The following is a 54794-nucleotide window of genomic DNA, read 5'->3' on the forward strand; positions in this document are numbered from 1 at the left end:
GCGTCGGTGTAGCAGATGATCCCCGGGATCTTCGCCAGAAGCGTGCCGAGCGCGGCCCAGTTGGACACATAGCCCGAGGTGAAGATCAGCGCGGCGTCCTTGCCGTGCAGATCCGCCAGTTCGGCCTCGAGCCTGACATGGCCGTGATTGGTGCCCGAAATGTTGCGCGTGCCCCCTGCCCCGGTGCCGCAGCGCTCGATGGCGTCCTGCATCGCCGCGACCACCTCGGGATGCTGGCCCATGCCCAGATAGTCGTTCGAGCACCACACGGTGACATCGTGCGTCGAGCCGTCCTCGCGATAGCGCGTGGCGCGCGGAAATTCCCCGCGCTTGCGCTCCAGCTCGGCAAAGACGCGATAATTGCCCGCCTCGTGAAGGCCGGCCAGGCTGTCGGCGAAGAACTCGTCGAAATTCAAGGGCTTGTTCTGCGACACGTCGAGCGCCTTCACCGTCATCACTTTCCTCACTATGCCCGTGCGACCGACCCGCCCGGGCCGAATTCGCCGCCTATATAGACACGCTCCGCCAAGATTGGAACGCTTCAAAACTGGCGCGATTGTCGCAACCAGAACCGGGCAATTCCTTGACACCGATCAAATCGATCGGCCCGCCAGGCCCGCTGCCGATCGCACGATATTTCTCCTGTCGGCCCCATTCTTGGGAACCAAATTCTTCTGCATGTCGGCCTTGCCCGGTATTGTGAGGACGGTTTTTCAAACGGGTTCGTCATGCGCCACTTTCCGATCTTTCTCAATGTCGACGGCCGCCGCGTGATCGTCTCTGGCGCCGGCGAAACCGCGGTGGCGAAATTGCGGCTGCTGCTGAAGACCGGGGCGAGGATCGCCGTTTTCGGCGCCGAACCGGTGGCGCAGGTTCGGCGGTGGGCGGCCGAAGGAAGGCTGACGCTGACCGAACGGCCGATCGCCGCCGGCGATGCGATGTGCGCCGCCCTGCTCTATGCGGCGAACGACGATGCGGCCGAGGATGCGCGGGCGGCAAAAATCGGGCATGAGGCCGGCGCTCTCGTCAACATCGTCGACAATCTCGAGGACTCCCAGTTCATCACGCCGGCGATCGTCGACCGCGATCCGGTGACCGTGGCGATCGGCACCGAGGGTGCCGCGCCGGTGCTGGCCCGCAAGATCAAGGCGGACCTCGAGGAACGTCTGCCCGCTTCGCTGGGCGTCCTGACGCGGATCGGCCAGGTGTTCCGCGCCCGCGCCGAGATGCTCGGCAGTTCCAAGAAGCGCCGCGCCTTCTGGACGCGGTTCTATTTCGGCGCGGGCGATGCGGCGCTCAAGGCGGGCGGCGAAGCCGCCGTGCGCGACACGCTCGAAACGCTGCTCACCGACGCGCTCGAAACGCACGACGGCCCGGGCTCGGTCGCCTTCGTCGGCGCCGGACCGGGCGATCCCGCGCTTTTGACGTTGAAGGCCCGCAACGCGCTGCACGAGGCCGATGTGGTGCTGCACGACCGGCTGGTGCCGCAGCCGATCCTCGAACTGGCCCGGCGCGAGGCGATCATCGTCGAGACGGGCAAGAAGGGTTTCGGACCGGCCTGGACGCAGGATGCGATCAACGATCTGATGATCGATCATGCGAGCGCCGGCGCCCGCGTCGTCCGGCTGAAATCGGGCGATCCGGCGGTGTTCGGCCGGCTCGAGGAGGAACTGGACGCGCTCGATGAGGCCGGCATCACCTTCGAGATCGTGCCGGGCATCACGTCCGCCTCGGCGGCGGTGGCCTCCATCGGCCGGTCGCTGACCCGGCGCGGACGCAACGCTTCGCTGCGGATCGTCACCGGGCACGACGCCGAAGGCTTTGCCGATCATGACTGGCGGGCGCTCGCCCGGCCCGGCGAAGCGGCGGCGATCTATATGGGGCTGAAGGCGTCGGCCTTCCTGCGCGGGCGCCTTCTGATGCACGGCGCCGATGCCAAAACGCCGGTCACCGTGGTCGAGAACGCCTCGCGCGCCGACCAGCGGATCGTCGCCGCAACGCTCGGCAGCCTGCCCGAAGCGCTGGCGGATGCGGGCATCACCGGTCCGGCGGTGCTGCTCTACGGCATCGCGCCGCGCGGCGCGCAGGTCGCCCTCGATGCATTGCCGGCCCAGGCGGAGGCGGTCTGATGGCTCGCGAGAAGCACCCACAAATCGTCACGGCAAACGATCTGTTCGAGGGCGACGTGATCTATCTGACCGCATCGGGCAACTGGTCGCGGGACCATGGCGATGCGGCCGTCGCGCACGATCCCGAGGAGGCCGAGCGCCTGCTGGCGATCGCCCAGGGCCAGCCGAACCGCATCGTCGGCGCCTATCTGGCCGATGCCACGATCGGCGCGGACGGCCGGCCGGCGCCGGTGCACTTTCGCGAGGCGTTCCGCACGCGCGGGCCGTCCAACTATTTCCACGGCAAGCAGGCGGAGGCCTGATCCATGTACGCATATGACGATTTCGACGCCGATTTCGTGCGCGCCCGCGTCGCCGAATTTCGCGAGCAGGTGAACCGCCGCATCTCCGGCGCGCTGACCGAGGACGAGTTCAAGCCGCTGCGCCTGAAGAACGGGCTCTATCTGCAGCTTCACGCCTACATGCTGCGCGTCGCCATTCCCTATGGCACGCTGAACAGCCGGCAGATGCGGCAGCTCGCGATGATCGCCGAGCGCTGGGACAAGGGCTACGGCCATTTCACCACGCGCCAGAACGTGCAGTTCAACTGGCCGAAACTGCAGGACGTGCCCGACATTCTGAACGCGCTCGCCGATGTCGAGATGCACGCCATCCAGACCTCGGGAAACTGCATCCGCAACGTCACCGCCGACCATTTCGCCGGCGCCGCCGCCGACGAGATCGAGGATCCGCGCCCAACCGCCGAGCTCATACGGCAATGGTCGACCGACCATCCCGAATTCCAGTACCTGCCCCGAAAATTCAAGATCGCGATCACCGGCGCACCGAACGACCGCGCGGTGACGAAGGCGCACGATATCGGCCTGCGCATGGTCCGCAACGCGGCGGGCGAGCCGGGCTATGAGGTGGTCGTCGGCGGCGGTCTGGGCCGCACGCCGATGATCGGCAAGACCGTCCGCGACTTCCTGCCGAAGGCCGATCTGCTGCCCTATCTGGAAGCGATCCTGCGGGTCTACAATCTCGCCGGCCGGCGCGACAACAAGTACAAGGCGCGCATCAAGATCCTCGTGCACGAGACCGGCACCGAGGAAATCACGGCTATGATCGAACAGGCCTTCGTCGAGCAGAAGGCGCTGTTCGCCGGCCCGCCGGAAGACCTTCTCGCGCGCATCGAGGCGGCCTTCGCGCCGCCCGATTTCGACAACACGCAGTCGCTGGCCTTCGACCGGGCGCAGGCGGACGATCCGGTGTTCCGCTCATTCGTCGAAACCAACGTCACCGAGCACAGGAACCCGGCCTATGGCATCGTGTCGGTGTCGCTCAAGCCGGTCGGCGGCACGCCGGGCGATGCGACGGCCGACCAGATGCGCGTGCTCGCCGATCTCGCCGAGCGCTACGGCCATGACGAACTGCGCGTTTCCCACGAGCAGAACATCATCCTGCCCCATGTCAGGAAGCCGGACATTCCGGCGGTCCATGCCGAACTGAAGAAGGCCGGGCTCGCCACCGCCAATATCGGGCTGATTTCGGACATCATCGCCTGCCCGGGCATGGATTATTGCGCGCTGGCGACGGCACGCTCGATCCCGATCGCCCAGCAGATCGCCACCCATTTCGACGCGCTCAAGCTGGAGCGCGACATCGGGCCGATGAAGATCAAGATCTCCGGCTGCATCAATGCCTGCGGGCACCACCATGTCGGCCATATCGGCATTCTGGGCCTCGACCGGGCGGGCGTCGAGAACTACCAGATCACGCTGGGCGGCGACGGCACCGAGACCGCGACGATCGGCAAGCGCACCGGACCCGGCTTTGCCGCCGAGGACCTGATCCCGGCGATCGAGGCGATCGTCGAGACCTATCTGGATTTGCGCCACACCGCCGAGGAGACATTCCTCGATGCCTATCGGCGGCTGGGAGCGGGACCGTTCAAGCAGGCGATCTACGCAGAGACCGGCAATGCCCGCGCTGCGTGACCGACAGGCCGAAACGCTTGACTTCCTGCGCGTCGCGCTGGCCGAGCGCCGCTTCGGCGACATCGCCGCGGTGTCCTCGTTCGGTGCCGAATCGGCGGTGCTGCTGCATCTGATCGCGCGCGTCGATCCGGCAACGCCGGTCATCTTCATCGACACGCGCATGCTGTTCGCCGAAACGCTCGCCTACAAGGCGACGCTGGTGCGCCATCTGGAACTGAGCGATGTGCGCACCGTCGCCCCGGACGGTTCGGCGATCCGCGACAGGGACCCCTGGGGCAGGCTGCACCTGACCGATCCGGATGCGTGCTGCGCCTTCCGCAAGAGCCGCGTTCTGGACGCCGCGCTCGAGGGCCTTGACGGCTGGATCACCGGCCGCAAGCGCTATCAGGCGGCAACGCGCGCGGATATCGAACTGATCGAGCGCATGACGGGCGGCAAGACCAAGCTCAACCCGCTCGCCTTCTGGCACGCCGACGAGGTGGCCGAGTATGCCGAGGCGTTTGACCTGCCTCAACATCCGCTGACCGGGCACGGCTATGCTTCGATCGGCTGTGCGTCCTGCACCTCGCCGGTCGGGGTGGGCGAGGATGCGCGGGCGGGCCGCTGGCGCGGCATGGACAAGATCGAATGCGGCATTCACATCGACAACGGCGCGATCGTGCGACAGGCGGGACGCAATGGCTGAAACGGGCACGACCATGGTGATCGTCACCGATGCGGGCTTTGCGCCGGACGACCGGGCCGGGGCGCTGATGGCCGGAACCTATGGCGAGGTGTCGCTCGACGATCTGCGCGCCGGCCTGCCCGAGGATCGTCCGCCGCGCATCGGGCTGAACCTTGCGGCCGATGCCGATGCGCGCGCGGTTGCGCCGCACTTCAATTGGCTGGACGCGATCACCATTTCGTTCGAGAGCTTTGCCGATGGCCGCGGCTTTTCGCTGGCAACGCAATTGCGCCGGCTCGGCTTTGACGGTCGGCTGATCGCGCAGGGCCATGTCATCGCCGACCAGTACGCCCATGCCCGGCGCTGCGGCTTCGATGCGGTGGCGATCGACGCCCGGCTCGCTGCGCGTCAACCGGAAGGCCAGTGGACGGCGCAGGTCTCGCGCATCGATGTGACCTATCAGAACCGTTTGCGTCAGGCCCCCATTGTCGCCTAACAGGAACCGATGAGCATGAACGAGATGACGCCGGTCGCCGGCCTAGCCCAGCCCCTGCAGATGAAAGACGGCCAGACCGTCACCTGGGTGCGCCACTATACCGACCGGCTTTTCGCCTTTCGACTCACCCGCCCGCAGAGCCTGCGCTTCCGCTCCGGCGAGTTCGTGATGATCGGCCTGCCCGGCGACAACGGCAAGCCGATCCTGCGCGCCTATTCGATCGCCTCGCCCTCCTGGGACGAGGAGCTCGAATTCTATTCGATCAAGGTGCCGGACGGCCCACTGACATCGCGGCTGCAGAAGATCGAGGTCGGCGACCAGGTGATCCTGAAGACCAAGCCGGTCGGCACGCTTGTGGTCGATGCTTTGCTGCCCGGCAAGCGGCTCTACATGCTGGCGACGGGCACCGGCATCGCGCCGTTTGCCTCGCTGATCCGCGATCCGGAGGTCTACGAGAAGTTCGACCAGGTGATCCTGACACACACCTGCCGCACGAGGGCCGAACTGGTCTACGGCGCCGAACTGGTGGACAACCTCGTCAACGATCCGCTGATCGGCGAGATGGTCGACGGCAAGCTCGTCTACTATCCGACGACCACCCGCGAGCAGAGCGAAAAGACCGGCCGTGTGACCGACAAGATCCGCTCGGGCGAGTTGTTCGCCGATCTGGGCGTGCCGGCATGGGATCCCGGGAACGATCGGGTGATGATCTGCGGGTCGATGGGCCTCAACCTCGAAATCAAGGAATTGTGCGAGGCGGCCGGCATGGTCGAGGGCGCCAACTCCAAGCCCGGCCACTACGTGCTCGAAAAGGCGTTCGTGGGCGAAGCCGAGGCAGGATAGCGCCGGGCGAGGCCGCCTGCCCCCTCATCGGTCTGCGTGTCCCGTGCATGACGTGAGCGTGAGCGGACGCGGCGCCGTGATCGTCGCTCGGTCCGGCACGGCCGACACCGAACGCCCTGCCCTGGCGCGCCCGTTGAAAAACTCATCGCCATTTGCCCGTCATTGCGCTTAGAAAGCGCCATTGTTCGGCAGCCGATATTCATGTGGGGGACAGCTTGACCAATCACGTCGTCATCGTCGGGGGAAGCCACGCCGCCGTCTCGGTCGCCGACGACCTGCGTAAGCACGGCTTTGACGGCTCCATCACGCTGGTCAGCGAGGAGGATGTGCTGCCCTATCAGCGTCCGCCCCTTTCCAAGGACTACATGTCCGGGGCGATGAGCCTGGAGCGGCTGAAACTGCGGCCGGAAAGCTGGTATGCCGACCAGAATGTCCAGGTGCGGCTTTCGTCCCAAGTGATCGGCGTCGACCGCACCGGCCGGGAGATCGCGACCGAGGACGGCACGCGCATCGGCTACGACACGCTCGTGCTGGCGACTGGCGCCCATGCGCGCGACCTGCCGCCGGATGTGGGCGGCGCGCTCGAGAACGTGCACACCATGCGCGATCTGGCCGATGCGGACACGCTGACCGACAAGATGGTCAAGGGCCGACGGCTGGCCGTCATCGGCGGCGGCTATATCGGCCTTGAGGCGGCCGCCGGGGCGGCCAAGCGCGGCATGGAAGTCACCGTGATCGAGGCGGCGCCGCGGATCCTCAAGCGCGTGGCCTGCCGCGAGACCGCCGATGCCTTCCGCGCCCTGCATGAAAGCCACGGCGTCAGGGTGCTCGAGAACACCCAGATCGCGCGCATCGTCGATGACGGGGCGGGCCGCGCCGGCGGCGTCGAACTCGCCGACGGCCAGGTGCTGCCGGCGGACCTCGTCATCGTGGGCATCGGCATCGCGCCGAACGCCGAACTGGCCGAGGCGGCCGGCCTGGAGGTGGCCGTCGGCATCGTCGTCGACGACCATGGTCGGACCTCCGATCCGGACATCTATGCCTGCGGCGACTGCACGATATTCGACTTCCGCAACATGCCCACGCGGCTGGAATCGGTGCAGAACGCCCATGACCAGGCCGGCGTGGTCGCCGCCAACATCATGGGCCGCGACATGCGCTACGAGCCGACGCCCTGGTTCTGGTCCGATCAGTACGACATGAAGCTGCAGATCGCCGGATTCAATCGCGGCTATGACCGCATCGTCGCCCGCCCGGGCCGCCGCGCGGGGTCGGTCTCGCACTTTTATTTCCAGGGCGACACCTTCCTGGCGGTCGACTGCCTCAACGATGCGGCGACCTATGCCATGTGCCGCAAGATCCTGGCCGACAAGAAGGCTCTGACACCGGCCATGGTCGCCGACGAAACGTTCGACCTGCGGGCGTTTGCGAAGTAAGGGTCTGTCATGGGCGAGGACATGCAAACCACCACAGCGTCGCCGCCGGGAGCCGAGGGCCTGCCGAAGCCCTACGACCCATCGGTCGACGGCGAACGCTGGTGCCCGCTGTGCCAGGCGCGCGCCTGCGAGCCATGGCCGCGCTACAGCCATGACGGATGGTCGATCGTCTCGTGCGGCACCTGCCAGTTCGTCTATCTGAAGAACCCCGTCGCCTATGAGGCACTGGTCGAGACCTATGCCTGGGAGCGCACATCGGCCGCCGAAAGACAGCGGCGGCGCCGCGAGCGCCCCGTCCTCGACGGGATCAGCCGGGCAACGCGCTGGCGCCTGCGGCTACCGGGATCGAACAAGCAGACGCGCTATCGCCGCTTTTTCGGCAATGGCAAGGTGCTCGACATCGGCTGCGGCGGCGGCCGGCAACTGCCCGAGCCGATCGTGCCCTTCGGCGTCGAGCTGTCGCGGCAACTGGCCCGTGACGCCGATGCGCTGATGCGCAAGCGCGGCGGCCATTGCGTGCATGCCGATGCCATCAGCGGCACGCGGAGCTTCGCCGAATCGAGTTTCGACGGCGTGCTGCTGAGTTCGTTTCTCGAACACGAGATCAATCCGCTTCAGCTTCTGGCCGAAGTGCGGCGCGTGGTTTCGACAAACGGCCATGTCTATGTCCGCGTCCCCAATTTCGGCAGTGTGAACCGGCGCGTGATGGACAGCAAATGGTGCGGCTTCCGCTATCCCGACCACGTCAACTACTTCACGGCCGCATCGCTGCGGCAGATGGCGCAGCGCGCCGGCTTTCGCATGCGCGTTCTCAATGCCTTCACTTTGGCCGTGGACGACAACATCAAGGCGGCGCTGGAGCCGGTCGAGGCGCCGGCAGCTTGACGCAATCGCGCGATCGGCGCAGTAATCTATTGAAAAATAATGGTAAATGGTGGGCCCGGAGGGACTCGAACCCCCAACCAAGCGGTTATGAGCCGCCGGCTCTAACCAATTGAGCTACGGGCCCCACCCATCGCTGACTAGCCGATGCGCCCGTGATGGGCAAGCAAGACGCGCCGGCGCGGGCGCGACCCGCAGCGCTGCCGGCGCACGCCCCGGACGCCGCGTCACCTGCGACCACAATTCGCGCCCATTTGCCGGCCATAGGCGCGATCGAGGGACGTCATCGAGAGGAACACCCATGCCCCATCCACTGCGCACAACCGCCACCGTCAGCCTGTTTTCCGCCGCCATGGTGGCACTCGCCGCCGGACCCGTGCTCGCCCAGAGCCAGCCGGCACGCGAGCCCGCACCGCAGATCAGCGTGTCGGCGACCGGCACGGCGGAGCTTGCGCCCGACATGGCGGTGATCACGCTGACCGTCCAGCGCGAAGCGGAGACGGCCCGCGCCGCGCTCGACGAGAACACCGCCGCCATGACCGAGGTGCTCGAGGCGATGAAGGCCGAGGGCATCGCGGAACGCGACCTTCAGACCGCCAATTTCAACATCCAGCCGGTCTATTCCAACCCGAACGCCGGCAATGGCCGGCGCGAGGAGCCGCGCATCGTCGGCTATCGGGTGTTCAACTCGCTGACGGTGCGCATCCGCGATCTGAGCCGGCTGGGCTCCATTCTCGACCGGTCGGTCACGCTGGGCGTCAACCAGGGCGGCGGCATCACGTTCACCAATGACGATCCGTCCGAGGCGATCGAGCAGGCCCGCGTCCAGGCCATGAGGAACGCCATCGCCAAGGCCGAAACGCTGACCGAGGCGGCCGGCATCGGGCTCGGCGAGATCCTGTCGATCTCCGAGCACAGCGGCCAGCCGTCGCCACGCCCGATGGCGCGCGCCGCGATCATGCAAATGGCGGCCGATTCGGCCCCCGTTCCCGTCGCCGCCGGCGAGAACACCTATCGGGTCGATGTCAATGTGAGCTTCGCGCTCGACCAGTGAGCGTGCCGCGTCAACCGGCCGAAAGCGCCGGCCAGTTGGCGTCGCCCTTGGCGACATTGCCGGGAATGTCGCGCTCCCACCGGCTGCGGATGCGGCGCGAGACATTCAGGTAGAGCTTGTCGTCATGGACGGTGAAGGCGCGCGGGTCGATGTCGGCGGTGTAGCCATTGGCCACCGCATAGGCGCAAAAGCCGCCATACTGGGGCGCATAGCGTGCCGGATCGGCGACGAACGCATCGCGATTGGCGGTGCTGGCGAAGTGGTAGACCGCCCCGTCATGGCTGGCCGTGATCGCCGGATCGCCCTTGACCGGCGCGCCTTGCGTGAAATAGGCGACCGGATCGTGGCCCTTGATCGCCACGCCGCCCTGCAGGTTGAGGCGGCCGGCGCGGGCCCGGCCCGACGCGCCAATGAGCGCGGCGCCGAGCGCGCCCGCGCCGATCATCAGAACCGAACGGCGGTCGAGTCTCGCAGTCGCCGTCTTCACCTTGCCGCGAACGAAGTGGCTGGGCATGTCGCGCTCCCTTCAGCGTTGAACCGTTGCGGGCAATCTGGCCGCTTGCGGGCGCGCGTTCAAATCGCATCGGTTGACGGCCAAACACATTCAGGTGAATCGGCCGTCAGCGCGCCGTTTCCGGCGGCAGGGTGCGCATCCAGTATTCCATCGGCTTTTCGGTCTCGGCGGGCTCGCCGATATCCTTCCAGGCAAAGCGCGTCAGCATCCCTTCGACCCGCTCATAGCCGCGCCGGCGCCAGAAATCGTCGAGCGGCACGTAGCCGTCGGGCCGCATGGGATGGTCCGGCGGCCTGACGACGGCCGAAAATATGACCTTCACAAAGCCCTGCCGGCGGGCCTCGGCCTCGCGCAACTCGAAAAAGCGCACGCCGACGCCACGGCCGCGATAGTCCGGCAGCAGCACCGATTCGCCGAAATAGAAGAAATCGTCCGGATCGAGCCCGCGCGCGGCGAACGGTTCGGCGAACTCGGCCTTGTGGCCGGCAAGCGGCGCAGCGGTCGCGGCCCCCACCAGCGTGTCGCCGTCGAAGGCGCCGGCGACATAGGCGCCTTCGGCCTGAAGATAGGTTTGCAGATAGTCGCGCTCATAGTCCCCATCGCCGTCGAAAAGATAGGGAAAGGCGCGAAAGACGGTGATGCGCAACCGCGCCAGATCGTCGAAGCGGTCGGCGATGTCGCGACCCGAAAGCGGGCGAACGACAATGGCGGGCGCCGTCATGGCACCGCTCATGAGATCTGGGCGATCCACTGGCCGAGATTGTAGTACGTCGTAACGCGGCTGATCCGGCCGTCATCGATGTCGAAGAAGATGCCGGCGGGGATGGAATAATGCTGGCCGTCGGCCGGCGGGAGGCCCTCGGCGGTGGCCATGTAGCGGCCATCGACGGTGAACTCGGCGGCGGCGCGGTTGCCGCCTTGCGAGACCATGATCTCGATGTCGCGCAGCGTCTCGTCGTAATGACGCGCCATCTCGGCATTGAAGCGGCGAAAGGCATCGCGGCCGATCTCGCGGCCGCCCTGGTTGATGTCGTGGGCGACGTCCTCGTGCAGCAGCGCCTCCATGGCGTCGTAATCGCTGGCGTTGAAGGCCTGAAAATACCGCTCGATCAGCGCGCGGGTCTCGTCTGCGGACATGGCTGGGCTCCGTTCAACTGTCTGGGCGCGCAGTTAGGTCCCGCACGCGGCCAGCGCAACCGCGCGAGGCGGCGGGTCGTCAAAGTTCGCCCTCCACCAGATGGTCGAGATATTCGCCGTCATGGGCCATGTCCTGCTCGCGCGCGGTGACGCGGCCGAACATCGAGATGCCGGCCTCGTGCACGCTCATCGGATCGCCGGAGATCAGCGGGTGCCAGTCGTAAAGCGGCCTGCCCTCGGCCAGCAGCCGGTAGGCGCAGGTACCGGGCAGCCAGGCCAAGGCGCCGACATTGTCGGGGGTCAGGCGCACGCAATCGGGCACCTGGGCCTGGCGGTTGTCATAGTCCTTGCATCGGCACGTCGCCGCGTCGAACAGCCGGCAGGCGACGGTGGTGTAGTGGATCTCCTCGGTGTCCTCGTCGACGAGCTTGGCCATGCAGCACTTGCCGCAGCCATCGCAAAGGCTCTCCCACTGGGCCGGCGTCATCTCGGCCAGCGTCTTGGTCTGCCAGAAGGGGCGGTCATCGGACGGGTCGGCGGACATGACGCTATTCCTCAATCGCCGCGCCGGGCGCGGTGCCAGCGCTGCCAGCGCAGGAAGACGCGATAGCCCAGTTCGGCCAGCTGCCGAAACCCCGGCACGCCGAAAACGAAGGCGAACCGGCGCCAGACCGGCAATTGACGCCAGATGCGGGCAAAGGCATCCACGCCCACATGCCAGCGATCGCAACCGCGCTCGCGTACGTGAAAACGGCCGAGCAGCTCCTGCCGCGACTTTGCCGGCGGCAGTTCGGCATCCGCAAGCCCGGTGATGTCGATCCAGTCGATCGTGCCGGCCCGGTCGTGCCGGTCAAAATAGCCGACCTCCATGCGGCAGACCGGACAGCCGCCGTCATAGAAGACCTCGATCGGTGCGCGCGCCGCCTCGGCGGGCCGCATGTCGTCGATTGCGCTCATGACAACGAGATAGGGCGCAACGCGGTTCCGTCAGGCGCGCGAATTGCCGCGCTCGGCGAGAACGTTGCGGCCGAAGCGGCGCACCGATTCGCGCAGGGCCTCATCGTCGAAGCCCTCGGCGAGCGCGTCGATGCGCGCGCGCTCGGCCTTGGTCAGCGGGCGCCGGTTCGGCCGGGCAGGTTCGGCGGGCGGGGCGACCTGCTTCTGGACGATCTTCACCCGGTCGATCGCCGCGAAACCCATGAAGGCGTTGACGCGGCCGATGATCTCGCCGGTCTGGTGCTGGACATGCAGCCCCGCCGCGCCGCTGGCCGCGACGACCAGCCGCCCGGGCCGGAAGTCGTCGTCGCCGGGGGCGCGGCGCGGCCATTCGATCTTCAAGGGACAGCTCATCTGCGAGAGCCGGCCGCCGGCGATCTCGGGCCAGGCCTCGATCAGCGCGACCGAAAGCCCGGCGCGTTTTGCCAGCACCGGGTCGAGCACGGCGTTGACGAGGGCGGAGGCGGGCTTGACCATCCCGGCATGCTAGCAAAGACGCGTCCCGCATGCATTGATCTTTTTCGCCGGCCCACGCACACAGATGCCATGAACCGCATCGATTCCGCGCCGCGACCGGCTTCGGACCTGCTCGCCTGGTATGACCGTCACGCCCGCGACCTGCCCTGGCGCGTGGGGCCGGCGGACCGCGCGCGCGGGGTCCGGCCCGATCCCTATCGGGTCTGGCTGTCGGAGATCATGCTGCAGCAGACGACCGTCGCGGCCGTGCGCGCCTATTTCGCGAAGTTCACCGCGCGCTGGCTGACCGTTGCAGCGCTGGCCGACGCCTCCGAAGACGATATCCTGAAGGCCTGGGCGGGGCTGGGCTATTACTCGCGGGCGCGCAATCTGAAGAGATGCGCCGATGCGGTGGTCTGCCGCCATGGCGGCGCGTTCCCGGCGGATCTCGACGCGCTGCGCGCCCTGCCCGGCATCGGCGACTACACGGCCGCGGCCATCGCGGCGATCGCGTTCGACATCCCCGCGCCGGTCGTCGACGGCAATGTCGAGCGGGTGACCAGCCGGCTGGCGGCGATCGAGACGCCGCTGCCAGGGGCCAAGCCGGCGATCCGGGCCGAGGTCGCGGCCATGCTCGATCCAACCCGGCCCGGCGACTTCGCCCAGGCGATGATGGATCTGGGCGCGACGATCTGCACGCCGCGAAGACCGGCCTGCATGCATTGCCCGCTACGCACCGATTGCCGGGCGCTGCGAACGGGCGACCCGGAGCGCCTGCCGGTCAAGGCGCCGAAGAAGGACAAGCCGCGGCGTCGCGGCGCGGCCTATGTGATCGTCGATCCGGCCGGCGCGGTGCTGCTCGAAAAGCGCGGGGAGACCGGCCTGCTGGCCGGCATGAGCCAGGTGCCGACCACAAGCTGGACGGCACGCACGGACGGGGCGACCGGCACCGCCGCCGCTCCGCTCGCCGGGCTCGACTGGACCGAATGCGGGCAGGTCGGCCATGTGTTCACGCATTTCGCGCTCGAACTGGCGGTCTGGCGCGCCAGCTATCGGGGCGCGGCGCCCGCGGGGCTGTGGTGGTCGCCGCCCGGCGCACTGGCCGGCGAAGCGCTGCCCACTGTCATGAAGAAAGCAATCGCCCGTGCTCTACCGGGCGCGTTTTAAAGGACGGAACCATGGAAAAGCCCATCCGCCATATCGTGTTCGACGTCGGCAAGGTGCTCATCCACTACGACCCGTCGCTCGGCTTTCGCGACGTCATATCCGATGAGGACGAGCGTGCCTGGTTCCTGGCCAATGTGTGCACGGGCGCGTGGAACGTCGAACAGGACCGCGGGCGGCCGTGGGCGGAGGCCGAAGCTGTGCTGATCGCCGCGCATCCCGAATGGGAGCGCGAAATCCGTGCCTTTCGCCAGAACTGGCGGCTGATGGTGCCGCATGCACTCGACGACACGGTCGCCATCCTCACAGCGCTGATCGAGGAGGGCCGCGACATCACCTTCCTGACCAATTTCGCCGCCGATACCTTCCTTGAGGCGCAGCAGATGTATCCCTTCCTCACGGCCGGCCGGGGCGTGACGGTCTCGGGCCGGGTCAAGCTGATCAAGCCCGAGCGCGAGATCTTCGCGCTGCACACGGCGACCTTCGATCTCGACCCGGAGGCGACGCTGTTCATCGACGACAGTGCCGTCAATGTCGAAGGTGCGCGCGCGTTCGGCTGGCAGGCGGTGCTCTTCGAGGGCGCCGACAAGCTGCGCGCCGACCTGGCGCGCCATGGCGTGCTGCCGGCCGACTGACCGGTCAGCCGCCCGCCGCGGCCATCCGGTCGCGGACGATCTGGCGCAGCGCATCGATGGGTTGCAGGTCGCCATCGCGCTCGAAGTGCCAGAACGTCCAGCCATTGCAGGCGTCAAGACCCTGCACCTTCGCGCCGACCTTGTGGATGGAGGCCTGCTCGCCTTCGGCCGCAATGGAACCGTCGGCCTGAACGCGGGCACGCCAGCGGCGCCTTGCATCGGTCAGTTCGGTGCCCGGCGCGATCAGGCCGGCCTCGAGCAGCGCCGAAAACGCCACGCGGGGGGCGGCGCGCTTGCCGGTCACAAGGTTCAGTTGCGCCCGCTCGAGCGGTTCGACGGCGTCGATCCGCGCCTGGGCCGCCTCGATATAGGCCTGCTCGCGCTCGATGCCGATGAAATGCCGGCCAAGGCGCCGGGCGACCGCGCCGGTGGTACCGGTGCCGAAGAACGGGTCGAGCACGACATCGCCGGGTCTGGACGCCGACATGAGAACGCGCGCCAGCAGCGCCTGGGGCTTTTGCGTCGGATGCACCTTGGCGCCGGTCTCGTCCTTCAGACGCTCGCCGCCACTGCAGATCGGGAACAGCCAGTCCGAGCGCATCTGCACGTCGTCATTGGCCGCCTTCAGCGACTCGTAGTTGAAGGTGTAGCCCTTGGCCTTCTGGTCGCGGCTCGCCCAGATCAGCGTCTCGTGCGCGTTCTGAAAGCGCCGGCCGGCGAAGTTCGGCATGGGATTGGTCTTGCGCCAGACGATGTCGTTGAGGATCCAGTAGCCCAGATCCTGCAGCGAGGCGCCGACGCGGAAGATGTTGTGATACGAGCCGATCACCCAGATCGTGCCGGCCGGCTTGAGCACGCGCCGCGCCGCCAGCAGCCAGGCGCGGGTGAAGGCGTCATAATCGGCGAACGAGCCGAACCGGTCCCAATCATCGTCGCAGGCGTCCACGCGCGACCGGTCGGGGCGATGCAGTTCGCCGTCGAGCTGGAGGTTGTAGGGCGGATCGGCGAAGATCATGTCGACCGAGCCGGCCGGCAGCTTCTCCATCTCGGCGACGCAGTCGCCCCTGACGATCGTATCGAGCGGAAGTGGCGCGGGCCCGACGCCCGGTTCGGCGCCCCGCAGGGCCAGGTGTACGCGAGACATGAAAGCACCCGATCTCGGTGGTTGAGGTCGGGGCCATGGTTACCGGTCAGGGTAAAGAACCGGTTCAGCGGCATGGTGAACGAAGGGTTACGGCCGCCCAGCGGCCGGCCGGACTACGGCGTGTCGTAGGGACCCTCGTCGAAGCCGACCAGCACCTGCAGGTTGCGGGTGCTGGGCTCGGGGATGGCGATCTGGTCGTCCTTGTAGATGAACTGGGTCGCACCGGCGCCCTGATTGACCGCCACGTCGAGCCGGCCGAGCTGCGAATAGGGCAGGTTGTCGCCGGCCTTGATGGCCACGCGCACCGGCAGGTTGACCGATCCGGGCTGGCCGGCCGGACCGTTGACCACACGGCCGGCGGCGGCGATCGTCATCAGGAGCTGGCCGTTGCGATAGCGGCAGGTGCGCGTGACGTCCGAGATCGAGGCCTGATAGACCACGTTGTCGGGGTCGCCCTCATTGCCGTCGGTATAGGTGCGCAGGATGGCGGTGCCCTCGAGCAGCGTCGCGCGCGGGCAGTAGGCGCGCAGATCGGCCTCGGTGAAGACCTCTTCATTGCCCACATCGAGCACCTCGCGCGGCCCGCCCATCATCTGGCAGCCCGCCAGCGCAAGCAGGCCCGCCAGCGCAAGCCCCCCCTTGAGCCAGGAGCGGTGTCCGGATCGTACGTCACGCCTGTGCTTGTTCATGCCGTCCCACATTGCTGCATTCGTCGTACGGGCCCGGCATGCGTGCCGATTGCGGCAGCATTCGGACCCGGCACGAACCGTCACCCAGGCACGCGCGGCAATGCGGCGCAAGGGGTTCCGGTCCGGGCCCATTTCCGATAAGGCTCCGGCGCGCTTTGTGCAAGCGGTGCACAATCGGCTTTCGAGAAGCGGGCAGGAAACGACCAGGGTGAAATACATCTCCACACGCGGGCATGCACCGGCGCTGGGGTTCCGCGATACGGTGCTTGCCGGCCTTGCCGCAGACGGCGGGCTCTACCTGCCCGAGAGCTGGCCGCGTCTTTCCCCCGGCGACATCGCCGCGCTGCGCGGCAAGCCGTTCGCCGAGATCGCCACAACGGTGATGGCGCCGTTCATCGGCGAGGAGATCGACCGCGCGAGCTTCGCCTGGCTGGCCGAGCAGGCCTATGCCACCTTCCGGCACGAGGCCACCTGCCCTGTCGTGCAGACAGGGCCGAACGAATTCATCCTCGAACTGTTCCACGGGCCGACGCTCGCCTTCAAGGACGTGGCGATGCAGTTGCTGGCGCGGCTGATGGACCATATCCTGGCCGAGCGCGACCAGCGCGCAACGATCGTCGGGGCGACGTCGGGCGACACGGGCGGGGCGGCGATCGAGGCGTTCGCCGGGCGCGAGCGCACCGACATCTTCATCCTGTTCCCCCAGGGGCGCGTCTCGCCGGTGCAGCAGCGCCAGATGACCGGTTCGGATGCGGCCAATGTCCACGCGCTGGCGATCGACGGCAATTTCGACGACTGCCAGGCGCTGGTCAAGGCGATGTTCGGCCATCGCGCCTTTGCCGACCGTGTCGGGCTGTCGGCGGTCAACTCGATCAACTGGGCGCGCATCATGGCCCAGATCAGCTACTACTTCACCGCCGCGCTGACGCTGGGCGCGCCCGACCGGCCGGTCTCGTTCACCGTGCCGACGGGCAATTTCGGCGACATCTTCGCCGGCTATGCGGCCGCCAAGATGGGCCTTCCCGTCGAAAGGCTTGTCATCGCCACCAACGACAACGACATATTGGCCCGGACGCTGCAGACCGGCGCCTACGAGATGCGGTCGGTGGTGCAGACGACCTCGCCGTCCATGGACATACAGGTGTCGTCGAATTTCGAACGGCTGCTGTTCGAGGCATCGGACCGCGACGCCGGTTACGTCTCCAACGCCATGGAGAACCTCAAGCAGTCACGGCGCTTCGAACTGGGCGCCAGCGTGCACGCGGCCATTGCCGGGGACTTCGCGGCGGCGCGCACGACCATGGCCGAGGCGGCCGAGACGATGCGCGCGTTGCACAAGGGCGCCCAATACCTCGCCGACCCGCACACGGCGGTGGCGGTGCATGCGGCGCGGGCGCACGCCGACAAGGTCACGCCGATGGTGGTGCTCGCCACCGCGCATCCGGCGAAGTTTCCCGATGCGGTGCGCGCGGCGACGGGCATCGCACCCGGGCTGCCCGAATGGCTGGGCGACCTGATGGCGCGGCGCGAGCGATTCGCCCGACTTCCATCGGACCTGAAAATAGTGGAAGATCACATACTGGCCCATAGCCGGGCCAGCGGAGGAAACGCGTAGGCGCCCGAACGGCAAGTGCCATCGGGCTGCCGGGGAGTACGAGTGGGAATGCCAGTACAGACAACCGTCCTCGAAAACGGGCTGACCGTCGCGACCCAGCGATTTGACAAGGTCGAGAGCGTTTCGCTCGGCGTTTGGGTGAAGGCGGGCACCCGCAACGAAAAGGACCATGAGCACGGCATCGCCCACATGCTCGAGCACATGGCGTTCAAGGGCACACGGACGCGCAACGCGCGCGAGCTCGCCGAGGCGATCGAAAACGTCGGCGGCGACATCAACGCGGCGACCAGCGTCGAGACGACGTCCTTCTTCGTGCGCGTTCTCAGGCACGACACGCTGCTGGCGCTCGACGTGCTGGCCGACATCCTGCAGAACTCGAAATTCGATCCCGACGAACTCGAACGCGAAAAGCACGTGGTGCTGCAGGAGCTGGGCGCGGTCAACGACACGCCCGACGACGTCGTCTTCGACCGCTTCACCGAGACCGCCTTCCGCCACCAGACCATCGGCCGGTCGATCCTGGGCACGCGCGAGACGATCGGCGCGTTCACTTCCGACATGATCCGCGACTATATCGGGCGCGAATATTCCGGCGAGCGCATGGTGATCGCGGCGACCGGCGCGGTCGATCACGATGAAGTCGTCAAAGCCGTCCAGGCGCGCTTTTCGACCATGCCGCGCGCCTCCAAGGGCGGCGATCTGCGCCTTGCGCACTATGTCGGCGGCGACTATCGCGAACACCGCGACCTGCAGGACACCCAGCTCGTCATCGGTTTCGAGGGCCGCGCCTATCACGTGCGCGACTACTATTGCAGCCAGGTGCTGGCCATGCTGCTGGGCGGGGCGATGTCCTCGCGGCTGTTCCAGGAGGTGCGCGAAAAGCACGGGCTGTGCTATTCGATCTACGCCTTCCACTGGGGATTTTCGGACACCGGCGTTTTCGGCGTGCATGCGGCGACCGAGCCGGGCGACCTTGAAAAGCTCATGGAGCTGATCCTGATCGAGCTGAACCGGGCGGCCGGCGACATCGAACAGGCCGAACTCGACCGGGCACGGGCGCAGTTCCGTGCCAGCCTGCTGATGGCGGGCGAGAGCGCGCCGGCGCGGGCCGGCCAGCTTGCGCGGCAGATCCTGCTGTTCGGCCGGCCGATCCCGAACGAGGAATTGCTGCTGCGCCTGGACAATCTGACCGTGTCGCGGCTTCGCGACCTGGCCGGGCGCATCTTTGTGCAGTCCCAGCCGACAATCTCGGCGGTCGGACCGGTCAACCAGCTCATGGACATCGACACGATCCGCCAGCAACTGGTCAATGGCGGTGCGCAGCCCGCGCCGGTGCACATCAGACGGGCCGCCGTCGGCTGAGCCCTGCGGGACCCGGCGGCGCCCACGGAGACGCGGCGATGTTTGCCTTTTCCAACCGCAGCACTGGCAAGGCCGTCATGGAGGGGCGCCAGGTCCATCTGCGCCACCCCGAACTCGCCGATCACGAACAATGGGCCGCCCTGCGCGCACAAAGCGCGACCTTCCTCAAGCCCTGGGAGCCGGTCTGGCCGCGCAACGACCTCACGCGGCCGGCCTTTCGCGCGCGGCTGCGCCGCTACAACAACGAGATCCGCGCCGGCACGGGATATCCGTTCCTTGTGTGCCGCAATGGCGACGATGTGATCCTGGGCGGGATAACCCTGGGTAACATAAGGCGCGGGGTCGCCCAGAACGGGCAGATCGGCTACTGGATCGGAGCGCGCTTCGCCGGCCAGGGCTACATGACCGAGGCGGTCGCGCTGATCTGCGAGTTCGCATTCGCCCGCAACGGATTGCACCGCCTTGAAGCTGCCTGTATCCCCGGCAACAACAGATCGATCAGGCTGCTGGAAAGGAACGGTTTCCACCGGGAGGGTATCCTGGCAGCCTATCTGAAGATCAACGGCGCATGGCGTGACCATGTCCTTTATGCGCGCATCAATCCGCTGCATGTCAGTGCGGCGGCCTCGGACGGGACGGAACGCTGATACCGCAGAGCCCAACGCACCGGCAGGGATGGATCACACTGGCGCCGAGACGGCCGCTGGCGTTGCTCGCCTGTGCGCTGTGCGCCCTCGTGCTCCTGACCGCCTGGCCGACGGCGGCCAACGAGCCGATCAGCATCAACCGCGACGACACGGCGCTCGACCTGACCCGGGCCGTGGAAATCTACCGCGATCGCGGCCCCACATTCCGCGTGTCGACCGCACCCGACGCCGAGGGCATCGTGCGCACGATCGAGGTGCAGGCGACAAGCGAGGAGACCGCCGGCAACTGGGCTGTGCTGGTGCTGACCAACAATACCGATCTTCAGATCGACCGGCTGCTCGTCGCGCCGCGCTTCCGGCTCGTCAATTCGGGCGTGTTCTGGCCCGATCTGGGCTCGCAGCGGATCGCGTCGATCACCCCGTCGGCGGGCTTCTCGCTCGACCGGGTCGCCGATCCGGATGCGGACATCTTCGCCATCACGCTCGATCCGGGCGCGATCATCACGCTGGTCGCCGAGCTTGCCTCTCCCAGCCTGCCCCAGCTCTATCTGTGGGAGGAGGACGCCTATCGCGAGATCGTCAATTCCTACACGCTCTATAACGGGATCGTGCTGGGCATTTGCGGACTGCTGGCGCTGTTCCTGTCGATCCTGTTCGTGGTGCGCGGCACCACCACCTTCCCCGCCGCCGCGCTGCTCGCCTGGTCGGTGCTCGCCTATATCCTGATCGATTTCGGCTTCGTCAGCCAGTTCAGCACCATGGACAGCGCGGCGATCGGCCGATGGCGGGCCATCGCGGAAGTCGCCATCGTCGCCTCGCTGGGGCTGTTCCTGTTCAGCCATCTGCGGCTCGACCGATGGAGCGACCGGCTCAGATGGACCGCTTTCGTCTGGCTGCTGAGCGTTCTTGCGCTGGGCGCGCTGGTCACGATCGATCCATCGATCGCCGCCGGGATTGCGCGCGTCGGCCTGGCGCTGACGGCGGCGTTCGGCCTGCTGCTGATCATCGTGCTCAGCCTGCGCGGCTTCGACAAGGCGATCATGCTGATCCCGGCCTGGGTGCTGCTGGTCGCCTGGATCTTCGCGGGCTGGATGACGGTGACCGGCGCGGTCGACAACGACATCATCCAGCCGGCGCTTGCCGGCGGGCTGGTGCTGATCGTCCTTCTGATCGGATTCACCATCATGCAAAGCGCGTTCGCCGGCGGCGCGCTGCAGGAAAACCTGTTCTCCAATGTCGAATTGCAGGCATTGGCGGTCAAGGGATCGGGCGGCATCGTCTGGGACTGGGACGTGGGACGCGACCGGCTGACCACGACGCCCAATCTGGGTCTGCAACTGGGCCTGCCGGCCAACGCCCTGCAGGGGCCGGTGCGCAACTGGCTGAAGATCGTCCACCCCGACGATCGCGACCAGTTCCGCGCCGCCCTGGATGCGGCGGTCGAGCAGCGCCGCGGCAAGATCGACCTGACGCTGCGGCTGCGCACGGGGGAAACCCAGCACGCCTGGTACAATGTGCGCGCAAGGCCCGTCACCGGCGCCGACGGCTCGGTGATCCGCTGCATCGGCACGGCCAATGACGTCAGCAGCCAGAAGCGCGCCGAGGAGCGCCTGCTGCACGATGCCGTGCACGACAACCTGACCGGACTGCCCAATCGCGAACTGTTCTTCGACCGCATCAAGTCGGCGGCGGCGCTGGCGGCGGCCGGCCAGGGCGTCAAGCCGACAGTGTTCATCGTCGATCTGGACCGGTTCAAGGAGGTCAATGAAAGCGTGGGCATGAATGCGGCCGACACGCTTCTGATCACCGTGGCGCGGCGGCTCAAGCGGCTGCTGCGCCCGCAGGACACGCTGGCCCGGATCGGCGGCGACCAGTTCGGCATCGTGCTGGTCTCGGAGTCGGCGCCGGAGCTGATCGCCAATTTCGCCGAGCAGGTCAAGAAGACGATCAAGGCGCCGGTCAGCTTCGCCGAACGCGAGATCGTGCTGACACCGTCGGTCGGCCTCGCCACATGGACGGCGGACTGCCGGCGCGGCGAGGAGCTGTTCAAGGACACCGAACTGGCGCTGCATCAGGCCAAGCGGTTCGGCGGCGACAGGGTCGAGCCCTTCCGGCCGGCCTTCCGCGACGGCAGCACCAATCTGCTGCAGATCGAATCGGATCTGCACCGGGCGATCAGCCGTTCGGAAATCTATCTTGTCTATCAGCCGATCATCCGCGCGGCCGACAATTCGGTCGCCGGCTTCGAGGCGCTGATGCGCTGGCGCCATCCGCGGCGCGGCGAGATCCCGCCTTCGGAGTTCATCGCCGTGGCCGAACGGTCGGGCCTGATCGCCGAATTGGGTGCGCATGGCCTGGAGATCGCCGCGGCGCAGCTCATGGACTGGGACACGGTGATCCGCGACACGCCGGTGTTCATCTCCGTGAACGTGTCCAGCCAGCAACTCGTGCGGCGCGACTTCACCAGCCAGGTCGCGGGAATTCTGGCGCGCTATCCGAACCGCCGCCACTCGCTGCGCCTTGAGATCACCGAAACCTCGCTGATGGAAAACCCCGAGCAGAACGTGCGCATCCTCGAGCGGATCCGCGATCTGGGCGTCAAGCTGGCCATCGACGATTTCGGCACCGGCTATTCGTCGCTGTCCTACCTGGCGCGCTTTCCATTCGACGTGCTCAAGATCGACCAGTCCTTCGTGCAGCCCGACGGGGCGCACCGCGAAGCGCTGCTCAACTCGATCGTGGAGATGGCGCACGCGCTCGACCTGTCGGTCGTGGCCGAAGGCGTGGAGAACGAAGAGGACGCGAAGATGCTCGTCGAAATGGGCGCCGACTACCTGCAGGGCTTCGTCACCGGTCAGCCCGTGTCGGCGGACGAAGCCGCCGCCATGGTGGCCGAACAGAACCCGATCGTGGCCGACGACGAGCAGGCGGCCGAGTAGCAACGCCCGGGTTCTTCGCATTGCGGCTCAGGCGTTGCCGCCCTCGCGGATCAGGTTGGCCGCGCCGATCCCAAGACCGGCGATCAGTGCCTCGTACTTGCCGTCATTGTCGTGATCGAAGACCAGCGCCGGGTCGGCATCGACGGGCAGCCAAGCATTCTCGCGGATCTCGCGCTCGAGCTGGCCGGCGCCCCAGCCCGAATAGCCAAGGGCGATCGCCGTTTGCCGCGGGCCATGGCCTTCCACGATCGATCTGAGGATCTCGAGCGTCGAGGTCAGATAGATGCGGTCGGAGATCGGAATCGTTGCATCGATGACGTAGTCGGCCGAATGCAGCACGAAGCCGCGATGCTCGTCCACCGGCCCGCCGATCCTGACGGGACCGGCCGAAGCATCGACGGCCTGCCGGGTCAGCATGATCTCGGTGTCGATGCCGGCGTGACCGACCAGTTCCGACAAGGTCATCGGGGCGGGCTTGTTGATCAGGAAACCCATTGCGCCGTCGACGCCATGGGCGCACACATAGACGACCGAATCGGCGAAGACCGAGGTCAGCATGCCCGGCATGGCGACGAGAAAGCGTCCCTCAAGGTCGCCATTTTGGGCGGATTCGGATCGTTTCGCCATCAACTGCATCGATTCCAGCGTAACAGGCAGGGCCGAAATGGCCAGCGCCATAATCGGATATTGGGCCGCCACCTCGGAGAAAATTCAAGCCGGTGTTGCCTGAATTGCATGCTCACGAAGTTATGAGCGGCGAGCAAAGCGGCGTTTGTTGATCGGTAACGCGGCATCGGCGCATATGGTTCACATGACAAGGCTCGCCACGATCGCCGCCGCCGCGGCACTGCTCGCCACCGCTGCGGCGCCTCCCGCCGAGGCCCAGACAACGCCCTGGTTCGACACGGTCGGCGGCGCCGTGCGGCTCGTCGTCGAGCCGCCCGCACCCGATGCCGAGACGATCCGCGGCGCGCTGGAAATCGAACTCGACCAGGGCTGGAAGACCTATTGGCGCGAGCCGGGCTCATCGGGCATTCCGCCGCAGGTCGAGATCGGCCACAGCCGCGGCATCGGCGCGGTGGCCATCGGGTTCCCGGCGCCGGTGTGGATCGAAAATCCCTATGGCGACTTTGCCGGCTATGACGCACCGGTCGCGCTGCCGCTGACCTTCACGCGCACCGCCAATGGCGCCGCCGAACTCGTCGCCGACGTGTTTCTGGGCATTTGCGAGGACATCTGCATCCCCGTGCAGACGCGGTTCGAGCTCAAGGTCGAACCGGCCAATGGCAGCACGCTCGACGGCATGCGCGTCGCACGGGCCCACGACCGTTTGCCCGGATCGCCGCATGAGGGCTTCTCGCTTGCCGAGGAGGACGAGGCCGGCCTCATCGCGGTCGACCATCGGGCGGCGGGCAAGACGCCGCCGGCGGTGTTCGTGCATGCCCGCGACGGCACGCAGTTCCTGCCGCCGATCCATGTCGGCACCCGGGATGGTGTCTCGCGTTACCGGCTCGAACCGGTGCGTCCATCCCCCGACGGTCGGGCCGTCGATACGGTGGTGACCGTGCGCGCGGGCGAGCACGCCTTCGAGGCGAGCCACGAGGTTCGCCTGGCCGGCGAAAATCGCTGAGAGCCTTTGCTCCCGCATCCGGGTATCAAACGCAGCCAAGCGCGCTATCAGCATCGCAGTTCATCCAGCACAAAGGACATGCGATGCCCATCGAGACCGGCTCGACCCTCCCCGACATCACCCTGAAATCGATCACCGCCGATGGTCCCGCCGACATTGCGTCGTCGTCCTATTTCGGCGGCAGAAAAGTCGTTCTGTTCGCCGTGCCGGGTGCGTTCACGCCCACCTGCACGCTCAATCACCTGCCCGGCTATCTCGACAATCGCGACGAGATCCTCGCCAAGGGCGTCGACGAGATCGCCGTGATCGCCGTCAACGATCCGTTCGTGATGCAGGCCTGGGCCGAACAGTCGGGCGGATTGGGCAGGATCGGGTTCCTGTCGGACTGGGACGGCGCGTTCACCCGGGCATTGGGACTTGAGACCGATCTTTCCGCCGCCGGCCTCGGCGTGCGCTCGGCGCGCTACTCGATGCTCGTCGACGACCGTTCGGTGGCGATCCTCAATGTCGAGGACAATCCCGGCGCGGCCGAGGCCTCCGGCGCGGCGCGGATGCTCGAAATGCTGTCGGCCGAACCCGTCTCATAGAGCGGCCTGTGCCGCAGCCAGAATTCGCCGGGTCCACAAGCGAGAACGCGGACACGCAGACCATGTTCGAGGACGAGCGACGCCGACCGGGCGGGTTCGGGCGCGGCCGTCCGGGTCGGGCCGGAATCTAGCGATCCAGCCCGGAGCGGGTGCGGATGATCCCAGCGACGACGCCCGCCACCGCCCCGCCGATCACACCCGAACCGAGCGCTGCCAGCGAGAAGCCGTCGGCGACGAACCAGACCAGCACCGCGCCGATCCCCGCGCCGATCAACGCATAGGCGGCATACCGGCGCGGGTCGTTGCCGGAGCCGTTATCGCTCATTTTCCACCTCGTCGTCGCGGCGGCCACCGCCTGTGGCCTTGAACGGTTTCATCCCCTGTCGCGCCAGTTCGTCGGCGCGCTCGTTTTCCTCATGACCAGCATGGCCCTTCAGCCAGTGCCAGCGCACGTCATGGCGCCGCGTCGCCGCGTCCAGCGCCTGCCAGAGTTCGGCGTTCTTGACCGGCTTTTTCGACGCGGTCTTCCAGCCATTCTTCTTCCAGCCGTGGATCCAGCCCGAAATGCCGTCCTTGACGTAGTTGGAGTCGGTGTAGAGTTCGACGGTGTGCGGGCCGCCCTTGAGCGCTTCAAGCGCGCGGATCGCGGCGGTCAGTTCCATACGGTTGTTGGTGGTTTGCGCCTCGCCGCCGGACAGTTCCTTGCGCCTGCCGTTCCAGTCGAGAACGGCGCCCCAGCCGCCGGGGCCCGGATTGCCCGAACATGCGCCGTCGGTGTAGATGGTGATGGTCTTTGCGTCAGTGGTCACTTACATATCCAGCCCGTATTCGCGTGCGCTCGCAACGGTTCGGTGAAAGCGCATCTTGCGGATGTATTCGTCGGGATCCTTCTTGACGACCAGCGAGCCCTCCGGCGTCGTTACCCAGTCATAGAGCCGGGTGAGCATGAAGCGCAGCGCGGCGCCGCCAGCCAGGGTGGTCAGCGCGTCGACCTCGGGGGCGGTGAGCGCACGGACCGACCGGTAGCCGTTGAGCAGGGCCCTGCCCTTGGTCAGGTTGAAGGCGTGGTCGGGCTCGAAGCACCAGGCATTCAGGCACACCGCGACGTCATAGGCGAGCGCGTCCGTGCAGGCGAAGTAGAAGTCGATGATGCCCGTCAGCTCGTCGCCCAGGAAGAACACATTGTCGGGGAAAAGGTCGGCATGGATGTTGCCCTGGGGCAGATCGCGCGGCCAGCGTGCTTCGAGCTCGACGAGAAACCCTTCCACCTCGGCGATGAACTCGGGCGCCATGTCGGAATTGGCGGCCAGGCATTGCTGCCAGAGCGGACGCCAGTCCTGAAGCGTCAGCGCGTTGCGGCGCGTTAGCGGGAAATCCCTGCCGGCCAGATGCATGCGCGCCAGCGCCGCACCGACCTCGGCGCAGTGGGCCGTCCTGGGCCGACGCATCCACACGCCTTCGAGAAACGTCACCATGGCCGCGGGGCGGCCGGCAAGCTCGCCCAGAACGGCGCCGTCACTGCGGTGCACCGGCTGAGGGCAGGACAGGCCGTTTCGGGCCAGATGCTCCATAAGGCCAAGAAAATAGGGCAGATCGGCAGCGTCGACGCGCTTTTCATAGAGCGTCAGGATGAAATTGCCGCCTTCGGCGTGGATCAGGAAGTTCGAGTTCTCCACGCCCTCGGCAATGCCCTTGTAGGACAGAAGACCGCCGATATCGTATGCGGCCAGGAAAGCGTGCAGCTGGTCCTCGGTGATGTCGGTGTAGACGGCCACGCAGGCTCCGGCTCGTCAGGCGGCAGAGCCGTTCAGGAAGGCCATGTCGCTGGCGGTCAGCGGCGTGTCGCGCAGCGACCGCATGACCGGGAAGAGTTCGTTCTCCTCGGCCGTCAGCGCGATGTCCACCGTCACGGTCCGGCGTTCGCGCAGTGCCTCGATGATCTCCTCGACGACGATCTCGGGCGCCGACGCGCCAGCCGACATGCCGATCGTCGCCGCCTCGCCGATGCGTGACCAGTCGATGTCGGCGGCGCGCTCGACAAGCATGGAATCGGCCGCGCCGTGCCGTTTGGCGACCTCGACCAGGCGCATGGAATTGGACGAGTTCGGCGCGCCGACGATCAGGAAGATGTCGGTGCCCGGCGCGGCCTGCTTGACCGCCTCCTGCCGGTTGGTGGTGGCGTAGCAGATGCTCTCCGAGGACGGCGGTGTCAGCGCCGGAAAGCGCGCGGCAAGCGCGGCGATCACGTCGGCGGTGTCGTCGACCGACAGCGTCGTCTGGGTGACATAACCCAGTTGCTCGGGATCGGGCACGGCGAGTTCGGCGACCTGCTCGGCGGTCTCCACAAGCGTCACCGCGCCCGCCGGCAACTGGCCCATCGTGCCGACGACCTCGGGATGGCCGGCATGGCCGATCAGCAGCACGTGCCGGCCCAGGCGCTGATGGCGCATGGCCTGCTTGTGCACCTTGGAGACGAGCGGACAGGTGGCATCGAGATAAAGAAGGTTGCGCGCCTGCGCATCGGCGGGCACCGATTTGGGAACGCCATGGGCCGAAAAGACCACCGGGCGGTCGGCATGTTCGGGCGGGATGTCGGCCAGTTCCCTGACGAACACCGCGCCACGCTCGCGCAGCGCCTCGACGACGAACTTGTTGTGCACGATCTCGTGGCGCACATAGACCGGCGCGCCGTATTTCTTGAGCCCCAGAACGACGATCTGGATGGCCCGGTCGACGCCCGCGCAGAAGCCGCGCGGCTCGCACAGGCGGATCGTCAACGGCGGCTTTGTGGCGTGCAGGTTCATGGGGGAGATGTCGAAGGTTTGAGTGCCGGTGTCAAGACAGCGGGCATTGAGGGATCGAAACGCCCCGCCTTGCCAAGCACATGGATAAGTGCATATATATGCACGGGGAGAGATGGGTGGACAATCGGACGTCCGCTGTTGTTCGGAGGCTGAAAGCTGAGGGCTGGTATCTGGCGCGACATGGGGCGGGTCACGACATCTACCGCCATCCGCACATCAAGGGCATCGTCACCGTTCCTCGACACAAGACCTTGTCGCCCGGTGTCTTGCGCAGCATCTCCAAGAAGGCAAACTGGAATTGAGGATAGGAAAAGGGGCAATGCGATATCCCGCGCTCATCGATGGCACGAAAGGCGCCTATGGCGTTGTTTTTCCGGATCTTGACGGCGTCGTGGCGATGGGAACGACGATCGATGAAGCGCTCCTCAATGCCGAGGAAGCCTTGCGCGACTATGTGCTCGAGACGGAAGCGGACGGTCTTGCCATCGCCGCGCCTACGGCGCCGGAGGCTGTCGTCGTTCCACCGGGGTCATCCCTCGTGCTGGTGCCGCTTATCCGTCTGACCGGTCGTACGGTCCGCGCAAATCTGACACTCGACGAGGGGGTCGCCGCCTTCATCGACGAGGAGGCCAGGCGCAGGAACATGACGCGGGTGAGCTTCATCGAGTGGATGGCGCGGCGTGTCGCCGCCGACGGGGTGTGAGGATCAGTGCATCCGCCGCCAGACAAAGGCGGCGAGCACGACAACCAGCGCCAGCGCCAGCCCGTACCAGGTGATGGCATATTGCAGGTGGTTGTTGGGCAGGTCGATGCGGGTGACGCCGCCGACGGGCCAGTCACCTCCCGCCTCGCCTTCGAACGCGTCGATGAAGAAGGGCAACACCTCCTCCGGCGCATAGCCGGCCCGCTCGACCATCAGCGCCCAGTCCTTCCAGTAATAGACGTTCTTTTCGGGGTCGTTGTCGGGCACGATGAAGGACGGCTTCGCAGCGAGCCGTTCGCGCGCCAGACCGGTGACCGTCACCGTGCCTTCGGTCAGGCTTCCGGGCCGCGTTTCGGGCTCCTTGAGGTCGAAGGGCACGAAGCCGCGATTGACCAGAACGACCGCGCCGCCTTCCATCTCGAGCGGGGTGTAGAGATAGTAGCCCGACGCCCCCTCGTGCGTGGCGAAGAAGTGCTGCTCCCGGTCGTGCACGAAGTTGCCGGTGGCTTCGACCGGCCGATAGCGGATGTCGCCGCCATCGGCCGCGAGCTCGGCGATCCGGGCGGCGGGGACGGGCGGCGCATCGAGCCGGGCATCGATCGTCGCCAGAAGATCCTGTTTCCAGGCAAGGCGCTGGACCTGCCAGTTGCCGAGCATGACGAGCGCGACGAGCACCGGCAGCGCGAACAGCACCACCAGCCAGGGATAGCGGCGTCTTTCGGGCTGCGCCGGAGCGCTCATGGCGTTTGGCCTCGCAATCGAAAAGGGCGGCCGCGCACCGATCGCGACCGCCCGGCATCATGCCGTTTGCGTGGCGATCAGTGGTGGTAGATCGGTGCGCCCCACGTCCCCCAGATATAGACGACGAAGAACAGGAACAACCAGACAACGTCGACGAAGTGCCAGTACCAGGCGGCCGCCTCGAAGCCGAAATGCTTTTGCGGCGTGAAATGGCCCGCATGGGCACGGATCAGGCAGACGATCAGGAAGACCAGCCCGACGAAGACGTGGAAGCCATGGAAGCCGGTCGCCATGAAGAAGGTGGCGCCGTAAAGCGAATCCGAGAACGCATAGGGGGCGACCATGAATTCGTAGATCTGGACGAACATGAACAGCGCCGCCAGCGCGATGGTCAGCCACAGGCCCAGCTTCAGCCCGTTACGGTCGCCATGCAACAGCGCATGGTGCGCCCAGGTCACGGTGGTGCCCGACAGCAGCAGGATCACGGTGTTGTAGAGCGGCAGGCCGAGCGGATCGAGCACTTCCATGCCGGCGGGCGGCCACTGTCCGCCGGTATAGGCCATGCGGCCGACCTGCTGTGCCTCGTCGTAGAACAGGCTGGCATCGAAGACCGCCCAGAACCAGGCGACGAAGAACATCACCTCCGAGGCGATGAACATGATCATGCCGTAGCGCAGATGCAGCGAGACGACGCGGGTATGATGGCCCTCGCGCGACTCGCGCACCGTGTCCGACCACCAGCCGAACATGGTGTAAAGGACAACCGCCAGACCGATCAGAAAGGTCCAGGGATTGGCCATGGGAATGCCGAGGAACGAGAACTCGTTACCCTGGGCGCCCTGCATCCAGCCAATGCCGCCAATGGCCATGATCAGCGCGCCGATCGAGCCGATCAGCGGCCACGGGCTGGGATCGAGAATGTGATAGTCGTGGTTCTTGGCGTGACTTTCAGCCATTGGCGTTATCCCCGATTGTCATTCGGCCCCGGTCCGGCATCGCCGCGCCCATCGTGGCGTCGGGGCCGGACCGTTCGATGGTGAGCGCTGCCCGGTCCGCCCGCACCGTCTCGGCGGGCTGGTCGATCTTGAAGAAGGTGTAGGACAGGGTGATCGTCGACACGCCCTCGAGCTCCGGCGCATCGACGATCGCCGGATCGATGAAGAAGACGACGGGCATGTCCGTGGACTGTCCCGGCTCCAGCGTCGTCTCGGTGAAGCAGAAACATTCCATCTTGTTGAAATAGGCGCCGGCGGCCTGCGGGGTCACGTTGAAGGTCGCCGACCCCGTCGTCGGCACGTCGCGCCAGTTCTCGGCCCGATAGGCGACCTGCGTGAGCTCTCCGATCTTCAGCGTCACCTGCCGGTCGACGGGCGCGAAGTCCCAGCCCAGACCGGCGCCCGAATTGGCGTCGAAACGCACATTGATGGACCTGTCGAGCACCTCGACGGGCGATGTGTCGGCGACCTGGGTCGTGCCGCCATAGCCGGTCACGCGGCAGAACAGGTCGTAAAGCGGGACCGAGGCGTATGCGAGACCGACCATGCCGGCGAAGAAGCCAAGGCATGCGGCGGCGATGCGCACATTGGAGCGCTGCCTGCCGGTTGCGGTCGTGGTGGGGTCTTTTTCTGCCATGCTCGCGTGTCGGTTCGTCACAGGGGGCGGTTGAGGATCTCGGGGCCGAACTTGATCACGGTGACGAGGTAGAAGATCACCACGAAGGCGGCGAGCGCCAACGCTAGCGCGATCGAGCGCTTGCGGCGGGCCGACTTCTGGGCCTTTGTCAGTTCGATCCTGTCGTCTTTGTCGGTCATCGAAACTCCGCTCATGCCAGCACCCGCATGACCACGGTCTCAAGCAGCAGCGCGGCGAATATGGCGAACAGATAGGTCAGCGAATATCCGAACAGCTTCTTGGCCGGCACCATGGTCGCATCGCCGTCGGGCATGCGCCAGACCGCGACCGCATGGCGGATGAAAAGGGCACCGAGGGCCATCGCCACCACGCCATAGGCCGGCCCGGCAAAGCCCAGCGGCCAGGGCAGCACAGCCGCGATCGCCAGCAGCACCGAATAGACGAGCATCTGTGCCTTGGTGTGCCGCTCGCCGGCGACATTGGGCATCATCGGCATGCCGGCGATCTCGTAATCGCGCAGCTTGAACAGCGCCAGCGCCCAGAAATGGGGCGGCGTCCACAGGAAGATGATGGCGAACAGCACCAGGCTCTCCAGCGAGACGGTGCCGGTCACCGCGGCCCAGCCGATCATCGGCGGGAAGGCACCCGCCGCGCCGCCGATGACGATGTTCTGCGGCGTCGAGCGTTTCAGCCACATCGTGTAGATGACGGCGTAAAAGAAGATGGTGAAGGCCAGAAGCGCGGCCGCCGCCCAATTGGCGACAAGGCCGAGCGTCATCACGGACAGCACCGACAGGATGACGCCGAAAGTCAGCGCCTCGCCGGCGCCGACCCGGCCCGACGGCACGGGCCGCCCGGCGGTGCGGCTCATCACCGCGTCGATATCGGCGTCATACCACATGTTGAGCGCGCCCGAGGCGCCGGCGCCGACCGCGATCGCCAGGATAGACACCGCCGCGAGGAAGGGATTGATCGCGCCGGGCGCGACGAGCAGCCCGACGAGCGCGGTGAAGACGACGAGCGACATCACCCGCGGCTTGAGCAGGTCGAAATAGTCGCGCGGCGTGGCTTCCGACACCGCGGCCGGTTGCCGGCTCGATTCGACAACGCTCATTGGACCACCTGCGTGGCGGGAAACCATGTGTTGCCCCACGGGTCGATGAAGCCGCCGCGCCGGTCGGTGTCGCCCGGGCGCAGTTCGGGTTCGAACATGGGCGAGGCCCCTTGGGCGATCGCTCTCGCATAGACGCCGTCGGCGTCGGCGACGTAGACGTGAAGCCAGGCGCTGACCGGCTCGAAACCGCCGCCTGCCTGCCCGACCATGATCACCGAATCGTCGATCTTGACCTCGACGTGCCGCACCGTGCCGTCATCATGATCGATCCGGCGCACTTCATGCGCGCCGAACACCGTGCACATGAAATCCGCCAAGGCCAGCGCGTCCGGCGCTACGAGATACGCCGACACGCTTGAATGGCCATCCGGTTTGAAGTGTGAGGTCATACCCGCTCGATGCCTATTTGATGCGCGGCAACTGTTCCCACTGGTGGTAGGGCGGCGGCGAGGAAAGCTGCCATTCCAGCGTGGTCGCGCCCTCGCCCCAGGGGTTGGCGCCGGCCTCGCGCTTGCGCGCAAAGGCTTCGAACACGCCGTAAAGGAAGATCAGCACGCCGATCGCCGAGATGTAGGACCCCCAGGAGGAGACCATGTTCCAGCCCGCATAGGCGTCCGGATAGTCGATGTAGCGGCGGGGCATGCCGGCCAGACCCAGGAAGTGCTGCGGGAAGAAGATCAGGTTCACGCCCACGAAGGTGACCCAGAAATGCACCCGCGCGATGGTCGAGTTGTACATGTAGCCGAACATCTTCGGGAACCAGTAGTACCAGGCGGCGAAGATGCCGAACACCGCGCCCAGCGACAGCACGTAGTGGAAGTGGGCGACCACGTAGTAGGTGTCGTGCAGGGCCCGGTCGAGACCGGCATTGGCGAGCTGGACGCCGGTGACGCCGCCGATGGTGAACAGGAAGATGAAGCCGATCGCCCAGAGCATCGGCGTGCGCAGTTCGATCGCGCCGCCCCACATGGTGGCGATCCACGAGAAGATCTTGATGCCGGTGGGCACCGCGATCACCATGGTGGCGAAGACGAAATAGCGCTGCGCATTGAGCGACAGGCCGACGGTGTACATGTGGTGCGCCCAGACGATGAAGCCGACCACACCGATGGCGACCATCGCATAGGCCATGCCAAGATAGCCGAAGATGGGCTTCTTGGAGAAGGTCGACACGATGTGGCTGATGATGCCGAAGGCCGGCAGGATCAGGATATAGACTTCGGGATGGCCGAAGAACCAGAACAGGTGCTGGAACAGGATCGGGTCGCCGCCGCCGGCCGGGTTGAAGAAGGCGGTGCCGAAATTGCGGTCGGTGAGCAGCATGGTGATGGCGCCGGCCAGCACGGGCAGCGACAACAGCAGCAGGAAGGCGGTGATCAGCACCGACCAGGCGAACAGCGGCATCTTGTGCAGCGTCATGCCGGGGGCGCGCATGTTGAAGATCGTCGTGATGAAGTTGATCGCGCCCAGGATCGAGGAGGCGCCGGCGATGTGGATCGACAGGATGGCGAAATCCATCGCCGGGCCGGGCTGCCCGGTCGTCGAATAGGGCGGATAGATGGTCCAGCCGCCGCCGACGCCGTGGGCGCCGGGCGAGGAGGGCATGAACATGGAAATGACCAGCAGGATCGCCGCGGGCGGCAGCAGCCAGAACGAGATGTTGTTCATGCGCGGAAACGCCATGTCCGGCGCGCCGATCATGATCGGCACCATCCAGTTGGCAAAACCGCCAATAAGCGCCGGCATGACCATGAAGAAGATCATGATCAGGCCATGCGCCGTGGTGAACACATTGTACATCTGCTTGCCGGCATCGACGGCCGCATCGCCCTCGACGCCGTAGACCATCGAGGCCAGGCCGTGGAAGATCTGGATGCCCGGCTCGGCCAGCTCCCAGCGCATCATCACCGACAGGAACCCGCCAAGCACGCCCATGATGATCGCAAAGATCAGATAGAGCGTGCCGATGTCCTTGTGGTTGGTCGAAAACAGCCAGCGATTGACGAAGCCGGCGGGGGCTCCGTGATCGTGGCTGGAATGGGCGACGGCGTCGGACATGATGAAACGAACTCCTGAAAAGGCCTTGTCTTTATTCTTCGTTAAGATTGGCGAGGCTGCGGCGCGCCTCCAGCGTGGCGATCAGCGTGCGGTTCGCCTCGCCGACGTCGCTGCGGGCCGCGACCAGCCAGTCGTCGTAGTCCTCGCGGCTGACCACGCGCACGGCAATGGGCATGTAGGCATGGTCCTTGCCGCAAAGCTCCGAGCACTGGCCGTAATAAAGGCCTTCCTTGTTGGCGCGGAACCAGGTTTCGTTGAGCCGGCCGGGAACCGCGTCCATCTTCACGCCGAAGGCCGGAACGGCCCATGAATGCAGCACGTCGCCGGCGGTGACCAGCACGCGCACGGTGGTGTCGACGGGCACGACCAGTTCGTTGTCGACCGACAGCAGGCGCGGATAGATTTCCAGATCCTGCTTTTGCTGCTCGGCGCGATCGATGTCGCGCAGCATGATCTGGTCGAAGACGATCTCCTCGCCGTCGTCGGTCTGGTATTCATAGCCCCAGTACCACTGATAGCCGGTCGCCTTGACCGTCAGTTCGGGCTCGGTCGGCGGCGAGTACTGCTTGGTCAGAAGCTGGAAGGAGGGAACGGCGAGGAACAGCAGCACGACGATCGGGCCGACCGTCCAGACGACCTCGACCAGCGTGTTGTGGCTCGTGCGCGACGGGACCGGATTGACCGAGGCCCGGTAGCGGATCAGTACCCAGGCGAGCAGCGCCATCACCAGGAGCACGATCGGCACCAGGAAGACGAGCGTGTAACGCTCGAACCAGATGATCTGCTCCATGACGTCGGTGGCGGCCCGCTGGAAGCCGAACTGCCATTCCTCGGGCTGCGCAGCAAGGGCAGCAGGGGCGATCAGGGTTGCAATGGCTGTCGCGCAAAGGCGCAAACGACTGGTCTTCGACACGCTTGGTCTCCCGATATTGGCGGACGGCTCGCCTCGGCTTCGCCCACGAGGCGACGTAGAACCACAATATGCCCATCACCGCAACTGGATCATCGGCCAATTCGTGCGTCATTTCGGCGCTTGCCCGGACGCGGCACAGCGGCCGGCGGCGCGCCTTCCGATCGCGCCTGGCAAGGCTTGCGACAGGCCGGGCGCCACGCCGCAGACGCCGGTGCGAAGGGTCCGATCTGCCATGTTTTCGCCCGTTTGCGCCGTTTGTCATGGCCGTAACGCAGCGCAGTGGGGCGCCACGCCGGCATTGGTGACAATCGGCGCCCGGCCATTGCATGATGATGGCGCGCTGCAAACCGATTCGGCCTGCCGGATCAATCGACCCGCGCACCGGAGCACGACAAGGACCTCGCCGTGAACCCATCCGCCTCCAACACCGAACACGTGCCACGCCATCGCCGGCGCGGCACGCTCGCCACGCTTGCCGTTTCGGCGTGCGCCGCGCTCGCGGCCGCCGCCGCGATCCTCGCCTCGCCGGCGGACGCCCAGCAGCAGACCGTGCGCGCCAAATACGGCTTCTGGGACCTGCGCTGCGCGACGCCGCCGGGGGCTGCCAACGAGCAGTGCGTCCTGATGCAGGCCGTCGAGGACTATGACCGCTCGGAAATCGGGCTTTCGGTCTCGGCGTTCAAGACCGCCGACCGCAAGGCGCAGATCCTGCGCATCCAGGCGCCGCTGGGCGTGCTGCTGCCGAACGGGCTGGGCCTGCACATCGACGGGCGCGACATGGGCCGGGCCTATTTCGTGCGCTGCTTTGCCGATGGCTGCTATGCCGAGGTCATCCTCGAGGATCAGCTTCTGGAGAGCCTGAAGAAAGGCAAGACGGCGACGTTCACGGTCTTCGACACGCCCGAGGAAGGCATCGGCCTGCCGGTCGATCTGGCCGGCTTCACCGAGGGCTTCGAGGCGCTGCCCTGACCGGGGCCGCATGATGCGGGGGTGAAACCGGCCACGGCTCCGCCTAAATGGTCAGGAAACAGACCCTACCCGAAAGGCAGCCCATCATGCAGACCGGCCTTCTGACCCGCTTCGACATTTCCGAGGCCCGCGTGCGCGATCTCGTCTCCGACACGCTGGGTGCGAGCGATGACGGCGAGCTTTTCCTCGAATACCGCGAAAGCGAAACGCTGGGCTTCGACAATGGCCGGCTGAAGACCGGGGCGTTCAACACCGCATCGGGCTTCGGCCTGCGGGCGGTGGCCGGCGAAGCGGTCGGCTATGCCGAATCGGACGATTTTTCCGAAGCCGCGCTGCGCCGCGCCGCCGACGCGGTCGGTGCGGTCACGCGCGGGCATTCGGGCCGCTACAGCGAACCGCCGGCGCGCACCAACAAGAAGCTCTACGGCGATCTCAACCCGATCGGCGAGCCCTCCTTTGCCGCCAAGGTCAAGCTGCTGGAGCAGATCGACGCCTATCTGCGCGGCAAGGACGACAGGGTGCGCCAGGTCTCGGCCTCGCTCGCCGCCTCATGGCAGATGGTGGAGATCGTGCGCGCCGATGGCGAAATCGCCCGCGACGTCCGGCCGCTGGTGCGGGTCAACATCTCGGTCATCGTCGGCGAGGGCGACCGGCAGGAGACCGGCAGCCACGGCATGGGCGGGCGGCAGTCGTTCGGCGACTTCATCGCCACCGAAAGCTGGCAGGCGGCGGCCGACGACGCGCTGCGCCAGGCGCTGGTCAATCTTCAAGCGCGTCCCGCGCCGGCTGGCACGTTCGACATCGTGCTCGGCAGCGGCTGGCCCGGCGTGATGCTGCACGAGGCGGTCGGACACGGGCTGGAAGGCGACTTCAACCGCAAGGGCACGTCGGCCTTCGCCGGGCTGATGGGCGAGCAGGTCGCCGCCCGCGGGGTGACCGTGGTCGACGATGGCACGATCGACGAACGGCGCGGCTCGCTGACCATCGACGACGAGGGCACGCCCTCGGGTCACAACGTGCTGATCGAGGACGGCAAGCTGGTCGGCTACATGCAGGACCGGCAGAATGCACGGCTGATGGGCATGAAGCCGACCGGCAACGGCCGGCGCGAGAGCTACCAGCACGTGCCGATGCCGCGCATGACCAATACCTACATGCTGGGCGGCGATGCCACGCCCGAGGAGATCATCGCTTCGGTCGATGACGGCATCTATGCGGTCTCGTTCGGGGGCGGGCAGGTCGACATCACCTCGGGCAAGTTCGTGTTCGCCTGCACCGAGGCCTACAAGATCGAGGGCGGCAAGGTGGCCCATCCGGTCAAGGGCGCCATGCTGATCGGCAACGGACCGGACGCGATGCACCGGGTCTCGATGGTCGGCAACGACACCAGGCTGGACACCGGCATCGGCATGTGCGGCAAGGCCGGCCAGGGCGTGCCGGTCGGCGTCGGCCAGCCCCATCTGAGGATGGACCGGATGACGGTGGGCGGCACCGAGGCGTGACCGGCGCCGGCGACCGGCGATGCATTGTTGCAGTGCATGTGTCATTGTTAATTGCCGATGACCTTGCGGCATGAGAGGGTGATAGGCTGGACAACGGCATGCTGCCGGTGGCCCCTGTGGGTGCAGCGGACGGGGCGGGAAGGGAGCGCTCGACAATTTCCATGACACTCGTTCCATGACACTCGAACGACAGCGCACCCGCCAAGAGCGGTTCAGCTTCGATCCGATCGTCGCCAAACGGGCGGGGATCGTGCTTTGGTCGTGGTCGCCGGCACGTCAGCGATTTTCCTGGATCGGCGACGCCGACGGGCTGCATGCCCTGCCAGAGGGCTCGCTCGACGGCTACGAAGCGACGTTTCGCGACGCGGTCGGCGCCGAACAGGGCGATCGCGTCATGCGCGCGATCGAACGATGCGCGCGCACCGGCGAAGCCTTCACGCTGACATATCACACGCCCAGCCTTGGCGCGCATTCGCCGCGCTGGCTGGAGTTGACCGCCGCGGGCCATGGCGGCGAGGTGTCCGGCACCTGCCGCGACGTGACCGCGCGTGTCACCGCCGAGGAGGCGCTCGCCCGGCGCGTAAGGCGCAACGAGAAGATCGAGGCGCTGAGCCGGTTCGCGCTGACCCATTCGGATCTGCAGGCGGTGCTCGACCGGGCCGTGGAGACGGCGGCCGAGCTGTTCGAGGTGCCGCTTGCCAAGATCCTGCAATTCGAACGCTCGGCGGATCAGCTCACGCTCAAGGCGGGCATCGGCTGGAATGAGGGGCTGGTCGGCCAGGCGAGCGTCGGCACGGACAAGGACTCCCAGGCCGGCTTCACGCTGATGAGCGACGAACCCGTCATCGTCACCGATCTTCGCCAGGAGACCCGATTCAGCGGACCGCCCTTGCTGCACGATCACGATGTGCGCAGCGGCATGAGCGTCGTCATCGCCGGTGCGGCCGGACGGCCCTTCGGCGTGTTCGGCGTACATGCGACCACGGTGCGCTCGTTCGACCAGTTCGATGTCGACACGCTCGTCAGCATTGCCAATGTGGTCTCCAGCAGCGCGCGCCATGCCGAGACCGAGACGCAGTTGCGGCTGCTGGTCGGGGAAATGGCGCATCGCTCGGGGAATCTGCTGCAACTGGTCAACACCATCGCCAACCAGAGCTTCGCCGGAACCGACGACCCCGCCAAAGCGCAAAAGGCGTTCCGTGAACGGCTTTCGGCGCTCTCGCGCACCAATGAATCGATTGCGCGCAATGGCTGGGCGTCGACGCGGCTGACCGGCGTTGTCGAGGAAACGCTGCGGCCCTTTCCGGGCCGCTACGAAATGGAGGGCCGCAACATCGTGCTGCTGCCCGAACTGTGCTTCGACCTGGGCCTGGTGCTGCACGAGCTTGCCACCAATTCGGCGAAATACGGCACGCTGGGCCAGCCCGAGGGCAAGGTTCGCATCAATTGGCGCGTGGTCCGAACCGGCGAGGACGGCCGCGTGCTGAAGCTGCAGTGGATCGACGCCCGGACGAGCTTTGGCGGCACCGGTGCGGCGCCCGGCAAGGGCGGTGGAACCGGCTTCGGCTCCAAGCTCAAGCGCGCGCTGATCGCCGACAAATGGGGCGGCAAATTCGACATCGAGATCGACGACGGCTATCGGTTCGACTGCGCCATTCCCATCGAGATGGCCGAAGGCGGTGAAAAAGCGGGCAGTCCCGCCGCGCCACCCCTCGCCCCCACTTAGGCTCGTTGAGCATCACCGCGCCGGGTGCACCGCAACAGGCTCGCCTCCGGCCGGCACCGGCCGTTCCCCGCGCAAGTCAACGACCGTGTCCTCGGTCAGGCGGTCGGCGATGGTCGATCGACGCCGCGTCTGGAGAATTCCTCCTCAAGGCGCGCTTCCAGGGCCACCAGATCGGCGGGCAGCGGAAGCCCCTCGGCCTTCATCTGTTCGAGTTCGGCATGGATCTGGAAGAGCAGTTCATGGTCGTCGTGCGGCTGGTTTTCCATCTCGGCGAACAGCATGTTGAGGCGGGTGATCAGTCCATCGAATGCCATGGCGCTTCCTCTTGTGGTCGCGCCGATCATCGATGCGTGGGCCGGCGGCGTCGTTGACCGATGTCAATCGCCTCGCAGGCGGCAGGCGCGGCGGTCACATGACGCGGTTGCGGCCACCGTCCTTGGCGCCGTAGAGCTGCTCGTCGGCACGCCGGAACAGCGATGCCGCGGTGTCGTCCGCCCGGAAATCGGCGATACCGATCGAGATCGTGATCTCGCCGATCGGCTTGCGCGTGCGCGAGGTCACCAGCCGCGCCTCGCTGAGGTGACTTCGCGCCTCGTCGAGCACCGCGCTCGCCTGGGCGCGCGCCATGTCCGGCAGGATGATGGCGAATTCCTCGCCGCCATAGCGGCTCACACTGCCATGCGATCCGAGCCTGTCGCGCAGGTGATTGCCGACGAATTTGAGCACCTCGTCGCCGATCTGATGGCCGAAGCGGTCATTGACCGACTTGAAATGATCGATATCGGCGAGCGCGAAGGTCAATGGCGTGCCGGCCTCCTGCGCATTGCGCAATTCGGCTTCGAAGGCGCGCTGGAAGTACCGCCGATTGGGCAGGCCCGTCATGGGATCGTGCAGTTCGGCCTCGCGCGACTTCTCGAGCTTTTCCTGAAGCGCGACGATCTCGTTCTGCGTCTCGCGAAGGCTGTCGCTGAGCTGGCGCGTCTGCGCGCGGATGCGCTGGTTCTCGCGGATGACCAGCGCGATCATCATCTCGAGTTCGGCCGGCGTCGAGGCCGAATTGAGCGACTGCGTGCTGGTATCGATCGCACCCTGATAGCGCTCGGCCGAGTCGAGATAGGAGCGGATGAAGCTCAGCACGCCATCCATCTCAGATTGCAGGTGCTCATTGGCCTGACGGGCCAGCCGGTCGGCGTCGTTGTCGACCAGCACCTCCTGGCCGATCTCGGCCAGATCGTATGTGCTCGGCTCGGCGCCCCTGGCGATCAGCGTTTCGATGCGCCTGTTCAGATCCGGACAGCGGCCGGAGGCATAGGCGTACCAGACATTGTAGACCTCGGGCTCGGGCGGGGTGTCGTACTGACGCGCCAGTTCGAGCGCCTCGTCCGAAAGCCGGAAGGGGTCGTCCGGGCCGGCATCGCGCCGGACGGGAAGCAGCGGCTGCTGCGCTGTGGCCTGCTGGGTCATCGGGCGTGCTCACGTGAAAAGGGCGCCAATGGCAAGGGCGCGGATGAACGGGACGGCGTCGGCATGGTTCAGGCCACCCTTACGCTCTCGTCGCCGGTGTCGGAGATGGCCTGGTCGACCGATCCGATCGCCCAGCGCCTGATCTGGTCCTCGAGTTCGCAATTGACCGCCCGCAGTTTCTCGACCTCGTCGGCGATCTTGGCGCGTTCGGCCTGCCGGTATTCGTCAAGGCTGGCCTGCAGCGCCTTGTTCTCCTCGCGAAGCGTCTGATTGTCGTCCCCGATCCGGGTGTCGACACGCGTCTGCAAGGCCTCGATGCGCTCGTTCAGCCTGGCCTCAAGTTCGCCCATCCTGGCAGTGACGGCCTGCGCCTCGGCCGAACGGACGGTCATCGCCGGCATGATCGCGCCCAGTCCGCCGAAGACGAAAAGGCCCAGCGGGATCAGCGCATAGCCGCGCAACATCTCGGCCATGCCATAGGCGCCAATGTCGAGCAGCCCGACCAGCAGCACGACAAGCGATGCAAAGGCGACGATTGCACAGACGAACTGGATGAGAACGAGCAGCGTACCGGGCTCGGACTTGGGCACGGACCCGCCATCCTTCTTCTTGCCGCCCCTGGCCATATGAGCCCGCCCTTCAATCCCCGTTTCGTCCGCTCAAGGCGCGCCGCTGCGGTCGCGCCCTTCACCAAGGGTCCGTCGGACCGGCCGCCGCCAGACCCGGCTGCCGGCAATGGCATCGGGCGGCGGGCAGCGGTCCCGTACGGACCTTCCCCACAGCGCAAGTGATAGACCGGCGGTCTTAAGGAAGCGTAAAACACCATGCAATTTCAAAAGCATGGCGTCGCAAATGGTCGCAAATGCTGGGCTTTTTCGCCCGGCTGAAACCTCAGTCCAGCCGTGCCAGGAGAGCGTCGATATCGGCAACCAGCCGGTCCGCCTTGCGCCGGATCTCGATGAGCTGGAGGCGGGTTTGCGGCACATCGATCGGACCGGCGTCGAAACCGGATGGCGGCTCGCCGCGACCGTTGATCAGCCAGGTGGGCGAGACGTTCAACAGCCCGGCCAGCATGGAAAGCTTGTTCGAGCGCGGCTCGGAGCGGTCGCTTTCCCAGTTCTGCAGGGTCGCCGACTTGACGCCGAGCCGGCGGGCGAGCTGGGCCGTCGACAGGCCGCGGGCCTCGCGCGCCGCAACGATGCGACCGCCCAGGGTGTCGTCGGCGCCCGGGACGGCGCCATTGATAGGCATGGGTTCTGCAAATACGGACATGATGAAATGGCCTTGGCTTGTTGCGCGGGACGCCGGCAGCCAGCATGCGCAATGGGCGCACGAAGGCGCGCCCGGATGCGACATCAACTGACGATATGAACCCGCAATGGTCACAAATCGGACGCGGCGCGCAGCAACGCGCCACGACGAACGGTCGGCGCCGGTCCGGCCCCTCGCCGCGATCCGACCCGGACAGCCTACCAGACCGGCCCGGGGACCGAAAAGACCTCGGTGCGCAATTGCTCGGGCGGGGTTTCGCCCGGATCGTTCGCATAGACCTCCCAGGTCGGGGTGCCCAGGCCGCGGCCGGTCTTCCTGGCCTCCTGTTCGGCCTGGCCGTAGGCCTCGGCGAGCTTGTCGTAGGGGCCGACATGGACGAAGTGCAGGACCTCGCCGGCGGGCGTGACGTCGGCCTTGATCTCGCCCTGCGCCTTGCCGGCATCGTCGGCGCTGACCGGTATGCCGGCGCGAAACGCCATCTGTTCGGGATCATAGGTGTAGTAGACCGACATCGGCATTCCGGTCGGCGTCAGGCCATGCTGACCGATGAAGGCCATCACCTTGCCGAACGCCTCTCCCATCGCCGCGCCAACGGCATCGGGGTTCGCCGGTGCGCTGCCTTCGACATAAAGATAGGGCGTCTCGTCGACATTGACCGTCTTGACTTCCATGTTCGCCTCCCATGCGTGGCCCGACACGGCCCTATCCTATTGCGGGCGGGCGCCGACGGGCTTGATGCGCGTCAAGGCGCGCGCCGCCCGAAGCACTCGCTCATGGGTAGTATCGCGTCACGGCCCATGGAGCCTGCTCGCCCGCGCGCGTGAAGACGAAACGGTCGTGCAGGCGGAACTTGCCGTCCTGCCAGAACTCGACATAGGTCGGCGACAGGCGGAAGCCGGACCAGTGCGGCGGACGCGGGATCGGGCCGATGGCATAGCGGGCCGTGTAGCGCGCGACTTCCTTTTCGAGCGCGAACTTGCTTTCGAGCGGCCGCGACTGGCGCGAGGCCCAGGCGCCGATGCGGCTGCCGCGCGGCCGGGACGCGTAATAGGCGTCGGCTTCCTCGTCCGAAACCACCGTGACCGGGCCGCGCAGGCGCACCTGGCGGCGCAGCGACTTCCAGTGAAAGCACATCGCCGCCTTCTTGCTGGAAAGCAGTTCCACCCCTTTGCGGCTCTCGAAATTGGTGTAGAAGACAAAGCCGCGCGAATCGTAGCCCTTCAGCAGCACCATGCGCACATTGGGCAGGCCGTCCGCGTCCACGGTGGCCAGCGACAGCGCCGTCGGGTCGTTCGGCTCGGAGCGTTCGGCATCGGCCAGCCAGGCCGCGAAGAGCGCCAGCGGGTCGTCGTCCAGCCCGGTGTCACGATCTGTTAACCCAAGCTGCGTCATAGTGGCCTCAATCTGGGGTTGTTTTGTTCGGCTTGAAGTGCCGGAAGTGAGATGCAAGGCAAATTTGTTCCGCGTGCCGGCAGTGTCAAGCCGATCTTCGCCGCAGCCCGGCGCCCGGCCATGGCCGCGTTGTGCTGCGCGCTGCTCGCCGGCTGCTCGATGACCGGCAGGGGCGTCGACGACGTGCTGACGACCGGCTCGATCTCCATGGCCGAGGCGACGCCGTCGATCGCCGTCGACCCGTTCGAGCCACGCGCGGGCGCCGATGCCGGGGCCACGGACCGGCTTATCGACGAGGACACGATCCGGCTGGCGGTCACGGCGGCCGACCCCGATCGCCTTGTCGATGGCGCCCTGCCCTGGGCCAGCGCGGCCACCGGATCGAACGGCGAGATCACCGATATCGCCGAAATGGAGATCGCCGGCCAGACCTGCCGGAGGTTCTCGGCCACGCGCAACGCCTATGACGGGGCAAGCCTCTACCGGGGCGAGGTGTGCCTGGACCGCCGCTCGGGCTGGTGGACCCGCTCGCTGCGCCGGGCGGGCGCGGAGCGGGCGGGCTGAGCGGACCGGCGCGCACGCCCGCTTGCGGCGGGGTACTGGAATAGCGCCGCCTTTCTTCCCATATTCCCAATGAGTTCTGACGCATTGGAGGGATGCATGCGTGACCCGTATGCGGTGCTTGGCGTCCCAAGGACGGCAAGCGCGGCGGAGATCAAGTCCGCCTACCGCAAGCTGGCAAAGAAATATCACCCGGATGCCAATCCGGACGACGCGACGGCCAAGGAGCGCTTCGCCGAAGCCTCGCGCGCCTATGAAATCCTGGGCGACGGGGACAAGCGCAAGCGCTTCGACAAGGGCGAGATCGACGCCGAGGGCAACGAGATCTTCCGCGGCTATCCGGGCGGCGACGGCTTCACCGGCGCCGACGGCTTCGCCGACATGTTCGGCAATCGAAGCGGCGGGCGCGGCGGCGCCGGGCTCGATGCCGAGGACGTGCTGCGCAGCGTGTTCGGCGGCGGCTTCGGCGGGGCCGGCGGTCGCGGCGGGCGGACGTTCTCTCACGTCGATATCGACGAACTGTTCGGCGAACGCGGCGCCGGCATGCATGGTGCCAAGCGCGCCACTCCGCCCAAGGGCCGCGACATCGAGGTTCCGCTGACCGTCAGCGTCAGCGACGCGATCAAGGCCGGCAAGGCCAAGCTGACGCTCAAGGACGGACGCACCGTCGCGGTGACGCTGCCCAAGGGTGTCGAGGACGGCCAGGTGATCCGGCTCAAGGGCCAGGGCGAAGCGGGGCCGGCGGGCCATCGCGGCGACGTGCTCGCCAGGGTGCGGATCAAGCCCGATCCCGACATGCGCATCGAAGGCCGCTCGCTGCTCGTCGATGTCGATGTCGATCTGAAGACGGCCGTCACCGGCGGCAAGGTGGCCGTGCCCACGCCGGACGGTCGGATCGCGCTGAAGATCGCGCCCTGGACGTCTTCGGGACAGAGGCTGCGCGTTCCCGGACGCGGACTGCCGGGCAAGGACGGCAAGCGCGGCGATCTCTACGCCATCGTGCGCATCACGCTCGAGGGCGTCGACCGAAGCGCGCTCGAGGCGCTGATGACCGAGCACGACGCCGCCTGACCGGCGCCGGCAGCAGCGGTGACGGCGCGGGCATTTGCGCCTTGAAGGCCCGATGCCGCTGTGCAATATCCCGGCTCGTCTCGACCTATCCGGAGCAACGGGCATGAGCAGCGGTTCGGGCCTGATGAAGGGCAAGAGAGGCCTCGTCATCGGGCTAGCCAACAATCGTTCGGTCGCCTGGGGGATTGCCAGATCCTGCGCCGCCCATGGCGCCGAGCTGGCGTTCACCTATCAGGGCGATCCGCTGCGAAAGCGCGTCGAACCGCTGGCCGAGGAGGTCAACGGGATCGTCGTGGGCCATCTCGATGTCACCGAGCCCGCAAGCCTTGATGCGGTGTTCGCCCAGCTGCATGAGGTCTGGGGCCGGCTCGACTTCGTCGTCCATGCGGTCGCATTCTCGGACAAGGACGAACTGACGGGCCGCTACATCGACACCTCGCGCGACAATTTCGGCCGCACAATGGACGTTTCGGTCTATTCGCTGACCGAGATCGCGCGTCGCGCCGAGCCGCTGATGACCGATGGCGGTTCGCTGCTGACGCTGACCTATTACGGCGCCGAAAAGGTGATGCCGCACTACAATGTCATGGGCGTCGCCAAGGCGGCGCTGGAAGCCAGCGTGCGCTATCTGGCGGTCGATCTGGGACCGAAGAACATCCGGGTGAACGCATTGTCGGCCGGCCCTATCAAGACGCTCGCCGCTTCGGGGATCGGCGATTTCCGCTACATATTGAAGTGGAACGAATACAACTCGCCGCTGCGCAGGACCGTGACGATCGAGGAGGTTGGCGATTCGGCGCTCTATCTGCTCTCGGACCTGTCGCGCTCGGTCACCGGCGAGGTGCTGCACGCCGACAGCGGCTATCACGTGGTCGGCATGAAGGCCGTCGACGCACCCGACATCACCAAGGAGTAGCGCGTTTGCCGGTCGGCGGGCGACCCCGGTGCACATGGCCTTTCAACCTGCCCACCCCTTCTACATGATCCGTCATGGCCAGACCGACTGGAACCGCGAGCAGAGGTTCCAGGGCCACAAGGACATCCCGATCAACGAAACCGGGCGCCGGCAGGCCGCCGCCTATGGCCGGATGCTGGCCGCCGAGCGACGGGACTGGGCGGGCTGGCGATTCGTCGCGAGCCCGCTTTCGCGCGCATCGGAGACCATGGCGATCCTGCGCCGGGGCCTTGCGCTCGATCCGGAGGATTTCGACCGCGACGATGCGCTGATGGAGGTCACGTACGGACAATGGGAAGGGCATACGCTGGCCGAGCTCGAACCGCTGCAGCCCGAACTGGTCGCCGCGCGCGAAACCGACAAGTGGACGTTCCTTGCGCCGGGCGGAGAGAGCTACGCCATGGCCGCCGTCCGCGCACGCCGGGTTCTGGAACGGCTCGACGGGCCGGCGGTCATCGTCACCCATGGCGGGATCATTCGCGGCACGCGGCACCTGCTCGAGGGCATCGATGGCAACACGGCGGTGCGCGAACCGGTGCCGCAGGACAATATCTACATCTTCGACGGGCGCGCATCGGGTTGGCTGCGCTGATCGCGGCCCGCCGGACGGGTTTGCAAGCCCCCATCACTGGTCTACAAGCCGCCCAGTTCGGACGTCATCCATGTCGCACAACACATTCGGCCATCTTTTCCGCGTGACCACCTGGGGCGAAAGCCACGGCCCGGCGCTGGGCTGCGTGGTCGATGGCTGCCCGCCGGGCATCGCCTTCACCGTCGCCGAGATCCAGGCGTTTCTGGACAAGCGCAGGCCGGGCCAGTCGAAATTCACCACCCAGCGGCGCGAGGCCGACGCGGTGCGCGTGCTTTCGGGCGTCATCCCCGACGAGGCCGATCCCGACACGCTGATCACCACCGGCACGCCGGTCTCGATGATGATCGAGAACACCGACCAGCGCTCGAAGGACTATTCGGAGATCAAGGCGCGCTACCGTCCCGGCCATGCCGATTTCACCTATGACATGAAATACGGCCTGCGCGACTATCGCGGCGGCGGGCGCTCCTCGGCGCGCGAGACGGCCGCGCGCGTCGCCGCCGGCGCGCTCGCGCGCAAGGTCGTGCCGGGCCTCGATGTACGCGGCGCGCTGGTCGCCATGGGCACCGAGGACATCGACCGGGCCAACTGGGACTGGGAGGAAGTGGGCCGCAACCCGTTCTTTTCGCCCGACGCCAAGGCCGTCGACCGTTTCGCCGCCTATCTCGACGCGATCCGCAAGGACGGCTCGTCGGTCGGCGCGATCATCGAGGTGGTCGCCACGGGCGTGCCGGCCGGGCTCGGCGCGCCGATCTACGCCAAGCTCGATCAGGACATCGCCTCGCACCTGATGTCGATCAATGCGGTCAAGGGCGTTGAGATCGGCAACGGGTTCGAAGCGGCGCGGCTGCGCGGCGAGGACAATGCCGACGAGATGCGCATGGGCGAGGACGGCCGGCCGGTGTTCGCCTCCAACAAGGCCGGCGGCGTCCTCGGCGGCATCGCCACGGGCGAGCCGGTGGTGGCGCGCTTCGCGGTCAAGCCGACCTCGTCGATCATGACGCCGACAAGGTCGGTGACAAAGGATGGCGCGGAGGTCGAGGTGCAAACGAAGGGCCGGCACGATCCGTGCGTGGGCATCCGCGCCGTGCCGATCGGCGAGGCGATGGTCGCCTGCGCGATCGTCGATCACTATCTGCGCCATCGCGGACAGACTGGACGGGTATGATGGCCTACGATCAGGCGAAAGTCGTCGAGGCGCTGCGCGCCTTCGAGGCCGGCGAGATCGTCGTCGTCATGGACGATGACGGGCGCGAGAACGAGGGCGATCTGATCGTCGCGGCGGTGCACACCACGCCCGAAAAGATGGCCTTCATCGTCCGGCACACCTCGGGCATCGTGTGCGCGCCGATGCCGCCCGAAGAGGCCAAGCGGCTCAACCTGGCGCCCATGGTGGCCGAGAACGACGCCCCGCACGCGACCGCCTTCACGGTCTCGGTCGACTACAGGCACGGCACGACGACCGGCATTTCGGCCGACGATCGCACGCTGACCGTGCGCAACCTTGCCAATCCCAATGCCGGGGCGGCCGATTTCGTCCGGCCGGGCCACATCTTCCCGCTGGTGGCGCGTCAGGGCGGCGTGCTGATGCGCTCGGGCCATACCGAGGCGGCCGTCGACCTTTGCCGGCTGGCCGACCTGCCGCCGGTCGGCGTGATCTGCGAACTGGTCAATGACGACGGCACGGTGATGCGCGGTCCGCAGGTGACCGAATTCGCGCAAGCGCACGGGCTCAAGGTCGTATCGGTCGCCGACCTGATCGCCTATCGTCAGCGCAAGGAGACCCTCATCGAGCGGCTGGAGGAGCAGCGGGTCGAGACCGCGGCGGGTCCGGCAACGGCCCATGCCTACACCCTTCCATGGGACCCGATGCAGCATCTGGCGATCGTCGTCGGCGATGTGCGCGACGGCGAGGACGTGCCCGTGCGCCTGCATCTGGAAAGCGTCGTCGACGATGTCTTCGGGCCGCGACGCGATCCGGTCGAGATCCTCCAGCGCATGGTCGCCGAACACGGACGCGGCGTCGTGGTCTATCTGCGCGAGGGTTCGGTGGGCGTGGCGCGCGGCGCGGCCCGGCCGCTGACCGAAGAGCACGCCGAGGCGCGCGAGCGCGAGAACGAATGGCGCGAGATCGGCCTTGGTGCGCAGATCCTGCGCGACCTCGGCATTGCGTCGATCCGGCTCTACTCGACGCGCGAACGGCGCTATATCGGCGTTGAGGGGTTCGGCATCCGCATCGCGGCGACCGAAAAGCTGGGATGAGGCCCGCGCCGGGCGATCGCTGGTGGATAAGCATGCCCCAGGCGCGGCCGTGGTGGCGCACCAGGCCCGAACCGATTACATATCGGCCATGACGACGCGCTATTTCGAACACGACATCTTTCAGCAGCACATCACGCCGCCGGGCCATCCCGAGCGGGTCGACCGGCTGCGCGCGCTCGAAGAGGCGCTGTCCGCCGACCCCTTCGCCGCGCTCGACCGCGCCCAGGCCCCGCGCGCGCCCGACGAGGCCGTGCTGCTCGCCCATCCCGAACGGTTTCTGGACAAGGTCCGCGACGCGATCCCCGAAACGGGCATGGTGCGCATCGACAACGACACGGTGGCGAGCCCCAAGAGCCTGGAAGCGGCCATGCACGCCATCGGCGCAGCCATGGCGGCGGTGGACGGCGTGTTCGCGGGCACGTTCGACAACGCCTTCGTTGCGGCGCGTCCGCCGGGCCATCACGCCGAAAAGGAAACGGCGATGGGGTTCTGCCTTTTCAACACGGCCGCCATCGCCGCACGGCACGCGCAGAAGGCCCATGGCGCCGAGCGCGTCGCGATCATCGACTGGGACGTCCATCACGGCAACGGCACGCAGGACATCTTCTGGGACGATGCGACGGTCCTTTACTGCTCCACCCACCAGATGCCGCTCTATCCGGGCACCGGCGCGCGGGACGAGACCGGCGAACATGGCACGATCGTCAATGCGCCGCTGTCGCCGGGCGCGGCGGGGGAAGCCTTTCGCGAGGCGTTCCGCTCGCGCGTGCTCGATTCCATCGACGAATTCGGCCCCGACCTGATCATCGTCTCGGCCGGCTTCGACGCCCATATCCGCGACCCGCTCGCCAACATCAATCTGGTCGAGGAGGACTTCGACTGGGCGACCGGGCGGCTGATCGAGGCCGCCGGCCGGCATGCCGACAACCGGCTCGTCAGCCTGCTCGAGGGCGGCTATGACCTGCAAGGGCTGGCCGCCTCGGCGGCGATGCATATCAACCGGCTGATGCGGGGATGACGATCATGGCCGACACCGACCCCAATGCCGACGTCAGCGGGCTGCCCTTCGAAAAGGCGCTCGACGAACTCGAAAAGATCGTCGATCGGCTCGAACGCGGCGATGTCGCGCTGGAAGAGAGCATCGCCATCTACGAACGCGGCGAGGCGCTGCGCGCGCGCTGCGACACGCTGCTCAAGGCCGCCGAACTGAAGATCGAGAAGATCAAGACAGGCCGGGCGGGCGAAGCGACGGGCACCGAGCCGCTGGGCGACTGAGGGCGCCGCAGCCGCCGCATGCGCGGGCAGGCTGTGAACGCTGTGTGTCCGATATCGGGCTGCCAGCGCGGTTCGCCGCCGCCTATGTTCGCGCAAACGAGGCGGCACAGGTGATGTCATGAGCTTTTTTCCCGGACCGGACCCGCAGGCGGGCGATGCCTTTGCGTGCGATGCGATCGAGGCGCTGATCGTGCCCAACGCCAAGGATATCGGCGGCTTCGAGGTGCGGCGCGCCCTGCCCTCGCGCCAGCGCAAGCTGGTCGGCCCGTTCATCTTCTTCGACCGGATGGGTCCGGCCGTCTTCCGCCCGGGCCAGGCGATCGATGTGCGCCCGCATCCGCATATCGGACTGTCGACGGTGACCTATCTGTTCGACGGCACGATCCGCCACCGGGACTCGCTGGGCACCGAAATGGTCATCGCGCCCGGCGACATCAATCTGATGACGGCCGGACGCGGCATCGTGCATTCGGAGCGCTCGCCCGAGGAACTGCGGTCGTCGAGGCGGCGCATGTCGGGCCTTCAGACCTGGCTCGCCCTGCCCGACGGCATGGAGGAGATGGCGCCGGCATTCGAGAACACGCCGGCCGACACGATGGGCCTGATCGATGGCGGCAAGGCGCGCGCCCGCGTGCTGATCGGCGCGTTCCACGGCGTGCGTTCGCAGGTCACGCAATATGCCGAGACGCTCTATGTCGACGTCACGCTGGATGCGGGCGGCGAAATCGACATCCCCGCCGATACCGAGGAACGGGCGATCTATGTCATCGACGGGACGATAGAGCTTGCCGGCGACAGCTTCGCCGCCGACCAGCTTCTGGTGCTCAAGCCCGGCGACCGGATCGTCGTGCGCTCGCCCGGCGGCGGCGCGTTCATGGTCTTCGGCGGCGCGTCCATCGGCTCGCCGCGGCACATCTGGTGGAACTTCGTCTCCTCGTCGAAGGAACGCATCGAACAGGCCAAGCAGGAATGGCGTTCGGGACGCTTCGACATCGTGCCGGGCGACGAAGAGGAGTTTATTCCGCTGCCATGAACAATTACAGTTAACGCGACGTATTGAGTCCCTTTACTCAAATTTCACTGCGTTCGTTACGTTCACTTTCACCGCGTTTGTTTGCGCTGACATAATTTCGCCCTGCTACCTTCCGCCCAAAAGATCAAGGGGCGACAGGGCACATGAAGAACTTCGTATCGACGAGGCTGCGGCTGGTCATCTCGGCCGTATCGATCATCGTGATGATCGCGAAAAGCGGTGCGGCGGCGCAGCCGAAATACGACCGCGCTCTCGCACTGGCGGTGGCCGACCGCGTCGGTGCACAGATGGGCGCGATGCGCGGCGGCTTCGCGCTCGACCAGGAGCCGGTGTTCGTGCCCGATCCGGTGACGACCCGGTCGGTGCCGGCGCATGGTCGCCTGCCCGAACTGCTGCCGCGCGTGGCGCCCTTCAGCGGCCCGGCGAAGCTGCTGATGCGCGAGCGCCCGTACGAGCCCTCGAAGCGGCCGGTCCGCGTCGTCTTCGTCGGTTCGGTCTGACGAGCTTGCGCGGACGCACCGGCTCGGCCATGTCGGGTCATGGCCGCCAGCACACGCAAACGCCTCGATCATCTGCTCGTCGAGCGCGGGCTGTTCGCGACCCGCTCGCGGGCGCGCGATGCGATCGTGCGCCGCACGGTGCGCGTCGAGGGCAGCGTGATCGACAGGCCCGCCTTTGCCTGCCCGCCCGATGCGGCGATCGCGGTCGACGATCCGGCCCGCGGCTATGTTTCGCGCGCCGCGCTCAAGCTCAAGGCGGCGCTCGCGGCGTTCGACGTGCCGGTGGCCGGCGCAGCGTGCCTTGATCTGGGCGCGTCGACCGGCGGCTTCACGCAGGTGCTGCTGGAACACGGTGCGGCACGGGTGACAGCCGTCGATGTCGGGCATGGCCAGTTGCATGAAAGCCTGCGCGCCGATCCGCGCGTCCGGCTGATCGAGGGCGTCAATGCGCGCGATCTGAGCCCGGCGCATCTGGGCGGCGCGGCGCCGCAGGTGGTCGTGTGCGATACGAGCTTCATCTCGCTGACGCTCGTGCTGCCGCCGGCGCTGGCGCTCGCCGCGCCGGGCGCGCATCTGGTGGCGCTGGTCAAGCCGCAATTCGAGGTCGGCCGCGCGCTGATCGGCAAGGGCGGGCTGGTGGCGCCGGACGACGCGCAGGCGGCCGCGCGCGACATCGGGGCCTGGCTCGACGCGCAGTCGGGCTGGCGCGCGCGCGGACTAGTCCCCTCGCCCATCGCCGGCGGCGACGGCAATCGCGAATGCCTGCTCTGGGGCGAAAAGGTCGGCTAGCGCTTGCGCCCCATGAAGGCCTTGAAGGCCGCGCGCGCCTCGTGCGATTGCAGCCGCTCGGCGAAATGGTCCGCCTCGAGCGCGATGCGATCGAGCACGGCCTGCCGGTCGCCCTTGAGGAGCCTCTTGGTCAGCGCCAGGGCCTGTGCGGGCTTGGCGGCGAGCGCCTCGGCCGCCTCCAGCACGCGCGCCTCCAGCGCCTCGGCCGCGACGATCCGGTAGACGAGGCCCGCCTCGCGCGCCTGTTCGGCGCTCAGCGTCTCGCCCATGGCGAGCATGGCGAAGGCGCGCTGATGGCCCATCAGCGCCGGCGCGAGCAGGCTCGAGGCGGCCTCGGGCACCAGACCGAGGTCGACGAACGGCGTCCGGAAGACGGCGGCGGGCGTGGCAAAGGTCAAGTCGCAATGCAGGTTGAGCGTTGTGCCGATGCCGATGGCGAGCCCGTCGACGCCCGAGACAAGCGGCTTTTCAAGTCGCGCCACGCGGTCAAGCAAGCAGAACACCTCCGCGCCCATCTGACCGCCTTCGGCAAAGGCGAGGAAGTCGGCGATGTCATTGCCCGCCGAGAAGGCGCCGGGCCGGCCGAGCACGACGTGGACCCGCACGGTGTCGTCGGCCTCGGCTTCGGCCAGCGCCCGCTCCATGGCGATGTACATGGCGCGGGTGATCGCGTTCTTCTTGTCGGGCCGGTTCAGCCGGACGATCCGAATCGCGCCATGGCGTTCGACGAGGACGGTTTGGCTGGTCTCGGTCACGGTCCCACCAGGTGTTCGGCAGCGGCGTGAAGGCTCGCCGCGCCGTGTTCGACGCGATCGCGCAGGGCGGTGGCCTGCGCCAGAAGGTTTTCGGCATAAAAGCGCGCCAGCGCGATGCGCTCACCGGAATCGGGCGCCTCGGCCAGCGCACCCGCGGCCAGACACGCACCGCCGGCGACGAGCCCGAACAGGTGCTGATAGGGCGTTGCGGCGGCGAGCATGGCCGGCCTGTCGCCGTCGTCGAGCCGGGCCAGCAGCCAGGCGGTGGCGGCGCGCAGATCGGCGAGCGCGGTATCGAGACAGCGCGCGGTTTCGCCCAAGCCCGGTGCATTCGCCGCCCTGACGCGATCGACGATCGTCGCCAGTTCGTCCAAATAGGCATTCACGCAAGCGCCATCCGACAGTGGCAGCTTGCGCTGGACCAGATCGATGGCCTGAATGCCGTTGGTGCCCTCATAGATCTGCGCGATGCGCGCGTCGCGCATGTAGATCGCCGCGCCGGCCTCCTCGATATAGCCCATGCCGCCATGGACCTGCACGCCGAGCGAAGCGACCTGCGACCCGATATCGGTGGAAAACGCCTTGGCGAGGGGCGTGAGCAGGCCGGCGCGCTCGTGCCAGAAGGGGCGCGCGTGCGGCGGCGCACCGCGCGCCATGTCGATGGCGTGGGCGCAGGCCTGGCAGATGCCGCGCGCCGCGCCGGTCAGCGCCTTCATGGTCAGAAGGTTGCGCTGGACGTCCGGGTGCAGGACGATCGGGCTCATGGCGTCGTCATTCCAGCCCGGCGCCCGGCCCTGGCGGCGCTCATTGGCGTAGGCACGCGCCTTCTGAAAGGCGGCCTCGGCCACGGCGACCCCCTGAATGCCGACGGCGAGGCGGGCATTGTTCATCATGGTGAACATGCAGTTGAGCCCGCGATTTTCCTCGCCCACCAGCCAGCCGATCGCCCCCGGCGTTTCGCCGAAGCGGCCCTCGCCATAGATCATGGTGCAGGTGGGCGAAGCGTGAATGCCCAGCTTGCGCTCGATGCCGGAGCAGACGACATCGTTGCGCGCGCCCGTCGAACCGTCCGGTTCGACCAGGAATTTGGGCACCAAAAACAGCGAGATGCCACGCGTGCCGGCCGGCGCGTCGGGCAGGCGGGCGAGCACGAGATGGACGATGTTGTCGGTCAGGTCGTGATCGCCATAGGTGATGTAGATCTTCTGGCCGAAGATCCGGTAAGTGCCGTCGCCGGCCGGTTCGGCACGGGTTTTCAGCGCGCCAAGGTCGGAGCCGGCCTGCGGCTCGGTCAGGTTCATGGTGCCGGTCCATTCACCGGTGACGAGCTTTTCCAGATAGACCGATTTGAGCGCGTCGCTGCCATGGGCATCGAGCGCCTCGACCGCGCCCATCGTCAGCGTCGGGCACAGGCCAAAGGCGATCGAAGCCGAACACCACATTTCCATGGCCGCCATGGCGAGCGTCGTCGGCAGGCCCTGTCCGCCATGGGCCCTGGGGCCGGCCAGCGCGTTCCAGCCGCCGGCGATCCAGTCGGCATAAAGCTGCTTCCAACCGGGCGGCATGGTGACACCGCCCTCGTCACGTCGCGCGCCGTGGCGGTCACCCGGCAGGTGCAGCGGGGCGATGCGCTCGGTGGCGAACCGGCCGGCCTCGACCAGGATCGCGTCGATCAGATCGTCGCCGAGTTCGCCGGCGTGATCGCCGAGCCGGCCC

The 54794-nt window shown here is 66.9% G+C and carries 62 protein-coding genes and 1 tRNA gene (1 of these 63 running past the window's edge); 32 read left to right on the plus strand and 31 right to left on the minus strand.

Annotated elements, in window-relative coordinates:
• Window positions 1-416, minus strand: a 416-nt coding sequence (locus RBB34_RS12590; RefSeq protein ID WP_306119666.1) for an aminotransferase class I/II-fold pyridoxal phosphate-dependent enzyme, incomplete at its 3' end; no start/stop codon positions are given.
• Window positions 417-728: 312 nt separating this feature from the next.
• Between RBB34_RS12590 and cysG the strand changes: the two genes are divergently transcribed.
• The 8 genes from cysG (at window position 729) to RBB34_RS12630 (ending at window position 8429) form a co-directional block, all read left to right on the plus strand.
• Entirely contained in the window at window positions 729-2129 is a 1401-nt protein-coding gene (gene cysG, locus RBB34_RS12595; RefSeq protein ID WP_306119576.1) for a siroheme synthase CysG, read from the plus strand.
• Window positions 2129-2431 carry a DUF2849 domain-containing protein gene (locus RBB34_RS12600; protein ID WP_306119577.1) on the plus strand — a complete coding sequence of 101 codons (303 nt, stop codon included), beginning with the start codon at window positions 2129-2131 and terminating at the stop codon, window positions 2429-2431. Before cysG ends, RBB34_RS12600 begins: the two co-directional genes overlap by 1 nt.
• A 3-nt stretch (window positions 2432-2434) precedes the next feature.
• Window positions 2435-4105, plus strand: a complete 1671-nt coding sequence (locus tag RBB34_RS12605; RefSeq protein WP_306119578.1) for a nitrite/sulfite reductase — start codon at window positions 2435-2437, stop codon at window positions 4103-4105.
• Entirely contained in the window at window positions 4089-4790 is a 702-nt protein-coding gene (locus RBB34_RS12610; RefSeq protein ID WP_306119579.1) for a phosphoadenylyl-sulfate reductase, read from the plus strand. The genes RBB34_RS12605 and RBB34_RS12610 overlap by 17 nt, the downstream gene beginning before the upstream one ends.
• Window positions 4783-5265: a DUF934 domain-containing protein gene (locus RBB34_RS12615; protein ID WP_306119580.1), complete on the plus strand. Its 483-nt coding sequence runs from the start codon at window positions 4783-4785 to the stop codon at window positions 5263-5265. The genes RBB34_RS12610 and RBB34_RS12615 overlap by 8 nt, the downstream gene beginning before the upstream one ends.
• A 15-nt stretch (window positions 5266-5280) precedes the next feature.
• Window positions 5281-6108 (plus strand): ferredoxin--NADP reductase, encoded by an 828-nt coding sequence (locus RBB34_RS12620; RefSeq protein ID WP_306119581.1) that lies wholly within the window; start codon window positions 5281-5283, stop codon window positions 6106-6108.
• 215 nt (window positions 6109-6323) lie between these two features.
• Window positions 6324-7544, plus strand: a complete 1221-nt coding sequence (locus tag RBB34_RS12625) for an FAD-dependent oxidoreductase (protein WP_306119582.1) — start codon at window positions 6324-6326, stop codon at window positions 7542-7544.
• A 21-nt stretch (window positions 7545-7565) separates the two neighbouring features.
• The gene (locus RBB34_RS12630) at window positions 7566-8429 is read left to right on the plus strand and encodes a class I SAM-dependent methyltransferase (protein WP_306119583.1); all 864 of its coding nucleotides are present in this window, start codon (window positions 7566-7568) and stop codon (window positions 8427-8429) included.
• Window positions 8430-8476: 47 nt separating this feature from the next.
• On the opposite strand, the gene RBB34_RS12635 is transcribed toward RBB34_RS12630, so the two are convergent.
• Window positions 8477-8553 (minus strand) — tRNA-Ile (locus RBB34_RS12635).
• A 174-nt stretch (window positions 8554-8727) separates the two neighbouring features.
• Between RBB34_RS12635 and RBB34_RS12640 the strand changes: the two genes are divergently transcribed.
• Window positions 8728-9480 carry an SIMPL domain-containing protein gene (locus tag RBB34_RS12640; RefSeq protein ID WP_306119584.1) on the plus strand — a complete coding sequence of 251 codons (753 nt, stop codon included), beginning with the start codon at window positions 8728-8730 and terminating at the stop codon, window positions 9478-9480.
• Window positions 9481-9490: 10 nt separating this feature from the next.
• On the opposite strand, the gene RBB34_RS12645 is transcribed toward RBB34_RS12640, so the two are convergent.
• The 6 genes from RBB34_RS12645 to RBB34_RS12670 form a co-directional block, all read right to left on the minus strand.
• Window positions 9491-9994: a YHS domain-containing (seleno)protein gene (locus RBB34_RS12645; protein ID WP_306119585.1), complete on the minus strand. Its 504-nt coding sequence runs from the start codon at window positions 9992-9994 to the stop codon at window positions 9491-9493.
• A 106-nt stretch (window positions 9995-10100) separates the two neighbouring features.
• The gene (locus tag RBB34_RS12650) at window positions 10101-10715 is read right to left on the minus strand and encodes a GNAT family N-acetyltransferase (protein ID WP_306119586.1); all 615 of its coding nucleotides are present in this window, start codon (window positions 10713-10715) and stop codon (window positions 10101-10103) included.
• Between the two features lie 8 nt (window positions 10716-10723).
• Window positions 10724-11131, minus strand: a complete 408-nt coding sequence (locus RBB34_RS12655; RefSeq protein WP_306119587.1) for a ketosteroid isomerase-related protein — start codon at window positions 11129-11131, stop codon at window positions 10724-10726.
• Between the two features lie 79 nt (window positions 11132-11210).
• The gene (locus RBB34_RS12660) at window positions 11211-11675 is read right to left on the minus strand and encodes a YcgN family cysteine cluster protein (protein WP_306119588.1); all 465 of its coding nucleotides are present in this window, start codon (window positions 11673-11675) and stop codon (window positions 11211-11213) included.
• Window positions 11676-11686: 11 nt separating this feature from the next.
• Window positions 11687-12088 carry a DUF393 domain-containing protein gene (locus RBB34_RS12665; RefSeq protein WP_306119589.1) on the minus strand — a complete coding sequence of 134 codons (402 nt, stop codon included), beginning with the start codon at window positions 12086-12088 and terminating at the stop codon, window positions 11687-11689.
• Window positions 12089-12118: 30 nt separating this feature from the next.
• Window positions 12119-12604: a DciA family protein gene (locus RBB34_RS12670; RefSeq protein WP_306119590.1), complete on the minus strand. Its 486-nt coding sequence runs from the start codon at window positions 12602-12604 to the stop codon at window positions 12119-12121.
• 69 nt (window positions 12605-12673) lie between these two features.
• Here RBB34_RS12670 and mutY point away from each other — a divergent pair, with 69 nt between their 5' ends.
• Both mutY and RBB34_RS12680 read left to right on the plus strand, forming a co-directional pair.
• Entirely contained in the window at window positions 12674-13750 is a 1077-nt protein-coding gene (gene mutY / locus RBB34_RS12675; protein WP_306119591.1) for an A/G-specific adenine glycosylase, read from the plus strand.
• A gap of 11 nt (window positions 13751-13761) precedes the next feature.
• On the plus strand, window positions 13762-14382 hold the full coding sequence (locus tag RBB34_RS12680) for an HAD family phosphatase (RefSeq protein WP_306119592.1): 621 nt from the start codon (window positions 13762-13764) through the stop codon (window positions 14380-14382).
• A 4-nt stretch (window positions 14383-14386) separates the two neighbouring features.
• On the opposite strand, the gene RBB34_RS12685 is transcribed toward RBB34_RS12680, so the two are convergent.
• Entirely contained in the window at window positions 14387-15526 is a 1140-nt protein-coding gene (locus tag RBB34_RS12685) for a site-specific DNA-methyltransferase (protein ID WP_306119593.1), read from the minus strand.
• Window positions 15527-15639: 113 nt separating this feature from the next.
• A complete protein-coding gene (locus RBB34_RS12690) occupies window positions 15640-16215 on the minus strand; it encodes a hypothetical protein (RefSeq protein ID WP_306119594.1) in 576 nt (191 codons plus the stop codon).
• A 208-nt stretch (window positions 16216-16423) separates the two neighbouring features.
• Between RBB34_RS12690 and thrC the strand changes: the two genes are divergently transcribed.
• From thrC to RBB34_RS12710, 4 genes are all read left to right on the plus strand, one after another.
• Window positions 16424-17830 carry a threonine synthase gene (thrC, locus tag RBB34_RS12695; protein WP_306119595.1) on the plus strand — a complete coding sequence of 469 codons (1407 nt, stop codon included), beginning with the start codon at window positions 16424-16426 and terminating at the stop codon, window positions 17828-17830.
• A 48-nt stretch (window positions 17831-17878) separates the two neighbouring features.
• Window positions 17879-19192, plus strand: a complete 1314-nt coding sequence (locus tag RBB34_RS12700) for a pitrilysin family protein (RefSeq protein WP_306119596.1) — start codon at window positions 17879-17881, stop codon at window positions 19190-19192.
• Window positions 19193-19230: 38 nt separating this feature from the next.
• Entirely contained in the window at window positions 19231-19839 is a 609-nt protein-coding gene (locus RBB34_RS12705) for a GNAT family protein (RefSeq protein ID WP_306119597.1), read from the plus strand.
• 89 nt (window positions 19840-19928) lie between these two features.
• Entirely contained in the window at window positions 19929-22778 is a 2850-nt protein-coding gene (locus RBB34_RS12710) for an EAL domain-containing protein (protein WP_306119598.1), read from the plus strand.
• 27 nt (window positions 22779-22805) lie between these two features.
• Here RBB34_RS12710 and RBB34_RS12715 read toward each other — a convergent pair whose 3' ends face one another.
• Window positions 22806-23405 carry a YqgE/AlgH family protein gene (locus tag RBB34_RS12715; RefSeq protein ID WP_306119599.1) on the minus strand — a complete coding sequence of 200 codons (600 nt, stop codon included), beginning with the start codon at window positions 23403-23405 and terminating at the stop codon, window positions 22806-22808.
• Window positions 23406-23589: 184 nt separating this feature from the next.
• Between RBB34_RS12715 and RBB34_RS12720 the strand changes: the two genes are divergently transcribed.
• Both RBB34_RS12720 and RBB34_RS12725 read left to right on the plus strand, forming a co-directional pair.
• Window positions 23590-24408, plus strand: coding sequence for a protein-disulfide reductase DsbD domain-containing protein (locus tag RBB34_RS12720; RefSeq protein ID WP_306119600.1), 819 nt, complete (start codon window positions 23590-23592; stop codon window positions 24406-24408).
• A gap of 83 nt (window positions 24409-24491) precedes the next feature.
• Window positions 24492-24995, plus strand: a complete 504-nt coding sequence (locus tag RBB34_RS12725; RefSeq protein WP_306119601.1) for a peroxiredoxin — start codon at window positions 24492-24494, stop codon at window positions 24993-24995.
• Window positions 24996-25122: 127 nt separating this feature from the next.
• Here RBB34_RS12725 and RBB34_RS12730 read toward each other — a convergent pair whose 3' ends face one another.
• From RBB34_RS12730 to ispH, 4 genes are read right to left on the minus strand one after another with little or no spacing between them, the layout of a single operon-like run.
• Window positions 25123-25320 carry a hypothetical protein gene (locus RBB34_RS12730; RefSeq protein WP_306119602.1) on the minus strand — a complete coding sequence of 66 codons (198 nt, stop codon included), beginning with the start codon at window positions 25318-25320 and terminating at the stop codon, window positions 25123-25125.
• The gene (gene rnhA, locus RBB34_RS12735) at window positions 25310-25783 is read right to left on the minus strand and encodes a ribonuclease HI (protein ID WP_346432539.1); all 474 of its coding nucleotides are present in this window, start codon (window positions 25781-25783) and stop codon (window positions 25310-25312) included. The genes RBB34_RS12730 and rnhA overlap by 11 nt, the downstream gene beginning before the upstream one ends.
• Before the next feature lie 21 nt (window positions 25784-25804).
• Window positions 25805-26770: a homoserine kinase gene (locus RBB34_RS12740; RefSeq protein WP_306119604.1), complete on the minus strand. Its 966-nt coding sequence runs from the start codon at window positions 26768-26770 to the stop codon at window positions 25805-25807.
• Between the two features lie 15 nt (window positions 26771-26785).
• Window positions 26786-27799 (minus strand): 4-hydroxy-3-methylbut-2-enyl diphosphate reductase, encoded by a 1014-nt coding sequence (gene ispH, locus RBB34_RS12745; protein WP_306119605.1) that lies wholly within the window; start codon window positions 27797-27799, stop codon window positions 26786-26788.
• Between the two features lie 319 nt (window positions 27800-28118).
• Here ispH and RBB34_RS12750 point away from each other — a divergent pair, with 319 nt between their 5' ends.
• Window positions 28119-28502 (plus strand): type II toxin-antitoxin system HicB family antitoxin, encoded by a 384-nt coding sequence (locus RBB34_RS12750; RefSeq protein ID WP_306119606.1) that lies wholly within the window; start codon window positions 28119-28121, stop codon window positions 28500-28502.
• 3 nt (window positions 28503-28505) lie between these two features.
• On the opposite strand, the gene RBB34_RS12755 is transcribed toward RBB34_RS12750, so the two are convergent.
• From RBB34_RS12755 to coxB, 8 genes are all read right to left on the minus strand, one after another.
• Window positions 28506-29243, minus strand: a complete 738-nt coding sequence (locus RBB34_RS12755) for an SURF1 family protein (protein ID WP_306119607.1) — start codon at window positions 29241-29243, stop codon at window positions 28506-28508.
• A 77-nt stretch (window positions 29244-29320) separates the two neighbouring features.
• On the minus strand, window positions 29321-30199 hold the full coding sequence (locus RBB34_RS12760; RefSeq protein ID WP_306119608.1) for a cytochrome c oxidase subunit 3: 879 nt from the start codon (window positions 30197-30199) through the stop codon (window positions 29321-29323).
• Window positions 30192-30875: a cytochrome c oxidase assembly protein gene (locus RBB34_RS12765; RefSeq protein WP_306119609.1), complete on the minus strand. Its 684-nt coding sequence runs from the start codon at window positions 30873-30875 to the stop codon at window positions 30192-30194. The genes RBB34_RS12760 and RBB34_RS12765 overlap by 8 nt, the downstream gene beginning before the upstream one ends.
• Before the next feature lie 17 nt (window positions 30876-30892).
• On the minus strand, window positions 30893-31054 hold the full coding sequence (locus RBB34_RS12770) for a hypothetical protein (RefSeq protein ID WP_306119610.1): 162 nt from the start codon (window positions 31052-31054) through the stop codon (window positions 30893-30895).
• An 11-nt stretch (window positions 31055-31065) separates the two neighbouring features.
• Window positions 31066-31989 carry a heme o synthase gene (locus RBB34_RS12775; RefSeq protein ID WP_306119611.1) on the minus strand — a complete coding sequence of 308 codons (924 nt, stop codon included), beginning with the start codon at window positions 31987-31989 and terminating at the stop codon, window positions 31066-31068.
• Window positions 31986-32378, minus strand: coding sequence for a VOC family protein (locus RBB34_RS12780; RefSeq protein WP_346432538.1), 393 nt, complete (start codon window positions 32376-32378; stop codon window positions 31986-31988). Before RBB34_RS12780 ends, RBB34_RS12775 begins: the two co-directional genes overlap by 4 nt.
• A 13-nt stretch (window positions 32379-32391) precedes the next feature.
• On the minus strand, window positions 32392-34047 hold the full coding sequence (gene ctaD / locus RBB34_RS12785; RefSeq protein WP_306119613.1) for a cytochrome c oxidase subunit I: 1656 nt from the start codon (window positions 34045-34047) through the stop codon (window positions 32392-32394).
• A 31-nt stretch (window positions 34048-34078) separates the two neighbouring features.
• On the minus strand, window positions 34079-34960 hold the full coding sequence (gene coxB / locus RBB34_RS12790) for a cytochrome c oxidase subunit II (RefSeq protein ID WP_306119614.1): 882 nt from the start codon (window positions 34958-34960) through the stop codon (window positions 34079-34081).
• Window positions 34961-35473: 513 nt separating this feature from the next.
• Here coxB and RBB34_RS12795 point away from each other — a divergent pair.
• The 3 genes from RBB34_RS12795 to RBB34_RS12805 all read left to right on the plus strand — a co-directional run bounded on the left by RBB34_RS12795 (window position 35474) and on the right by RBB34_RS12805 (window position 39157).
• The gene (locus tag RBB34_RS12795) at window positions 35474-35929 is read left to right on the plus strand and encodes an invasion associated locus B family protein (RefSeq protein ID WP_306119667.1); all 456 of its coding nucleotides are present in this window, start codon (window positions 35474-35476) and stop codon (window positions 35927-35929) included.
• Between the two features lie 86 nt (window positions 35930-36015).
• Window positions 36016-37431, plus strand: a complete 1416-nt coding sequence (gene tldD / locus RBB34_RS12800) for a metalloprotease TldD (protein WP_306119615.1) — start codon at window positions 36016-36018, stop codon at window positions 37429-37431.
• A 175-nt stretch (window positions 37432-37606) separates the two neighbouring features.
• Window positions 37607-39157 carry an HWE histidine kinase domain-containing protein gene (locus RBB34_RS12805; RefSeq protein WP_306119616.1) on the plus strand — a complete coding sequence of 517 codons (1551 nt, stop codon included), beginning with the start codon at window positions 37607-37609 and terminating at the stop codon, window positions 39155-39157.
• A gap of 95 nt (window positions 39158-39252) precedes the next feature.
• Here RBB34_RS12805 and RBB34_RS12810 read toward each other — a convergent pair whose 3' ends face one another.
• From RBB34_RS12810 to pdxH, 6 genes are all read right to left on the minus strand, one after another.
• On the minus strand, window positions 39253-39471 hold the full coding sequence (locus RBB34_RS12810; RefSeq protein ID WP_306119617.1) for a hypothetical protein: 219 nt from the start codon (window positions 39469-39471) through the stop codon (window positions 39253-39255).
• Window positions 39472-39565: 94 nt separating this feature from the next.
• A complete protein-coding gene (locus tag RBB34_RS12815) occupies window positions 39566-40621 on the minus strand; it encodes a diguanylate cyclase (protein WP_306119618.1) in 1056 nt (351 codons plus the stop codon).
• 68 nt (window positions 40622-40689) lie between these two features.
• Window positions 40690-41247, minus strand: coding sequence for a hypothetical protein (locus RBB34_RS12820; RefSeq protein ID WP_306119619.1), 558 nt, complete (start codon window positions 41245-41247; stop codon window positions 40690-40692).
• A gap of 265 nt (window positions 41248-41512) precedes the next feature.
• Window positions 41513-41893 (minus strand): helix-turn-helix transcriptional regulator, encoded by a 381-nt coding sequence (locus RBB34_RS12825; RefSeq protein WP_306119620.1) that lies wholly within the window; start codon window positions 41891-41893, stop codon window positions 41513-41515.
• A 197-nt stretch (window positions 41894-42090) separates the two neighbouring features.
• Window positions 42091-42564 carry a GyrI-like domain-containing protein gene (locus RBB34_RS12830; protein ID WP_306119621.1) on the minus strand — a complete coding sequence of 158 codons (474 nt, stop codon included), beginning with the start codon at window positions 42562-42564 and terminating at the stop codon, window positions 42091-42093.
• 100 nt (window positions 42565-42664) lie between these two features.
• Window positions 42665-43285, minus strand: coding sequence for a pyridoxamine 5'-phosphate oxidase (gene pdxH / locus RBB34_RS12835; RefSeq protein WP_306119622.1), 621 nt, complete (start codon window positions 43283-43285; stop codon window positions 42665-42667).
• 51 nt (window positions 43286-43336) lie between these two features.
• Between pdxH and RBB34_RS12840 the strand changes: the two genes are divergently transcribed.
• From RBB34_RS12840 to RBB34_RS12890, 11 genes are all read left to right on the plus strand, one after another.
• A complete protein-coding gene (locus tag RBB34_RS12840; protein WP_306119623.1) occupies window positions 43337-43849 on the plus strand; it encodes an RT0821/Lpp0805 family surface protein in 513 nt (170 codons plus the stop codon).
• Window positions 43850-43945: 96 nt separating this feature from the next.
• Window positions 43946-44917: a DnaJ C-terminal domain-containing protein gene (locus RBB34_RS12845; protein ID WP_306119624.1), complete on the plus strand. Its 972-nt coding sequence runs from the start codon at window positions 43946-43948 to the stop codon at window positions 44915-44917.
• A 103-nt stretch (window positions 44918-45020) separates the two neighbouring features.
• Window positions 45021-45833: an enoyl-ACP reductase FabI gene (gene fabI, locus RBB34_RS12850; protein ID WP_306119625.1), complete on the plus strand. Its 813-nt coding sequence runs from the start codon at window positions 45021-45023 to the stop codon at window positions 45831-45833.
• A gap of 34 nt (window positions 45834-45867) precedes the next feature.
• The gene (locus RBB34_RS12855) at window positions 45868-46464 is read left to right on the plus strand and encodes a histidine phosphatase family protein (protein WP_306119626.1); all 597 of its coding nucleotides are present in this window, start codon (window positions 45868-45870) and stop codon (window positions 46462-46464) included.
• A gap of 70 nt (window positions 46465-46534) precedes the next feature.
• Window positions 46535-47632, plus strand: coding sequence for a chorismate synthase (aroC, locus tag RBB34_RS12860; RefSeq protein ID WP_306119627.1), 1098 nt, complete (start codon window positions 46535-46537; stop codon window positions 47630-47632).
• The gene (gene ribB / locus RBB34_RS12865; protein WP_306119628.1) at window positions 47632-48726 is read left to right on the plus strand and encodes a 3,4-dihydroxy-2-butanone-4-phosphate synthase; all 1095 of its coding nucleotides are present in this window, start codon (window positions 47632-47634) and stop codon (window positions 48724-48726) included. The genes aroC and ribB overlap by 1 nt, the downstream gene beginning before the upstream one ends.
• An 88-nt stretch (window positions 48727-48814) precedes the next feature.
• Window positions 48815-49744 carry a histone deacetylase family protein gene (locus tag RBB34_RS12870; protein ID WP_306119668.1) on the plus strand — a complete coding sequence of 310 codons (930 nt, stop codon included), beginning with the start codon at window positions 48815-48817 and terminating at the stop codon, window positions 49742-49744.
• A gap of 5 nt (window positions 49745-49749) precedes the next feature.
• Window positions 49750-50001, plus strand: coding sequence for an exodeoxyribonuclease VII small subunit (locus RBB34_RS12875; RefSeq protein WP_306119629.1), 252 nt, complete (start codon window positions 49750-49752; stop codon window positions 49999-50001).
• Between the two features lie 118 nt (window positions 50002-50119).
• Window positions 50120-51034, plus strand: coding sequence for a pirin family protein (locus RBB34_RS12880; protein ID WP_306119630.1), 915 nt, complete (start codon window positions 50120-50122; stop codon window positions 51032-51034).
• Window positions 51035-51177: 143 nt separating this feature from the next.
• The gene (locus RBB34_RS12885) at window positions 51178-51534 is read left to right on the plus strand and encodes a hypothetical protein (RefSeq protein WP_306119631.1); all 357 of its coding nucleotides are present in this window, start codon (window positions 51178-51180) and stop codon (window positions 51532-51534) included.
• Between the two features lie 39 nt (window positions 51535-51573).
• Complete coding sequence (locus tag RBB34_RS12890) at window positions 51574-52323, plus strand: TlyA family RNA methyltransferase (RefSeq protein ID WP_306119632.1); 750 nt, start codon at window positions 51574-51576, stop codon at window positions 52321-52323.
• Here the strand turns inward: RBB34_RS12890 and RBB34_RS12895 are convergent.
• Both RBB34_RS12895 and RBB34_RS12900 read right to left on the minus strand, forming a co-directional pair.
• Complete coding sequence (locus RBB34_RS12895) at window positions 52320-53078, minus strand: crotonase/enoyl-CoA hydratase family protein (protein WP_306119633.1); 759 nt, start codon at window positions 53076-53078, stop codon at window positions 52320-52322. The two genes, RBB34_RS12890 and RBB34_RS12895, sit on opposite strands and share 4 nt — an antisense overlap.
• Window positions 53075-54794: the 3' portion of an acyl-CoA dehydrogenase gene (locus RBB34_RS12900; RefSeq protein WP_306119634.1), read on the minus strand. The gene runs 74 nt beyond the window's last position; only the last 1720 of its 1794 coding nucleotides appear in the window; its start codon lies off the right edge, out of view; its stop codon occupies window positions 53075-53077. Before RBB34_RS12900 ends, RBB34_RS12895 begins: the two co-directional genes overlap by 4 nt.

Source organism: Roseitalea sp. MMSF_3546, from assembly GCF_030732865.1.
Lineage (GTDB): Bacteria > Pseudomonadota > Alphaproteobacteria > Rhizobiales > Rhizobiaceae > Roseitalea.

Excerpts from the sequence above, each read along its gene's own strand:
- RBB34_RS12775 (WP_306119611.1), bottom strand. The coding sequence starts at position 31,989 with ATGAGCGTTGTCGAATCGAGCCGGCAACCGGCCGCGGTGTCGGAAGCC.
- RBB34_RS12870 (WP_306119668.1), top strand. The coding sequence starts at position 48,815 with ATGACGACGCGCTATTTCGAACACGACATCTTTCAGCAGCACATCACG.
- RBB34_RS12645 (WP_306119585.1), bottom strand. The coding sequence starts at position 9,994 with ATGCCCAGCCACTTCGTTCGCGGCAAGGTGAAGACGGCGACTGCGAGA.
- RBB34_RS12715 (WP_306119599.1), bottom strand. The coding sequence starts at position 23,405 with ATGGCGAAACGATCCGAATCCGCCCAAAATGGCGACCTTGAGGGACGC.
- RBB34_RS12660 (WP_306119588.1), bottom strand. The coding sequence starts at position 11,675 with ATGTCCGCCGACCCGTCCGATGACCGCCCCTTCTGGCAGACCAAGACG.
- RBB34_RS12750 (WP_306119606.1), top strand. The coding sequence starts at position 28,119 with ATGCGATATCCCGCGCTCATCGATGGCACGAAAGGCGCCTATGGCGTT.
- RBB34_RS12605 (WP_306119578.1), top strand. The coding sequence starts at position 2,435 with ATGTACGCATATGACGATTTCGACGCCGATTTCGTGCGCGCCCGCGTC.
- RBB34_RS12780 (WP_346432538.1), bottom strand. The coding sequence starts at position 32,378 with ATGACCTCACACTTCAAACCGGATGGCCATTCAAGCGTGTCGGCGTAT.
- RBB34_RS12670 (WP_306119590.1), bottom strand. The coding sequence starts at position 12,604 with ATGGTCAAGCCCGCCTCCGCCCTCGTCAACGCCGTGCTCGACCCGGTG.
- RBB34_RS12640 (WP_306119584.1), top strand. The coding sequence starts at position 8,728 with ATGCCCCATCCACTGCGCACAACCGCCACCGTCAGCCTGTTTTCCGCC.
- RBB34_RS12770 (WP_306119610.1), bottom strand. The coding sequence starts at position 31,054 with ATGACCGACAAAGACGACAGGATCGAACTGACAAAGGCCCAGAAGTCG.
- RBB34_RS12855 (WP_306119626.1), top strand. The coding sequence starts at position 45,868 with ATGGCCTTTCAACCTGCCCACCCCTTCTACATGATCCGTCATGGCCAG.
- pdxH (WP_306119622.1), bottom strand. The coding sequence starts at position 43,285 with ATGACGCAGCTTGGGTTAACAGATCGTGACACCGGGCTGGACGACGAC.
- RBB34_RS12705 (WP_306119597.1), top strand. The coding sequence starts at position 19,231 with ATGTTTGCCTTTTCCAACCGCAGCACTGGCAAGGCCGTCATGGAGGGG.
- RBB34_RS12885 (WP_306119631.1), top strand. The coding sequence starts at position 51,178 with ATGAAGAACTTCGTATCGACGAGGCTGCGGCTGGTCATCTCGGCCGTA.
- RBB34_RS12665 (WP_306119589.1), bottom strand. The coding sequence starts at position 12,088 with ATGAGCGCAATCGACGACATGCGGCCCGCCGAGGCGGCGCGCGCACCG.
- RBB34_RS12760 (WP_306119608.1), bottom strand. The coding sequence starts at position 30,199 with ATGGCTGAAAGTCACGCCAAGAACCACGACTATCACATTCTCGATCCC.
- RBB34_RS12805 (WP_306119616.1), top strand. The coding sequence starts at position 37,607 with ATGACACTCGAACGACAGCGCACCCGCCAAGAGCGGTTCAGCTTCGAT.
- RBB34_RS12620 (WP_306119581.1), top strand. The coding sequence starts at position 5,281 with ATGAACGAGATGACGCCGGTCGCCGGCCTAGCCCAGCCCCTGCAGATG.
- RBB34_RS12810 (WP_306119617.1), bottom strand. The coding sequence starts at position 39,471 with ATGGCATTCGATGGACTGATCACCCGCCTCAACATGCTGTTCGCCGAG.
- RBB34_RS12845 (WP_306119624.1), top strand. The coding sequence starts at position 43,946 with ATGCGTGACCCGTATGCGGTGCTTGGCGTCCCAAGGACGGCAAGCGCG.
- RBB34_RS12680 (WP_306119592.1), top strand. The coding sequence starts at position 13,762 with ATGGAAAAGCCCATCCGCCATATCGTGTTCGACGTCGGCAAGGTGCTC.
- RBB34_RS12690 (WP_306119594.1), bottom strand. The coding sequence starts at position 16,215 with ATGAACAAGCACAGGCGTGACGTACGATCCGGACACCGCTCCTGGCTC.
- ispH (WP_306119605.1), bottom strand. The coding sequence starts at position 27,799 with ATGAACCTGCACGCCACAAAGCCGCCGTTGACGATCCGCCTGTGCGAG.
- RBB34_RS12615 (WP_306119580.1), top strand. The coding sequence starts at position 4,783 with ATGGCTGAAACGGGCACGACCATGGTGATCGTCACCGATGCGGGCTTT.
- RBB34_RS12610 (WP_306119579.1), top strand. The coding sequence starts at position 4,089 with ATGCCCGCGCTGCGTGACCGACAGGCCGAAACGCTTGACTTCCTGCGC.
- RBB34_RS12890 (WP_306119632.1), top strand. The coding sequence starts at position 51,574 with ATGGCCGCCAGCACACGCAAACGCCTCGATCATCTGCTCGTCGAGCGC.
- ribB (WP_306119628.1), top strand. The coding sequence starts at position 47,632 with ATGGCCTACGATCAGGCGAAAGTCGTCGAGGCGCTGCGCGCCTTCGAG.
- RBB34_RS12700 (WP_306119596.1), top strand. The coding sequence starts at position 17,879 with ATGCCAGTACAGACAACCGTCCTCGAAAACGGGCTGACCGTCGCGACC.
- RBB34_RS12755 (WP_306119607.1), bottom strand. The coding sequence starts at position 29,243 with ATGAGCGCTCCGGCGCAGCCCGAAAGACGCCGCTATCCCTGGCTGGTG.
- RBB34_RS12725 (WP_306119601.1), top strand. The coding sequence starts at position 24,492 with ATGCCCATCGAGACCGGCTCGACCCTCCCCGACATCACCCTGAAATCG.
- cysG (WP_306119576.1), top strand. The coding sequence starts at position 729 with ATGCGCCACTTTCCGATCTTTCTCAATGTCGACGGCCGCCGCGTGATC.
- RBB34_RS12765 (WP_306119609.1), bottom strand. The coding sequence starts at position 30,875 with ATGGCAGAAAAAGACCCCACCACGACCGCAACCGGCAGGCAGCGCTCC.
- RBB34_RS12815 (WP_306119618.1), bottom strand. The coding sequence starts at position 40,621 with ATGACCCAGCAGGCCACAGCGCAGCAGCCGCTGCTTCCCGTCCGGCGC.
- RBB34_RS12730 (WP_306119602.1), bottom strand. The coding sequence starts at position 25,320 with ATGAGCGATAACGGCTCCGGCAACGACCCGCGCCGGTATGCCGCCTAT.
- RBB34_RS12655 (WP_306119587.1), bottom strand. The coding sequence starts at position 11,131 with ATGTCCGCAGACGAGACCCGCGCGCTGATCGAGCGGTATTTTCAGGCC.
- ctaD (WP_306119613.1), bottom strand. The coding sequence starts at position 34,047 with ATGTCCGACGCCGTCGCCCATTCCAGCCACGATCACGGAGCCCCCGCC.
- RBB34_RS12650 (WP_306119586.1), bottom strand. The coding sequence starts at position 10,715 with ATGACGGCGCCCGCCATTGTCGTTCGCCCGCTTTCGGGTCGCGACATC.
- fabI (WP_306119625.1), top strand. The coding sequence starts at position 45,021 with ATGAGCAGCGGTTCGGGCCTGATGAAGGGCAAGAGAGGCCTCGTCATC.
- RBB34_RS12825 (WP_306119620.1), bottom strand. The coding sequence starts at position 41,893 with ATGTCCGTATTTGCAGAACCCATGCCTATCAATGGCGCCGTCCCGGGC.
- RBB34_RS12630 (WP_306119583.1), top strand. The coding sequence starts at position 7,566 with ATGCAAACCACCACAGCGTCGCCGCCGGGAGCCGAGGGCCTGCCGAAG.
- RBB34_RS12830 (WP_306119621.1), bottom strand. The coding sequence starts at position 42,564 with ATGGAAGTCAAGACGGTCAATGTCGACGAGACGCCCTATCTTTATGTC.
- RBB34_RS12875 (WP_306119629.1), top strand. The coding sequence starts at position 49,750 with ATGGCCGACACCGACCCCAATGCCGACGTCAGCGGGCTGCCCTTCGAA.
- tldD (WP_306119615.1), top strand. The coding sequence starts at position 36,016 with ATGCAGACCGGCCTTCTGACCCGCTTCGACATTTCCGAGGCCCGCGTG.
- RBB34_RS12720 (WP_306119600.1), top strand. The coding sequence starts at position 23,590 with ATGACAAGGCTCGCCACGATCGCCGCCGCCGCGGCACTGCTCGCCACC.
- RBB34_RS12840 (WP_306119623.1), top strand. The coding sequence starts at position 43,337 with ATGCAAGGCAAATTTGTTCCGCGTGCCGGCAGTGTCAAGCCGATCTTC.
- mutY (WP_306119591.1), top strand. The coding sequence starts at position 12,674 with ATGAACCGCATCGATTCCGCGCCGCGACCGGCTTCGGACCTGCTCGCC.
- aroC (WP_306119627.1), top strand. The coding sequence starts at position 46,535 with ATGTCGCACAACACATTCGGCCATCTTTTCCGCGTGACCACCTGGGGC.
- RBB34_RS12685 (WP_306119593.1), bottom strand. The coding sequence starts at position 15,526 with ATGTCTCGCGTACACCTGGCCCTGCGGGGCGCCGAACCGGGCGTCGGG.
- RBB34_RS12820 (WP_306119619.1), bottom strand. The coding sequence starts at position 41,247 with ATGGCCAGGGGCGGCAAGAAGAAGGATGGCGGGTCCGTGCCCAAGTCC.
- RBB34_RS12600 (WP_306119577.1), top strand. The coding sequence starts at position 2,129 with ATGGCTCGCGAGAAGCACCCACAAATCGTCACGGCAAACGATCTGTTC.
- RBB34_RS12880 (WP_306119630.1), top strand. The coding sequence starts at position 50,120 with ATGAGCTTTTTTCCCGGACCGGACCCGCAGGCGGGCGATGCCTTTGCG.